Genomic DNA, 56,578 nt, shown 5'->3' with positions numbered 1-56,578 from the left:
TTTGTTACAACGCGGCGCGGTCAGCGACCTGGAAGCCTTTCGTTCTCAACCAGTAGATCACCCATTCAGCGCCATTCGTTTCCTTCCGGTAGTGGAAAATCCTGGGAAAGTGTTCTGTGTCGGCATGAACTACGCGGACAAGCGTAAAGAGTTTGCCGAGACTATCGAAGCGCCGACGCTATTCGTCCGTTTCGCGGATTCCCTGGCGGGGCATGAGCAGCCGCTGTTAAAACCGGCCACCACCCAGGAATTTGATTACGAAGGTGAACTGGCGGTGATTATCGGTAAGCCTGCCTATCAGGTTAAAGCGGCCGATGCGCTGCAACACGTTGCGGGTTACAGCTGCTTTATGGATGCCACCGTACGTGACATGCAGTTCACCTGGTTTACCGCCGGAAAAAACTGGCAGCAGACTGGCGGTTTTGGTCCGTGGATGACCACCTCAGATGAGATCCCCGATCCGCAGCAGTTGGCGATCAAAACCTGGCTGAATCAGCGTGAAGTGCAGAACGACACCACCGCCAGCATGGTGCATCCGGTGGCGAAAATCATCGAATACATTTCGGCATTCAGCCCGCTGTCAGCAGGCGATGTGATCATCACCGGTTCACCAGGCGGCGTCGGTAAAAAACGCACGCCACCGCTGTTTATGTTCCCCGGCGATGTGATTGAAGTCGAGATCGAAAAAATTGGTCGTCTGCGCCACACAGTGGTTTAAAGAAAAAAGGCTGCCATTTATAAAAATGGCAGCTTTGACTGATGTGTGTTGAATTGACCAGACGACGACCGCTTAGCGCGTATATCTCACCACGCGGCTGCGATTCAACAGCAGCCGCACTTTGTCACCTTCACGCGCGATCACAAAACGTTTCTCCCAGGGGCCATCCTGCGCGGTGGCGAGCACGCGATCGCCGCCCAGCGATTGCAAACTGGCATGAATCGCTGCCGGACCGATGCCCATAATCAGGCGATCGCCCTCAATCACCATTTCACTGCGCCAGGTATGTGCAAACCAGCGGCCTTGCAGATGCTCAAGGCTGGCGCTGTCCGCCTCTACCGACACAAAACGGCGCGGCGCATGACCAATCTCACCGACAATCGCTTTACCATCATGGCGTAGCTTGATCGGGAAAGTGCTGGAAAGCGACACCGCATCTCCGTGCGGATCGGCGCGCCACAGCGTTTCACCGGCACCCAGCCAGGTCGCGGTCACACCCTGAATCTCCAGCCAGTCGGCGGCGTTTTCTGCCACGTATAAGCCCGGCGTCAAATCATGCCCTTTCTCCGGCAGCGAGCGATCCAGCAGCGCCGCCATCACCCGCAGTGCACTTTCTGAGGTCGCCACATCTTCACGGTTGGCAACAATCGCTACGCCCAGCTTCAGCTCCGGATGCAGCAGGAAATAGCTTTTATAACCCGCATGCGAACCGCCGTGACCGAACAGCGTCTGGCTGCCCAGCGTGGAACTGGTGATACCCAGCCCGTAGCCGCTGGTACGGCCGTCATTGAGATAGCGTGGCGCGCTCAGGCGTTGCAGCACGCCCGCGCCGGGTCCGCTGTCCGCCAGCAGACTTTGCAGCCAGCGCGTCAGATGATTGACGCTGCCGGTTACACTGCCCGAGGCGGAAAGATGCAATCCAGCGCTGGAGAGCTGCCACTGCGCGCCGTTTTGCCAGTAACCCGGCACCAGTCCCGGCACGATATCGAACCAGGTTTCCGGCGCGACCAAACTGATATCCAGCGGCTCGCAGATATATTGCTGCAGCAGATCGTTGAACAGCACACCTTTGGCTTTCAGCGCCTCTTCCACCAGGCGGTAGCCGGTGTTGGTGTATGAAATCTCGCTGCCCGGCGGATAACTGAGATCGCCTTCCTGTGCGACAAAATCCAGCAGATCAGCAGCGCTGGTGGCGTTGTACACCGACAAGCCGAGCAGCGACAGGGTTTCACGCACATCGGGCAAGCCGCTGCTCATGTCCAGCGCCTGGCCGACAGTGATCTGGCCGTTGGCGCCTGTTAGCTGCGGCAGATGCTGCACCAGCTTATCGTTGAGTTGCAGGTAGCGACGGCCAGGCCCGGTGACCAGCGCGGCAAACAGATGCTTGGTTATCGAGGCAAAACGCACCACGCTGTCGGCGCCGAAGGGGGTCTGTTGCGCCAGATCGGCCAGACCGGCGCAGTGTGTCGAGTGAATATGATGGGCATCAAACAGGACTATCGCACCACCCGGTGCGCCGGGCTGCTGCCAGCCTTGTGTTATCTGCTGCGCCACCTTGGCGGCCTGCTGCCAGTTCGCGGTCATACTGGTTCCTCCAGCGTCATGCTGAGAGCGAAAAGTGGTGCGATATCAGCAGACTGTTGCCCGTTCGCGGTCATGCCGGTTCCTCCAGCGTCATGCTGAGATCAAACAGTTGAGCGGTATGCGGATGCTGGATGCGGCGCGCGCGTAAATCCTCCGCGCTCAATTGCTCCACCATCTCACCGTGCTGCATCACCCCAATGCGCTGGCACAGATGGGTCACCACCGCGAGGTTATGCGTCACCATAATGTAGGTGAGTTTGCGATCAGTGCGTAGATCGCTGAGTAAATTCAGGATTTCCGCCTGCACCGACACATCCAGCGCCGACGTGGGCTCATCCAGCAGCAGCACTTCTGGCTCGGCAATCAACGCGCGGGCAATCGCCACGCGCTGACGCTGACCACCGGAAAGCTGATGCGGATAGCGGAAACGCACAGCGGCCGGTAAGCCGACCTCGCTCAGCGCCTGGCTGATGCGCTGTTCCGCGCGATCGAGCTGATGCACCAGCAACGGCTCATGCAGGATGCGGTCGATGGTTTGACGCGGATGCAGCGAACCAAACGGATCCTGAAACACCATCTGCACCTGGCGATAGAACGCGCGGCTGCGTTTGGCGCCCAGTTCCATGCCGCCAAATTTCATGCTGCCTTGCCACTCAGCATTGAGTCCGGCGAGGGCGCGCAGAATGGTGGATTTGCCCGAACCACTTTCGCCGACCATGCCAAAGCTTTCGCCGTTGGCGACCGCGAAGCTGACGCCTTTCACTACCTGATGCGCACCAAAGGCGATGCGCAGGTTATCAATTTCAATCATGAAGCTGCCTGTAAATTCTGTGCGTTCGTTGAACGGTACGCATCCATACGCATCCTGCGGGCGTAAAGCGGGCATGGGGGTATAACCGTGTTGATGGGCATTGCGCTATTCTCGCCACGCCGCATCGCGCTGTAATACCGGTAAGCGCTCGCGCGGATGTTTTAACGACGGCAAACAGGCCAGTAAGCCGCGCGTATACGGATGCTGAGCCTGCTGTAACTGCCCGGCGTCCAGCAATTCGACAATGCGCCCGGCGTACATCACCGCCACGCGATCGCAAAAGTGCGACACCAAAGGCAGATCGTGGCTGATCAGGATCAACCCCATGCCGCGCGCGGAAACCAGATCGTCAATCAGCTTGAGGATCTCTGCCTGTACCGTGGCATCCAGCGCGCTGGTGGGCTCATCGGCGATCAGCAGTTCCGGATCCGGTGCCAGCATCATGGCAATCATCACGCGCTGGCCCATCCCGCCGGAAACCTCATGCGGATAGCGCTTCGCCACCGCGGCAGCATCACGAATTTTCACCTGCTCCAGCAGATCAATCGCCGCCAGCATCGCGGCTTTGCGGCTGCCGCCTTTGTGCTCGCGCCAGGCTTCTGCGATCTGCTGGCCAATGGTCATCACTTGATTGAGTGAATATTTTGGGTCCTGCAGGATGAAGCCCACGCGTTTGCCGCGAATCTGACGCAGCACTTTTTCACTGGCGCCGCGCAGATCGATACCGTCAAAACGCAATACGTCGGCGGTCACCTCCGCATTGCCCGGAAGTAATTGCATCAAACAGCGTGCGGTCAGCGACTTGCCCGATCCGCTCTCGCCAACAATGGCAAACTTCTCACGGCCAACGCTGAAACTCACGCCGCGTACCGCTTCAAAGGTTTCCGTGCGACTGCGAAAGGCAATGCGCAGGTTTTCAATTTCCACCAGCATTTAGCGCTCCTTAGGATCCAGCACGTCGCGCAGACCGTCGCCGAGAAAGTTAAATGCCAGTGAGGTCAGGAAAATGGCGATACACGGCATCAGCGGCACCCACCATTCGCTGAACAGGAAGCGGCGCGCGGTGGCAATCATGGTGCCCCATTCAGGTGAAGGCGGTTGCGCGCCCATCCCCAGGAAGCCAAGGCTGGCGGCGGTGATGATGATGGAACTCATATCCAGCGTGACGCGCACAATCAGGCTCGGCACGCACAGCGGCATGATGTGGCGCAGGATGATGCGCAGCGGTGACGCGCCAGTAAGTCGGCTGGCGGCGATAAAATCGCTGTGGCGGAACTGCATGGTTTCGGCACGCGCCAGACGCGCGTACGGCGGCCAGGCGGTTAAGGCAATTGCCAGAATCGCGCTCTCCACGCCGGGTTTCAGCGCGGCCACAAACGCCAGCGCCAGAATCAAACGCGGGAAGGCGAGGAAGATGTCGGTGATACGCATCAGCGTCTTATCCACAATGCCACCGGCATAGCCCGCGATACAGCCAATCAGCAGGCCGAGCGGGGCGGTGAGCAGCACCACGGCGATCACCATGCCAAGCGTGGTGCGTCCGCCATAGATAATGCGCGTCCAGACATCGCGGCCGAGTTCATCAGTGCCGAGCCAGTGTGCGACAGAAGGAGCCGCCAGACGGTTTTCCAGATGCTGTGCGCCTGGATCAAACGGCGTCAGCCACGGGGCAAATAGCGCCAGCAACAGCATGACGGCGATAACTGCTAATCCGGCCATCGCCAGCGGGTTGCTGCGCAGGCTGAGCCACAAGCGATAGCGTCGGCCCCACACCGCCTGACGGCGATTGGCTGGCGTATCGTCCAGCAGCCAGTCACGAGAGAAGAAGATCATTTTACGCGTGGGTCCCAAAGTCGATAGAGAAGGTCAGCCAGCAGATTGAGCAGCACATACACGGTGCCGACCAGCAGCGTGGCGCCGACCACCGGGTTCATGTCGGCGTTCATCAGCGAGGTGGTGAGATACTGGCCGAGGCCGGGCCAGGAGAAGACGTTTTCGGTGACGACCGCGCCCTCCAGCAATCCGGCGTAGGTCAGCGCCAGCACCGTCACCAGTTGCACCGCCACGGTCGGAAAGGCATGCCTCCAGATCACCCGGCGCGATGACAGCCCTTTCGCACGCGCAGTGATCACAAATTCACCGCTCAAGGCATTGAGCATAAAGGTGCGCGTCATACGTGTGATGTAGGCCATGCTGAAGTAGGCAAGGATCAAGACCGGCTGCGCCATGTGTGCCAGCGCATCCCAGAAGGCATCCGTTTCACCGGCGAGCAATGAGTCGATGGTAAGAAAGCCGGTGACCTGCGGCACCATATCCTGCCAGATGATGTCCTGCCGTCCTGGACCCGGCGCAATGCCGAGCACGGCGTAGAACACCAGCAGGCTCAGCAGCGCCAGCACAAACACCGGTAGTGAGTGTCCAGCGAGGCACACCACGCGAATGGTCTGATCGACCCAGGTGCTTTGGCGCACGGCGGCCCAGACACCCAGCGGAATACCGACCAGCGCGGCGATAATAATCGCGGCAGTCGCCAGTTCCATGGTCGCCGGGAAGAAGCGCGCAATATCGGTGGTCACCGGGTTTGAGGTGAGAACCGATTTCCCGAGATCGCCGTGCAGCAGTTGATTGAGGTAGTGGCCGAACTGAATGTAGAGGGGCTGATCCAGCCCCATTTCCAGGCGCACGCGATCCACCACGGACTGCGGTGCGTTATCGCCCACCGCCGCCAGCACCGGATCGGTAGGCATCACCCGGCCGATAAAGAAGGTCAGTACAGAAAGACCAAACAGCGTCAGCACCAGGCTTCCCAGGGTGCTGACGATTTTTTTCAATAAAGGCATCAGGCTTTTTTCACCTGATCGTATGGCCACTGCTCCAGTACCGTCATGTGCACATCTGAGATGTTTTTGCCGCACGCGACATTTTTGGTCTTCTGCATCATGTAGATGAACGGACTTTTCTCGCGGCCCAGCTGCTGAATCTGCTGATAGAGGGCAATACGCTTCGCCGGATCCGGCTCGTGCAGTGCCTGCTCAGTCAGTTTGTTGAACTCTTCATCTGACCAGCTGCAGCGCCATGCCAGCGTGCGGCTACGGGCATTTTCGCTGTTGTCGGTATTCACACAGAAGGCTTCAGTGTTGGAGTTTGGATCGAAATAGTCCGCGCCCCACACGGTCAGCGCCAGCTGATGCTGACGCGCACGCATCTTGGTCAACACCTGACGGTTTTCGGCGGCAATCAATGACACTTTGATGCCAATCGCGCCCAACTGAGTCTGGATCGCCTGAGCGATATCGGGATACGGCTGCATTGAGTAGTGGTCGAGGGTGATCTCAAATCCATCGGGATAACCCGCTTCTGCCAGCAGCGATTTGGCTTTCGCCACGTCTTTATGGAACGGGGTGTCGTCCAGCGCTGCCGGGAAGCCGCTCGGCAGGAAGCTTTGATGGGTAATAAAGCTCATCGACAGAATGTTCTTCTGGATGCTGTCGTAATCCAGCGCCCACTTCAGGGCTTGCCACACCTGCGGCTTTTTCAGGTATTCATTATTGGTGTTGCATGACATCAGCATGATGGCTGACAGCGACTGATTCACCAGCGACACGTTGCTGTCGTTCTTCACCTGCAACAACTGCTCGGTGGTGAGATCGTAGGCCGCATCCACGTCGCCTTTCTTCACCATCAGCGCCTGAGCAGCCGGGTCGGTGATGTGCTTCAGGATCACGCGCTTAATTTTGCTCTTGTCGGCATACAGCGGGCTCAGTTCCAGGATCACCGTTTCACTGGCTTTCCAGGTGCGCAGAGTGAAGGCACCCGAACCGGCGCTGTGCTGTTTCAGCCATGCATTACCGAAATCGTTGTTCTGCTGATTGGCTTCACAGGCCTTCTTCGACACGATGCTGCCAACGGTGGCGGAGAGGCAATACAGCAGGAAGGTTTCCGCTGCGGGTGCACCGAGTTTCATCTCCACGGTATGCGCACCTTTCGCCGTGACCATCTGCGTCACATTGTCTTTAGTGAAGCCAAACTGGTTAATGATAAAGGCCGGGCTTTTATCCAGCTTGACGATACGTTCAATCGAATAGGCGACATCTTCTGCGGTGAGCGCTGTGCCATCGGCGAATTTCGCTGCCGGGTCGAGGTGGAAGGTATAGGTGCTGTTATCGCTGCTCACATCCCAGCTCTTCGCCAACTGGCCAATCACTTTATCGGCTTTCTGCGGGTCCGGCGTGACCAGGCGCTGATACATGTTGCCGCAAATCTGGCCGCCGGTGGCTTCAAAGCTTTCATGGGGATCGAGGCTGGTAATGTTGTCCAGCTGCATCGCCATCACGAACATACTCGGTGGCGTATCAGCGAAGGCGGTGTTGAGACTCAGATAGGAAAAAGCAGGGACGGCGGCGCATCCTGCGAGAAAACGTCTTCTGGTTACCATGACAACTCCAAGTTATTGATTATTAAAATTAAAATTAGTTATTTTGCTGTTTTTTGTCTTGACTTTCCCGCTGTGCGAGAGGATTAATAATGGGATTAAGTCATTTGTTTCATGCGTGAAGCCTTGCCTCTTTTTGGTGCAATTTGCCCCGCCAGCAGGCAGAACTTGCGCTTTCTCCCGAACATGGAATCGATACAACATGTCTGACATCTTCAATATTCCGGTCTTTGACGGTCACAACGATGTGCTCAATAAACTCTGGCAACACCATCAACCCAACGCGGTGCAGGCCTTCCTGCAGGGTACTGGACGCGGTCAGATGGACCTGCCGCGTATCCGTCAAGGAAATATGGTAGGTGGGATATTTGCCACCTGGGTGCCGTCTCACCCTCTGATTGCAAGAAGTGCGCCAGACCTCTCAGATTTTCCTCAGGAAATTATTGGCGCTGCGCGTGATGCCACTTTTTCGATGCTGGCCTTGCTGCTGCGCATCGAACAGGCCTCAGAGGGGCAAGTGAAAATTTGCCGCAGCGTGCGCGATATTCGCGACTGTATGGCCAGGGGCGTGCTGGCGGTGGTGATGCACGTGGAAGGGGCGGAAGCGCTGGATACCAACGGCGAGCTACTGGATATCCTGTATGCCAGCGGTCTTCGTACGCTGGGGCCACTGTGGAGTCGCCCGAATCAATTTGGTGAGGGCATGCCGTTCCTGTATCCGTCATCGCCGGATGTCGGCAACGGCTTAACGGCGGCGGGCAAGCAACTGGTGCGCGACTGTAATCAACGCCGGATCATGGTTGACCTGTCGCACATGGATGAGAAGGGCTTCTGGCATACCGCAGAGATCAGCGATGCGCCGCTGGTGGCGAGCCACTCCAATGCCCATGTCATCAGTGCGCAGTCGCGCAACCTTACCGATCGCCAGCTGGCGGCCATTAAAGAAACCCACGGCTTTGTCGGCGTGAACTTCGCCGTGCCGTTCCTGCGTGAAGATGGCGATCGTCATGCGCCGACCACCGTGGATGCCATCGTGCAGCATGTGGAATACCTGCTGGAAAAAGTCGGTGAAGATGGCGTCGGCTTTGGCTCGGATCTGGATGGTGCCACCATGCCAGGCGACATGAAAGATGTGGCCGGTTTCCCACTGGTGGTGAACGCGCTGGCGGCGCGTGGTTATTCGCGCGAACTGTTGGAAAAAATTTGCCACGGCAACTGGCTGCGCGTGCTTGAAGCGACCTGGGGCGAGTAATTATGCGATTGCGACACATTGAGGTTTTTCAGGCGATAGTGCAGACCGGCAGCATCAGTGCGGCGGCGCGATTGCTCAATGTGTCGCAGCCAAATGTCAGCCGCGTCTTAACGCACGCCGAGCAGCAGCTGGGTTTTGCCCTGTTTGAACGGCGTGCGCAGGGGATGGTGGTCACCGCAGAAGGTCGGCGTTTACTGCCCGAAGTGGAAGATCTCTACCAGCGTTTACACTCCATCACCCAACTTACCGAGCAGTTGCGGCGCGGCGAAGGGCAGATGGTGCGTGTCGGTGCTGCACACGCTTTTGGTCAGATGGTGCTGGCACCCGCACTGGTCAACTGGCGGCAACAGGCGGCATCGGTGAGCGTGGAGTTGGTGACCGAGCACTTCAGCACGCTGTGCCAGATGATTATGGATAATCAGCTTGATTTCGCGCTGGTATTTGGTCAGCAGGTGGATGCCGATCTGCTGGCGGAGCCGCTGTTTCAATCGTCGATGGTGGCGTTGTTGCCGCAGCATCACACGCATAACGAACCCGCCACGCTGGAGTGGTTGTGTGCCAACAACCTGTTGATGATGCAGAACCAAGACCCACTTGGGCGCGTGCTGCATCGCGCTTTGCGTGACAAAGGGCTGGACCCGGCGGTGTCGCTGTCGATCAAAACCTATTCGGTGATTGCTGATATGGTGCTGGCAGGCGGCGGTGTGGGCGTAGTGGATCTGTTTACCGCCTGCCGCTATGCCGACCAGCTAAAACTGCTGCCGGTGGCACAACCGCTGCCGTTTGAAGTGATGCTGATCAGCCGCCGCGACCAGCCACAATCGCAATCGACCTTGCAGTTGAAACAGGTGATTCGCAATAAGCTGTGGGAGATCGCGCGGCAGTGTGAAACGCGGTTTTTTACCCTGTAAATGACGGCGAACTGGCTACGAACTGATTGCGCAATAAATTGCGCCGCTACAAAAAACATGAGCTCTGCCGTAGCGGCGCGATTCATCGCGCTACAAAGATATGCACCCTGCCCTAGCGATGCGGTTTATCGCGCAATTGACGACTTACACCCCATCCGTAATCGGTTTACGCACCAGCAGCAGATAAGCCAGCGCACCCACCACGGTGACGCCTGCACAAATCATCAGCGCGAGGCTGAATGACTTGGTGGTATCCAGCACCCAACCGGTGATCACCGGCGCAAACGAGGCAAACACAAAGCTGGCGAAGTTCTGGATGCTGCCCACCGATGCCGTCATACGTGCGGTAACGTTAGCGTGAATCAAGCCCCAGCAAGATGTCCCGGCAAAGTGAATGCAGAACAGCGCCATGCCAATCAGCGTCACTGCACTGGCGGTGTCTGTTGCACGGGTGACGAAAGTGGTGAAGGCTGCAGACAGCAGCATGCCGCTGACAATCGATACCTTACGCACTTTCACTGCATCCATTCCACGACGCACCAAGGCATCTACCACATAGCCGTTCAGCAACATGCCCGCGGCGCCAAACAGGAATGGAATCGCCGCCAGCAACCCGGTGCTTTTCAGATCCAGATGATAGGTCGATTGCAGATAACCCGGCAGCCAGGCAATGTAGAGCCACGCGGTGTAGTTGATGCCGCTGAAGCCAATCATCATGCCCCACATGGTGCGCTGCTTGAACAAACCGCGCCACTCGGCAAAGCTCAGCGGCTCTTTGCGTGATGCCACGCTGCCCGCTTGCAGATAGTGAATCTCTTCACCGCTCAATTTGCTGTTGTCGCGGTTGCGGTACATCACATACCAGCCAATGGCGAGGAACATACCCAGCACGCCGATGGTGACGAACATGCCGCGCCAGCCCATTACCAGCATCATCGCTGCCAGAATCGGTGGCGCAATCGACAGGCCAATCATCGACGCGGCATTAAACATCCCCATCGGCATGCCGCGATCTTTGATGTTGAACCAGTCGTTAATTACTTTAACGCCGCACGGGTTCATCGGCGCTTCACCAATTCCCAATCCGATACGCACCAGCACAAACTGCGTGAAGTTATGCACCAGACCGGCAGCGGCCTGGAACAGTGACCAGACAAACATGCCGAGCGCCAGCATGATGCGTGGACCTTTGCGATCCAGCAGTGCACCACATGGCAGCTGCGCTAAGCCGTAGGCCAGCGAAAACGCCGAGAGCAGCACGCCGATCTCCGTGGCCGATAAGCCCAGCTCACCGCGAATGGTCATATTGGCCACCGACAGTGAACTGCGATCGAGATAGTTGATGATGGCCGCAAACAGCAGCAGTAACATGGCGGTAACCTGAATCTTCTTAATGCGCGGTGAGCGCACCACGTCACCGCGTGCCGGGACAAAGTCTTGTCCATCGACGGCGGATGTTGGCGCGGCGTCACGGCCACGTGCAGATGTATTTTCCATTGCAACCTCCCAGGTATGGGGTCTTATCGTTATCGAGGATTGGGGTCCTGCGGCAGCGAAACGGTGCTGCCACAACAGATTGCTTTGGAGACTAGAAGTAAACCGATTGGGATGTTGCGAGGATGTTTCAGATTCGTGCGGGCGCTTCAGAATTGTGGTTTTTAATCGGTTTTTAATTGTACTGGCGAATGCAGCGGATCATCGATGACTTCGCCGTACCAAGATGGTTATGTAACGCGCACAGGGCTTCAACATCCCGGCGGCTAATTAGCGCAGTCAGAATCGCCATATGTTCCTCCAGTGCCACGATGTTACGCTGTTTTAAATCTGTTTCATCCCATTGATAATGTGAATGAAAAATCACCGAGATGATCTCCAGTGACTGATTGAAGAACGGATTATTAGCCGCTGACAGAATCAGCGTATGCATCTCTTTATCCAGCGCGGCAAAGTGGCGATAGTTACTGGCGATGGTGTCGCGCATGGCACGGTGGCGATCCAGCAGATCACGTGCCTGAATCCAGCGCTCATCACTGGAGGGGAGGTTGAGAAAGCGGGTAAGTGCATGTGTTTCCAGCATTTCACGCAGTTCGAACAGGTTTTCAGCGTAGAGTTGATCAAACTTTTTCATGCGCCAGTGACCCCGCTTCACCGGCTCCAGCAGGTCGTAACGCATAAACCGCAGCAGGAACTCGCGCACCACTACCGGACTGGCCTTGACCTGTTGTGCCAGCTGCAACTCACTAAAACTGTCGCCGGGCATCAGCTGTCGCTGGTTAATCAGATTAAAAAACGCCTGTTCAAACAGACGCGCTTGTTGATCGATCGGCGGCGTTAACGCGCTAAAACCATCCTCTTCGCTGGGATCGCGCACGATAACGTAAGTTTCTTCAACTTTATCCAGTACGCCGCGCTCATGCAGATGCTGCAGGGTATGGCGCACGGTGGTGCGGCTGATATTGAACATTTCCGCCAGCGCGGCTTGCGGTGGCAGCGGAGAGCGGATGTGGCGTTTAGCGATGCCTTCCAGCATTTGATTGATCACGTTCTGGCGTAAATTCAGGCTTCGGCTCATGCGCTTCTCCGGTTTTTTATTTATTAAAAACCACACAAAGCCCAAAAAAAGGGCGCTGCCTCACACTTCAGCATGTGCAAACGGCGCGGGTGGCTGATTTTCGCCAAAACTGCGACATCAGCACAGGAGAAGCCCATGACAACAATGAAAACCCTGGTGGTTGCCGAGCCGCGCAATATGGTGTGGCAGCAGCGTGAGAAACCGACTCCGGCCGAACAGGAGGTTGTGATTAAACCGATTGCCGCCGGGATTTGCGGCACCGATATTCATGCCTGGGCGGGCAATCAGCCGTTCTTTAGCTATCCACGCGTTCTGGGCCATGAGCTGTGTGGCGAAGTGGTGGAGCTGGGCTGTCGGGTAACGGATTTCAAAGTAGGGCAGCGCGTGGCGCTGATTCCCTATGTTTCCTGCCAGCAGTGCGATGCCTGTCTGAGTGGTAAAACTAACTGCTGCGAGAATATTTCGGTAATTGGCGTACATCAGGATGGTGGCTTCTGCGAGTTCCTCAACGTACCCGCCAGCAACCTGTTAGCTGTTGATGATGTGGCGCCAGAAGCGGCGGCGCTGATCGAGCCTTTTGCGATCAGTGCGCATGCGGTACGTCGTGCGGCGGTGGCAGCGGATGAGCAGGTGCTGGTGGTCGGTGCCGGACCGATTGGTTTAGGTGTAGCCGCGATTGCGGCGGCCGCGGGCGCGCAGGTAGTGGTGGCCGATACCAGCGAACCGCGACGTGCGCATGTCGCAGAAAAGCTGGGGCTCGCGACCCTCAACCCGATGGCAGAAGATTTCGAAATCACGCTACGTGCAGAGTTTGGTGGGCGTCTGGCTGCGAAGGTGATTGATGCGACCGGCAACCCGGCGGCGATGAACGGTGCGGTGAAGCTGATTCGTCATGGCGGCACCATTGTGTTTGTCGGCCTGCACAAAGGTGATTTGGTGATTCCAGACATTGAGTTCCACAAACGTGAAACAACGTTGATGGGCAGTCGCAATGCCACGCACGAAGATTTCGCAAAAGTCGGCGAATTGATGGCGAGTGGGCAGCTACGTGCCGATATCATGCTGAATCGTCATTATGACTTTTCTACTTTGGCGGAGACCTTTGAGTCAGAGGTGATCAACAATCGTGAGTTGATTAAGGGCGTGATTCATTTCGCGAGGTAGTCGGTGCGCATTGCTGCGCGCGAATGCGGGCCTGAGCGCCTCTGCTGCTGCCGGGCCGTACTCGCGTCTCACTGCGCGCGCATGCGGGCCTGAGCACCTCTGCTGCTGCCGGGCCGTCCTCGCGCCGCTGACGCGGTGCCTTCGGCTTCCACGTCGTGCCTGCGGACCGTTCGGGTTAAGGGGTTCAGTTCAGGTAAGGCCGTCCTGGCCAACCCGAACTGCCAGTCGCCTCCCTGCGCCTGGCTCCTGGCCCAACGTAAAAGCCTCAGCGCTGCGGATAGCCCTTGCAGCAGCAGAGGCGCTCTGGCCTCAGCCATCGTGCCGTTTTTAACAGCATGCACTGTAGCTGAAGAGCGTGCTGGGGCTGTTCAGGGGAAGAGGCGCGCTCTGGCCTCAACCATTGTGTCCTTTTAACAGACTGCGTGATCACCCGGCGCTTAACTGGCAAGCATTACGCCATTGATAGCGACCACCCATCTCATGCCCGCAGTGCGGCAAAAAAGTGTTCCCTGACCGCTTCGGCATCCACGCCGAGGCACAAGCGCTGTGGGCGTAAGCCAGCAAACGGGTCTTCACGTGAGGCGAGGGCGCTGAGGCGTCTCACTGTCTGACCACGGCTGATGCCCTCCGTTATCACGCGCACTGGTGCTTCGGTCACGGTAAACGCCTGTGGCAAAGCCAGCCAGGAGAGCGTGAGCGTGTCATGCAGCGCCATGCCATCAAACCCTTCCTTTTGCAGACTGTACGCCAGATACGGACGGCATATCGCGCTGAGTACAGGCTGATTTAACTGCCGCACTTCATCACCCGTCATCAGCACCTTGTGCGTCACATCCAGCGGTAATATCACCACCGGCAGCGCCGAGGCCAGCACCTGATCGGCAGCATGCGGATCTTTCCAGATATTGAACTCGGCAAACGGCGAGACGTTGCCGGAATGGCCGTCGGTGCCAAATGCGCCGCCCATGATCACCAATTCTTTCACCAGCGGAATGATATCCGGCGCCTGATTGATGGCGCTGGCGATATTGGTCAGCGGCCCAATCGCCACGATGGTGATGGCATGGGGCTGTGCGCGCACGCTATCAATAATAAACTGCACCGCGCTGGGTGCTGCTTCACTGTGTGAGTTCTCGAATGCATCCCCTAATCCATCCAGGCCGTGCAGCGTGGCGGGCGCAGAAGGCGTCAATGCCAGTGGCCGCGAGCAGCCACGATACACCAGTGCCTCAATCCCCATCTTCTCGCAGAACAGCCTGGCATTTTTCACCGCCTGGCCGACCGCCACATTGCCAAACACCGTGGTAATCCCCAGCAACCGCTGCGTCCGCGCCGCATACGCCAGCGCAAAGGCATCATCCACGCCAATATCAGTATCAAAAATCAGGGTACGCATCGGGATCTCCTCTCTTATGTTGTTCTCCACGTTAAAACATAATCGTGTGCAAAGGTAAGCCAATCGTTGACCGATATTGTCACCCCCGCGACGCCAGCGTATTATCATGCCGCTAAGGTGATGGCGTGCCACCTTCCCCAACCGCCGTTCTGGAAACAGACGGCTGATGACGCCTGACAACACTCGTATCCCTGCGCGGGAGACGGCGGTGTGTCAGGTGTTTTTCTGTCCTGCCGCGGCCCTGCGCGTAACTCATTTCAGGAGCTCCAAAAGTATGTTGAAGTCGTTACTGGCTGTGATGCTCGGTGGTGCCGTGGGCTGTTCACTGCGCTGGCTTATTTCTCTGCGGTTCAACGCGCTGTTTCCCAATCTGCCACCGGGCACTTTAATGGTGAATCTGGTCGGTGGTTTTATCATCGGTGCAGCGTTGGCGTTTTTTGTCCGCAATCCGCATATTGACCCTTTCTGGAAACTGCTGATTGTCACTGGCTTATGCGGCGGTTTAACCACCTTCTCTACCTTTTCAGCGGAAATTGTCGGCTTGCTGCAAACCGGTAAATACCTCTGGGCGATGTCGAGCGTGATGGTGCATGTGATTGGTTCACTGCTGATGACCTTCGCCGGCTTTGCAGTGGTGAATCTGCTGGGATAAAAGCCCTCCGCATCACGGGCTTGAAATAACGCCTAAGAGGTAGATACTGGTCGGTGTTCTGTTTGCGTGACAAGCAGAACCTGTCACCGATTTATCCGGACGATTAGGGAGCCCGTTGATGCGAAGTAACCCCAAATTCCTTAACCTGGTGTTGTTAAACGGTGAACCTGAACAGAAACTGCGCGCGGCCCGTGCCGCCGGTTTCGATCAGGTCGAAATCTGGCGGGATGATGTTGAGGCAGCCACAGCGCAGCTGGCTCAACAGTTAAATCTTGGCTTTACCAATTTGCAGGTGCTGCGTGATTTTACCGGTGCGCCAGATCGTGAACGTCTGCAAAAGCGTGAAGAGCTGCGGCAGTTTATCCAGATTGCGCAGTCAATCGGTTGCAACACCATTCAGGCACCGGCCACCACGCGTGAAGATTGCGTGGCGGAGCGCATCGATGAAGATCTGCGTTGGATGGCCTCAGAAGCCGCGCGCTATAACATGCGCATCATGTACGAACCCATGGCGTGGTGCAGCGTTGATAATACGCTGCCGCTGGCGTGGGAACGATTGCAGCGCCTGGACCAACCGAATATTGGACTGGTGGTCGATCTGTTCCACATTTGTGCCTTGGGTGGGGACGCCTCACAGCTGGATGGCATTCCTGCCGATCGTATCTATGAAGTGCAACTGTGCGATATGGCGGAGATGCCGCCGCAAGAGAAGGGCGCGCTAAGTGATTATGCGCGCCATCAGCGGTTGTTGCCCGGCGACGGCATTATCGAAGTGGAACGCTTTGTCGATAAGCTGAAAAGCGCCAGCTATCGTGGCCCGGTCGGCATTGAAGTGTTTAACGATGGATTAAAAGCGCAGCCACCCGAAGTGGCTGCGCAACAAGCCTGGAACGCGTTAAATCGCTACTGGCCTTAATCCTGCAAGCACTGGGCGATAAAGGCGGCCGCTTGCATCGCACCCTGTGAAGAAATGGTATGACCGGTGGCGGCTTCAAAGCGCGCTTCCACCGTCACGCCTGCCGCTTGCAGGCGCTGTGCTGCTGACTCACTCTCGCTATACGGAATCACACCATCCGCTTTGCCGTGAATCAGCAACGCAGGCGTGTGCGAAGCCGGGGTTAATGCACCGTCAAACGACAATCGTCCGGAAAACGCCACCACGCCCGCCAGCGGATGACGGCCCTGTGCCAGTGCATCCAGCGCCATGATCGAGCCCTGAGAAAAGCCTACCAGAATCACTTTATCCCACGCGTCCGCCATGCCGTGTTGCGCCATCAACTGTTGCAGTGTCTCATCGAACGCTGCGCGGGCTTCACGCACCCGCGCCGGACGATTTTCTGGGGTAATGCCCGTCAGGCTAAACCACTGATAGCCCATTGCATGTTCAAACGGATAGGGCGCATTCGGCGAGGCAAAAGCCACATCCGGCAGCAGGCTGGCCCAATGCTGGCCGAGTCCTGCCAGATCGTCGCCATTACTGCCCACACCATGTAAAAAAATCACCAACGCTTTTGCCATCATCCTGCTCCTTAAAGTCCGTAATCCGCCATATCCGGGCCTACTGGCACAATCCCGTTCGGGTTCAGTGCCTTAATCGAATAGTAGCCCTGCTTGATATGGTCGATGTTCACTGTCTGACGCACACCCGAAACCGCCAGCATACTCTTCAGATAGCGATCGAGCAGCGGATAGTCGCGCAGGCAGCGCAGGTTACATTTGAACAGACCATGATAAGCAACGTCAAAACGCACCAGCGTCACGAACAGCCGAATATCGGCTTCGGTCAGGCGCTCGCCCAGCAGGAAAGTACGGCCATCTTTCAGACGCAGTTCCAGTTCGTCTAACTGGCTGAACACATCATTAAACGCTTGCTGATAGCTCACCTGCGTGGTGGCAAAGCCGGTACGATACACGCCGTTGTTGAGACGTGGATAGATCGATGCGTTGATCGCGTCGATCTCAGCGCGCAGATCTTCTGGATACAGATCGAGGCTGTTGTCTGCCAGATCGCCAAACCCGCTGTTCAGCATACGCAGGATGTCAGCAGATTCGTTGTTCACGATGGTCTGCGTCTTTTTATCCCACAGTACCGGCACCGTGGCGCGGCCTGTAAAGTCAGCATCGGCGCGGGTATAGAGTTCGTGGATGTACTCGGCTTTGTTAAGCCAGTCACGATCAGCACCCGGATAGTCACCGAAGTGCCAGCCCTGCGCACCCAGCTGCGGCTCGACCACCGAGACGCTGATCACTTTCTCCAGTCCTTTCAGGCTGCGTGCTACCAGTGTGCGTGATGCCCATGGGCAGATCAGTGCCACATACAGATGATAGCGATCCGGCTCGGCGGCAAATTCGCTCGAGCCGTCTGGGGTGATCCAGTGGCGAAAACTGGACGTCTGACGGACAAATCCGCCCTGTTTATCGGTGGCTTGAACCGGGTGCCACTCTGCGCTCCACTTACCGTTAACCAACATATGCTCGACTCCTCTCTGGTGATGGAGTGAGCATACCGCGCTGCTGGTTGGGTGATAATCCGGGCAAAATGGCTTTCATTGCTTCCAAATTGGAAGGAATCAGCCGGGAGGATGCTGCTGGAAATGATCGGCGAGGAAATCAATCAGTAAGCGGGTTTTCTGCGCCAGATGGCGAGCGGGGGGATAGAGGGCAAACAGGCCCATCGGCGGCGTGGCGAAGTTATCCAGCAGCGAGACGATTTCGCCGCGTTGTAGCGCAGGTGCGGCAATAAAACCCGGTAAACGTGCGATACCCAATCCGGCGATGGCTGCCTGTAAACAGGCTTCGGTATTGGAGAAACACAGGCGGCCGCGAATCGGCATGCTTACGCTGTCGCCGCACGGCGTCACAAACGGCCAGTGCCAGGGATCGCGGAAGTTGGTGTCACTGATACATTGATGCGCAGCCAGGTCGCGCCAGTGCTGCGGTGTGCCTTGTTGCAGCAGATAGCCCGGCGAAGCCGCTACGCGAATCGGCACATCGCCCAAACGACGTGCAATCAGGCTACTGTCATCTAGTTTACCAATGCGAATCGCCATATCGAAGCCTTCATCGACGATGTTCACTGCACGATCGGAGAAGTTAACGTCCAGTTCAATCAACGGATAGTGACGCGCAAATGCGACCAATACGCTGGCGAGCACCGCCGTACCAAAGGTGCCGGGCGCACTGATTTTTAAGCGCCCCGTCGGCGTGGTGGCATTTTCGCGTACCGTGGCATCCAACGTGTCGAAAGCATCCAGCAGGGTTTTCACGCGTTCGTAATAGGCGCGACCCACTTCAGTGGCTGAGAGTGCACGCGTGCTGCGCTTGAACAACTGCACGCCGAGTTCCTGCTCCAGCCGGGAAACCAGCTTGGAGGCCTGCCCGCTGCTGGTGCCCAGTCGCTCGGCCGCCCCGGCAAAGCTGCCTACTTCCAGCACCGCGACAAACATGCGGTCACAATCGAGACGATCCATGGCGGTTCCTGAACAGCGAAAAAGGTGAGTATACACATTCGTTATCGAGGCACGGTAAATCGTGCTGCTATCACTGATTGCCAAATGCGACAATATGTCGCACAATCACCTCTGTTGTACGTCTGGCAATGACGTATCAATGGAACCACCCTCACAACAACGTATCGGGTGACGACAATAAGAGGTTTAAATATGGCAACCAGCGTCCGCTTAGACGATGATTTTGTTGAAGATGTGAAAACACATGCAGAAGCCATGAGCCGCAGCGTGCCTAAGCAGATTGAGCATTGGGCGAAGATTGGTCGCATCGCAGAGGATAACCCCGATCTGACGTTCTCCTTCATCAACGAAATCTTACTGGCTAAAGCAGAAATGGATAACGGCAAGGTCAAAAAATATGTGCGCAGAAAAGACCGGACAGGAAGTTGAGATTTATCAGACCCGCCGTTTTGACAAGGCTTTTAACCGCCTGACGGAACAGGATCAGGAGGGTGTTGATCAAGAGATTGACCGCATTATTGCTATCCCAGAGATCGGTGAACGCAAAAAGGGCGACCTGAGCTATCTCTGGGTGCACAAGTTTTACCTGAGCAAGCAGCAATATCTGTTGGGTTACAGCTGGGTCGATCAGAGACTGGAAATCTATCTTCTGAGCCTCGGTACACACGAAAATTATTATGACGACCAGAAGCAACATCGTAAAAACGACCTGAAACTCATCGGCTAACAGAGTCGCTTCCTTAAGCGGTGGAAGCGTCCTTTCCAATCCAAACCCCTCCGGCGTGATTCATGCCAATAGATGGTCGATGCACATTCAGTGCGCCCCCTCTTTTCCCCTGCGACAAAACCTGTTGAACTAGCTGTTCGCCTTAAGCTGGCCGGGAGCCATGCATGTCTTTGCTTCACCTGTCGTCGCTGGCGGAGATTTCCGCCCTCGAATGGGATGCGCTGTTACCTGACGATCAACCGTTTTTACGCCATGCCTTTCTGCTCACGCTGGAAGAGAGTGGCAGTGTGCGGCCGGAAAACGGCTGGCAGGCGGATCACTTGCTGTGGCGTGAAAAGGGCGTGCTGAGCGCCGCGCTGCCGGGCTATCGCAAACGCAATTCGCAAGGTGAATACGTCTTTGATCACGCGTGGGCTGATGCCTGTCACCGCGCCGGCATTCCATACTATCCAAAGTGGCTGGGGGCGATTCCGTTCAGCCCGGTTACGGGTGCGCGTTTATTGGGCGAGCAAGCCGCCATTAGCCAGCTGCTCGCAGCGTTGCCCGATGAACTGCTGCAAAACGGCCTGAGCGGCGCACATATCAATTTCACCACGCCGTTTGCCAACGATGTGATGGAGCAGCAGCCCGACTGGCTGGCGCGTCTCGGCATCCAGTATCACTGGCACAACAAAGGCTACCGCGATTTTCAGGATTTCCTCGACACGCTGATGTCACGCAAACGCAAACAACTGCGTAAAGAGCGCGAACAGGTGGCGAGCAGTGGCTTTGAGTTCAACTGGTATCGCGGTGACGAACTCAGCGAAGATCAGTGGGATTTCGTCTACACCTGCTACGCCAACACCTATGCGGTGCGCGGGCAGCGTCCTTATCTCACGCGGCAGTTCTTCAGCCTGCTGGCCGAACGCATGCCGCGATCGATTCGCGTGGTGATCGCCACGCTGCAGGGCCATCCGGCCGCCATGGCGTTCTATCTGGTGGATGGTAATTCGCTGTACGGGCGTTACTGGGGCTGCCTGGCGGAGTTCGATCGCCTGCACTTTGAAACCTGCTTCTATCAGGGCATGGATTTTGCGATTGCCGAGGGATTACAGCGTTTTGATGCGGGAGCGCAAGGCGAGCACAAACTGGTGCGCGGCTTCGAACCGCAGATCACCCACTCATGGCACTACCTGTGTCATCCGGGATTGCGCGAAGCCGTAGAAGAGTATTTAGTGCAGGAGCGGGCAGGGATCCGCGCCTATGCCATTGAAGCGCGCGAAGCCCTGCCATATCGACGCGGCGATTAATCTTCGCCGACAAAGCCACCGGTCTGATGCTGCCACAGACGCGCGTAAAGCCCGTTGTGCGCCAGCAGTTCGCGGTGGTTGCCCATCTCAACAATCTCACCTTTATCCAGCACCACCAGTCGATCCATTTTGGCGATAGTCGAGAGACGGTGCGCGATGGCAATCACCGTTTTGCCCTGCATCAGCGTTTCCAGGCTTTCCTGAATCGCCGCTTCGACTTCGGAATCGAGGGCGGAAGTGGCCTCATCCATGATCAGAATCGGCGCATCTTTCAGCAGCACGCGGGCGATGGCGATACGTTGACGCTGACCGCCGGACAGTTTCACTCCGCGCTCACCCACATGCGCATCCAGCCCGGTACGGCCCTGTGGATCGGACAGCAGCGGAATGAACTCATCGGCGCGGGCGCGGATAATCGCCGCCTGCAGTTCGTCTTCGGTGGCGTTTGGGCGTCCGTACAGCAAGTTTTCTCGAATCGAACGGTGCAGCAGCGACGTGTCTTGAGTGATCATGCCGATCTGGCCGCGCAGGCTCTCCTGCGTGACTTCGGCGATGTTGTGATCGTCAATCAGGATGCGCCCGCCGTTGATGTCATAAAGCCGCAACAGCAGGTTCACCATTGTCGATTTACCGGCACCGGATGGCCCAATCAGGCCGATTTTTTCACCCGGTTTGATATTCAGGTTGAGGCGATTGATCACCTGGCGGCTGCCGCCGTAATCAAAGCGCACATCTTCAAAGCGGATCTGACCCTGCGTTACCTGCAGGTTTTTCGCCTGCGGCTCATCCTGTACGCTGAGCGGCTGCGCGATGGTGTTCAATCCATCCTGCACCATGCCGATATTTTCAAAGATGCCGTTCACCACCCACATGATCCAGCCGGACATGTTCACTAAGCGGATCACCAGACCGGTGGCCAACGCAATCGCACCGACGCTGATCAGCGACTGGCTCCACAGCCACAATGCCAGGCCAGAAGTGCTGACAATCAGCAGACCATTCAGCGTCGATAGTGTGATATCCATGGTGGTGACCATGCGGCTGGCGTGCTGGGTTTTGTCGGTCTGCTCCTGAATCGCTTCGCGCGCGTAGCGTTTCTCCAGATCGTTATGTGCGAACAGTTTGATGGTGGCGATATTGGTATAGCCATCGACGATGGTGCCCATCAGTTTGGATCGCGCCTCGGAAGAGACCACCGAACGTTGCTTCACGCGCGGCACAAAGAAGCTCAGAGAGACGCTATACGCCACAATCCAGATAATCAGTGGAATCATCAGGCGCCAGTCGGCCTCGGCAAACAGCACCAGCGAAGTCACCGCGTAAATCACCACATGCCAGATGGCATCCACCAGCTGCACCGCGGAATCGCGCAGGGAGTTGCCGGTCTGCATGATGCGCTGGGCGATACGTCCGGCGAAATCGTTCTGGAAGAAGTTCAGGCTCTGGCGCAGCACGTAGTTGTGATGCTGCCAGCGGATCATGCTGGTCATGCTCGGGTTGATACTCTGATGCACCAGCATATCGTGTAGCGCGATAATCACCGGCCGCAGAATCAGCGCGACAAACCCCATCCATAGCAGCACCTGCCAGTTGTCGGTGAACAGCGTGGCGGGCGTCGAGTGATTGACCAGATCGATGATGCGGCTGAGATAGCTGAACAGCGCCACTTCAATCAGCGCCTGCGCTAATCCCACAATCAGCAGGGCGACAAAGCTCGGCCACACCTGACGCAGATAATAGAGGTAAAACGGCCAGACGCTGGAAGGGGGAGAATCGGTTGGTGCATCCTGGAAAATATTGATAAAACGTTCAAAACGACGATACAACATAAAGTCACTCTTCCGTTTGGTGAGAGTTAACAGCTTAGTGCAAGTGAAAGGGATTACCGACATGGATCTGATCATTCGCGGTCGCGAACCGGCCGATGCGGCCGCTTATCAACGCCTTTACAGCCACCCCGACGTGTATCGCTGGACCACGCAGCTGCCGTTTCCCAGCGTGCAAACCTGGCAGAAAAAATTCGAAAACATGGACGCGGCGGGCTATATCGGTTTCGTGGCCGAAATTGATGGGCAGATGGTGGGCGAGCTGACGCTGTTTGTCGAACAGCGCCCGCGTACGCGTCACAGCATCAGTTTTGGTATCAGCGTCGATCCAGCGTTTGGCGGGCGGGGTATCGGTGAGAAACTGATTCGCAACGCCATCGACTATGCCTTTAATTGGCTCGGTGTGGTGCGTATTGAGCTGGAAGCGTTTCATGACAACGCGCGTGCGATACGGTTGTACCAGCGCCTCGGCTTTGAGCAAGAGGGCGTGAAGCGTAAAGCCTGCCTGCGTGAGGGGGAGTATCACGACATCGTGGTCATGGCGAAACTGCGGGAGTAATCGTGGATTGCGCAATACATTGCGCCGTCGCAGGACGGCGCGGTTTATCGCGCGGTATTGGCCTTAATTACTGACTCTTCTCCACGTACTTCTGCATATTCTCTTTGGTCACCAGTTCAAACGGGATCCACACGTGTGAATCCACTTTCTCGCCTTTCATCAGCTTCTGCGCTACATCCACCGAGGCTTTGCCCTGACCAATCGCATCCTGGAACACGGTGACCTGCATTTTGTCCTGCGCCATGGCTTTCAGGCCATCCGGCGTGGCATCAATACCGCCCACCAGAATTTTCTTGTTGCTCTTCGCCAGCGCCATCGCGGCACCGATTGCCATTTCATCGTTGTTAGCGGCAACGATATCAATCGCTTCGCCGTTGCCAATCCAGTTGAGCATCAAATCCATGCCTTCGTTACGTGCATAGTTCGCTGGCTGCTTCTGCACCACTTTCATGCCCGGATATTTCGCCACCACCTGCTCGACATCTTTGGTGCGTTGCAGTGCGCCTGCGTCGGTCAGATTGCCGATCATGATTGCCACATTGCCTTTGTAGTTGGCCATTTTCGCCAGCGCTTCCATTTGCAAGGTACCCGATTCGCGCTCGTCTGAACCGACAAACACCACGCCGGACGGCAGCGATTTGTCGCCTGGCGTACGGTTCACGTATACCAGCGGGATTTTCGCCTGCTGCGCCAGTTTGGTCAGCTGCGGTGTACTGGCGGAATCCACCGGATCGACGATGATGGCGTCGACGCCCGCCCCGATAAAGCTCTGCACCTGATCGGTCTGACGGCCAACGTCGCCGCGCGCATCTTCAAATTGCACATCGAGCCCGCGCGCTTTGGCCTCTTTATCAATCGACTGGCGAATAATGGTTAAAAAGTTCTGATCGAAATAGGCCATTGATACGCCGATCTTTTCTGCCAACGCCGAGGCAGAGCTGGACAGCAGGCCAAGCAACAGTATCGCCTTGAGGGTTTTCATTGCGGACTCCAGGGTAAGCTTGTTATTAGAATGAATGTTTCAATGAGAGTGAAAATGGCTCAATGAAATCATTTTCAGACTACGAGGCGGTAAGGACCCTGACAATCAACATGTATGGATTTTGCAGCTAAGCGCACATTTTGCTCGCGGGTGCAGGATGCAGGCGGCCTCCTATGACGAGCCGGTGCATGATGCTTTGCGGCTTTTTATGGCGAGCCGATACATGATGCTTTGCAGGCTCATAGTGATGTTGCGAAGGTTTTTCTCAGAGCTGGCGCACATTCCGGTGCAAAAGCATCGGCTTCTTTAAGGTTCTGTGCAGCGCCGCACCCTCCTTTGTGGCAGATGCCAAAACCAGCGCAAAAAAGCCGCGCGAATTCCTCCATCCGCACAATGACCACTCCATATCTGGCTCTCTATAGTTGCTGAACAGTGAAATTTAAGCGGTATTCCTGAACATCATCGCTTCGGAGCAGGACGCTCCTTCATCAAGGGGTTCAGCCATGTTACTAAGCAAAAACCGCAATGAGAACAGTCATGTGCGTATCTGGATCCTCTGTCTGATCCTGTTTCTATCCGTGGTGGCCTATGCCGACCGTTCGATCTTGTCGATCTCCGGATCGGCGATCAAAGAGGAGTTCGGTTTATCAGCGATCCAGCTTGGCCTGATCCTCTCGGCATTCAGTTGGGCCTATGTGATCGGCCAGATCCCCGGCGGGATTTTCCTTGACCGCTTCGGTACGAAAAAAGTCTATGGCGTGACGCTGGCGCTTTGGTCGGTTTCGACCATTTTAATGGGTTTTATTGGCGAGTTTTCCAACGGCATGACCATGGCGCTGACGCTGATGTTTGCGCTGCGCTTTGCCCTCGGACTGATTGAAGCACCGAGCTTTCCGGCCAACGCGCGTGCGGTGATTATGTGGTTCCCCGGTGCCGAACGCGGTCGTGCCTCATCGCTGTTTGCCTCGGCGCAGTATTTTGCTGTTGCCATTTTCTCGCCGCTGTCCGGCTGGCTGGTATCCCGCTTCGGCTGGGAGTGGCCGTTCTTTGTGCTGGGCGGTATTGGCGTGCTGGCGGTGTTCGTGTGGGGTTGGTATATGCGCAGCCCGAAACAGCATCCGCATGTGTCAGCCGCAGAGCTGAAATACATTGAGGAGGGCGGTGCGCTGGTGGATATCGATTCAGCACAAACGCTCAAAGCACGTCCACCCTTGAGCAAAGCGATGTTTAAAACCTTGCTCAGCAATCGCATGCTGTGGTGCGCCTATCTCGGGCAATACTGCATCATTGCGCTCAGCTACTTCTTTATCACCTGGTTCCCGATTTACCTGGTGCAGGCACGCGGCATGAACATCATGGAAGCGGGCTTTGCTACCATCGCCCCGGCGCTGTTTGGCTTCCTGGGCGGCATCAGCGGCGGTTACATCTCTGACAAGTTGCTGGCTAACGGCTGGAGCCTGTCGTGGGCGCGTAAAACGCCTTATATCGTCGGCATGCTGATGGCCGCCTCGCTGATTCTGGCTGCGGTGATCCCGACCAATGCCGGCATTATCGCCATTATGTCGTTTGCCTTCTTCGGGAAAGGCGTGGCGGCGGGCGCGGGTACCTGGACGATTGTCAGTGATACCGCACCGAAAGAAGCAGTAGGTCTGGCGGGTGCGATCTTCAATGGCATCGGTAATATGGCCGGATTTATCACGCCACTGCTGTTCGGCATCATCGTCGGTTTGACCGGCAGCTACAGCATTGGATTGGTGTTCGTTGGCGCGCATTGCATCGTCGCGGCGCTGCTGTTCCTGCTGGTGATGGGCCCGATTGAACGTGTCGGCGACGAGCAGGATTCGTCTGCAACATCCTACGAAAATCAGGGGAAACAAGATGGGATCAAAGCCGTTTAACGTATTGCTAAAAGGGCCGCTGTTGCCGCAGCGGCTGCAGGATAATCTGGATGCGCACTTCACCACTTCGCGCTTGTGGCAACAGGAGGATCAGGCGGCGTGGCTGGCAGAGCAAGGTGCCAGTATTGATGCGCTGGTGACCAGCGGCAATGCGTTGATGGGAGCAAGTGCTGAGCTACTGGCGCAGTTGCCCAATCTGAAGGTGATTTGCAGTAACGGCGTGGGCTATGACGCGATAGACATTGCTGCCGCCGAAGCGCGTGGCATCGTGGTGACCAACACGCCAGGCGTTTTAAACAGCTGCGTGGCGGATACCGGCATGGCGCTGCTGCTGGATGTGGCGCGCCACATCAGCGCATCGGATCGTTATGTGCGCGCCGGTAACTGGCAAGCGAAAGGGCGCTATCCGTTGACCACCAAAGTGGGCGGTAAAGTGTGCGGGATTGTCGGTCTGGGTGGGATTGGTAAGGAGCTGGCGAAGCGCGCGCAGGCGTTTGATATGGATGTGCATTTTTACAACCCGCGTTCACGCCCGGATGTGCCCTACACGCGCCACGATTCGCTGTTATCACTGGCAAAGCAGGCGGATTTTCTGGTGCTGACCCTACCCGGCGGTGCAGCCACGCATCATCTGGTGAATGCTGAAGTGTTACGTGCGCTGGGGCCGAAGGGCTTTTTAATCAACATTGCGCGCGGCAGTGTGGTGGATGAGCAGGCGTTGATTGCGGCGCTCGAAGCCGGTGAGATTGCGGGTGCCGGTTTGGATGTGTTCGAGCATGAACCGGCGGTGCCTGCTGCGTTACTGCAGCGTGATGATGTGGTGATCACCCCGCATCTCGCCAGCAGCACCCATGAAACCATGGCGTCGATGGCAGATTTGGTGTTTGAAAACCTGCTGGCGTTTTCGCAGGGCGAAGCGGTGTTAACGCGGGTGGTGTAGATTCTGTCGCTTGATAAATCGCGCCGTCACCAGTGCCATCAGGCAAACGTAGCGGTGCAAATTTATTGCGCCCATCCAAATCACTTCCCCTCTCACAGATCGCACAAATCACTCCTGAAGATTATTTGCTCAGCTGCCGATACCTCTCCTTACCATCCACTGATATTAAGGAGAGATATCGTGATAAAGCTGATTACCGTTGACGAATTGCGGCAAGGAATGTTCATCCACAAACTGGAGGTTTGGTGGCTCAAGGACAAACGCATTCGCAACCAAATGCTGATCACCGATAAACGCCAGATCGCGATGATCCGCAACGAAGGGATCCAGCAAATCTGGATCGATCTCGATAAGTCGGTGCAGGCACCTGCGAAGCCTGCGCCGAAGAAAGCCATTCCGCAAACCCCATTTTTCAAAGAGCTGGATCAGGCACAAACCATCTTCAATCAGGGTAAGCCACAGGTGCTGGCAATGTTCAACGAGGCGCGTATGGGTCAGGGGCTGGACCTCAATTATACGATGGACCTGGTGGACGACATTGCCGGATCGATTACCCGTGAACCCACTGCGCTGCTCAGCGTGGCGCGGCTGAAAAATCACGACGATTACACCTATCTGCACTCCATGGCAGTGTGCGGGTTGATGATCTCGCTGGGCAAAAAAATGGGGCTCGATGAGCACCAGCAGCGGCGCGTGGGCATGGGCGGTTTGCTGCATGATGTCGGCAAAGCGGCGGTGCCGCTGGAGATCCTGAATAAACCCGGCAAGCTCACTGAAGAAGAGTTTACCGTGATGCGCCAGCATCCCATTGTCGGTGCGCAGATGCTCATGGAAGCCGATGCGGGAGAAGATTTGCTGGATATTGCGCTACACCATCATGAAAAAATGGATGGTAGTGGTTATCCGCACGGTCTTAAAGGCGAGGAAATCTCGCTGTTTTCTCGTATGGCCGCAGTATGCGATGTCTATGATGCGGTGACCTCTAATCGTCCCTACCGTAAGGGCTGGACCCCCGCCGAAGCGATGCACAATATGCTGAGCTGGCGCGGTCACTTCGACAATACGCTGCTGCACGCCTTCGTGCGCACCATCGGCATTTATCCGGTGGGATCGCTGGTGCGACTGGCTTCCGGGCGCGTGGCGCTGGTGGTGCAGGCCGGTGAAAAATCGCTGTTAAAACCCAAAGTGCATGTGTTCTGGTCTTTACACGCGCAACGTGAAGTGAAGCCGGAAGAGCTGGATCTCGGTGATTCATTCTGCACCGACAGCATTACCGGAGCCGAAGACAGTGGCCTGTGGCAGAACGTCGATCTCAATCGCATCTGGGCACTGGAAACCGCCTAATTCGACAGCATTTTTATACTTTCTTTACGCCGGATTCCCGCCTTTTTACCCCTTCTTTATGCCGCGCCGCGCATGCTTGCAGCACTACCAAATCCTCTGGAGGTTGCTGTGAGCGTGGGCGTGATTGCCGGCATCGTGCTGGTGTTTATCTTGTTGGGCTACCTGATCTATGCCCTGCTTAATGCGGAGGCATTCTGATGGCTGCGAATGCGTTTTTACTGATTGCGGTCTATCTGCTGGTGCTAATGGTGCTGGCACAACCGCTGGGGCGTTTTCTTGCGGTGTTAGTGGCCGACAAGCCGCTGCTGCCGCGTACCGAGCGGGCGCTGTGGCGGCTGGCCGGTGTGGAGAGTGGCGCGATGCGCTGGCCGCACTATCTGCTGGCGATCCTGCTGTTCAACGCGCTGGGGTTCTTATTATTGCTGGCGATTTTGATGTCGCAGGGGTCGCTGCCGCTCAACCCGCAACACCTGCCTAATCTAAGCTGGGACCTGGCACTCAACACCGCCGTCAGCTTTGTCACCAACACCAACTGGCAGGCTTATGCGGGCGAAAGCACGGTGAGCTATTTTAGCCAGATGGCGGGCCTCACGGTGCAAAACTTCCTGTCGGCGGCGACCGGTATTGCAGTGGCTTTTGCGCTGATCCGTGGTTTTGCCAATCGCTCACTGGATACGCTGGGCAACGCCTGGCGCGACCTGACACGCATCACGGTGTATGTGCTGCTGCCGATCAGCCTGCTGATAGCGCTGTTCTTTGTTTATCAGGGCAGCATCCAGACGTTTGAGCCTTATCACGCACTCACCACGCTGGAAGGGGCGAAGCAAACGCTGCCACTCGGTCCGGTGGCTTCGCAGGAAGCGATCAAAATGCTCGGCACCAATGGCGGCGGCTTCTTTAACGTCAACTCAGCCCATCCGTTTGAAAACCCGACCACGCTGACCAACTTTGTGCAGATGCTGAGTATCTTCCTGATCCCGGCGGCGCTGTGCTTCACCTTCGGTCAGCATCTGGGCGACCGCCGTCAGGGCCACATGCTGCTGTGGGCGATGACCATCATGTTTGTGCTGGCGGTGGTTACCGTGATGTGGGCAGAGCTGCGCGGTAATCCGCACTTCCTGGCACTCGGTGCAGACAGCGCCATCAACATGGAAGGCAAAGAGACGCGCTTTGGCATCCTCAACTCCAGCCTGTTTGCGGTGATCACCACCGCAGCCTCGTGCGGTGCGGTGAATGCCATGCATGACTCCTTTACTGCACTGGGCGGCATGGTGCCGATGTGGCTGATGCAGCTGGGTGAAGTGGTGTTCGGCGGCGTCGGTGCTGGGTTGTACGGCATGCTGCTGTTCGTGCTGCTCGGGGTATTTATCGCCGGTCTGATGATTGGTCGCACACCTGAATACATGGGTAAAAAAATCGACGTGTGGGAGATGAAAATGACCGCACTGGCGATTCTGGTGACGCCTACCCTGGTGCTGCTCGGCACTGCACTGGCAATGATGACGGATGCAGGGCGCGCCGGTATGGCGAATCCAGGCATCCACGGCTTCAGCGAAGTGCTGTATGCCGTTTCGTCTGCATCTAACAACAACGGCAGTGCTTTTGCCGGTTTGAGCGCCAACACCCCGTTCTGGAACCTGTTGCTGGCCTTCTGCATGTTGGTGGGACGCTTCGGCATCATCATTCCGGTGATGGCGATCGCTGGCTCACTGGCGGCGAAGAAAATCCAGCCGGTGGGCAACGGTACGTTACCGACCCACGGTCCACTGTTTATCGCGCTGCTGATTGGCACCGTATTGCTGGTGGGGGCACTGACCTTTATCCCCGCGCTGGCTCTCGGCCCGGTGGCGGAACATCTGCAATTAATTCAGGGATAACGGAATCATGAGTCGTCAACAACTGGCGCTGTTTGATGCAGCGCTGACGAAAACCGCGGTGCTGGATGCGGTGAAGAAACTCGATCCGCGCGTGCAGTTTCGCAACCCGGTAATGTTCCTGGTGTGGCTCGGCAGCGTTCTGACCTCGCTGCTGGCCATCGGCATGCTGACAGGCCATCTGAGCGGTAACGCCGGGTTCACCGCCGGTGTCGCCATCTGGCTGTGGTTCACGGTACTGTTTGCCAACTTCGCTGAAGCGCTGGCGGAAGGGCGTAGTAAGGCGCAGGCCAACAGCCTGAAAGGCATCAGCAAAACCAGTGATGCGAAAAAGCTGGCTGAGCCACGTCATGGCGCGCAGTGGCAGCCGGTAGCGGCAGACACCTTGCGTAAAGGCGACATGGTGCTGGTGGAAGCGGGTGACATCATCCCGTGTGACGGCGAAGTGCTGGAAGGCGGCGCGTCAGTGGATGAAAGTGCGATTACCGGCGAATCGGCTCCGGTGATCCGTGAATCCGGTGGCGATTTTTCGTCGGTAACGGGCGGTACGCGCATTCTGTCCGACTGGCTGGTGATCCAGTGCAGCGTCAATCCGGGCGAAACCTTCCTTGATCGCATGATTGCCATGGTCGAAGGTGCCAAACGTCGCAAAACGCCGAACGAGATCGCGCTGACTATTCTGCTGGTGTCGCTGACCATCGTGTTCCTGCTGGCGACAGCCACCCTGTGGCCGTTCTCGGCCTACGGCGGCACGCCGGTGAGCGTAACGGTGCTGGTGGCGCTGCTGGTGTGTCTGATTCCGACCACTATCGGCGGCTTGCTGTCGGCGATTGGCGTGGCGGGGATGAGCCGCATGCTCGGTGCAAACGTCATCGCCACCAGCGGTCGTGCGGTGGAAGCAGCGGGCGACGTCGATGTGCTGATGCTGGATAAAACCGGCACCATCACGCTGGGTAACCGCCAGGCGACGCAGTTTATGCCTGCACCTGGCGTCACCGAGCAGCAGTTAGCGGACGCCGCGCAGCTGGCCTCGCTGGCGGATGAAACCCCGGAAGGGCGCAGCATCGTGGTGCTGGCGAAGCAAAAATTTAACCTGCGCGAACGCGATCTCAGCAGCATGGGCGCGAGTTTTATTCCGTTCTCGGCACAGACGCGCATGAGCGGCGTCAACGTGCAGGATCGTCTGATTCGTAAAGGGGCCGTTGACGCGGTTCGCCGCCATATCGAAGCCAACAACGGCCGTTTCCCGGCAGAAGTGAACGCCAGCGTCGAAGAAGTGGCGCGCGCGGGTGGCACACCACTGGTGGTGGCCGAAGGCGCACAGGTGCTGGGCGTGGTGGCGCTAAAAGATATCGTCAAAGGCGGCATCAAAGAACGTTTTGCCGAGCTGCGCAAAATGGGCATTAAGACGGTGATGATTACCGGCGATAACCCGCTGACGGCGGCGGCCATCGCGGCAGAAGCGGGCGTGGATGATTTCCTCTCGGAAGCCACACCAGAAGCCAAGCTGGCACTGATTCGTCAGTATCAGGCGGAAGGGCGTTTAGTGGCGATGACCGGCGACGGCACCAACGACGCCCCCGCGCTGGCGCAAGCGGACGTGGCAGTGGCGATGAACTCGGGCACTCAGGCGGCAAAAGAGGCCGGGAACATGGTCGATCTCGATTCCAACCCGACCAAACTGCTGGAAGTGGTGCACATTGGTAAACAGATGCTGATGACGCGCGGTTCGCTGACCACTTTCAGTATCGCCAACGACGTGGCGAAGTACTTTGCCATTATCCCGGCGGCGTTTGCGGCCACCTATCCGCAGCTCAATATGCTGAACGTGATGCATCTGCACTCACCGAACTCAGCGATTTTGTCGGCGGTCATTTTCAACGCGCTGGTGATTGTGTTCCTGATCCCGCTGGCGTTGAAAGGTGTGAGTTATCGCCCAATGAGTGCTGCCGCGCTGCTGCGTCGCAACCTGTGGATTTACGGTGTCGGCGGATTAGTGGTGCCGTTTATTGGCATTAAAGCCATCGACCTGCTGCTGACGCTGTTTGGTCTGGTTTAAGGAGAAGAGAAATGAGTCAGTTACGTCCGGCTATTGTATTGTTAATACTGCTGACGCTGTTAACCGGCGCGGTCTATCCGCTGCTGACCACCGGCTTAGCGCAGTGGTGGTTTCCGTCACAGGCCAACGGTTCGTTGATTGAGCAGGATGGCGCGGAGCGCGGTTCCGATTTGATTGGTCAGGTATTTACGCAGCCCGGCCATTTCTGGGGCCGTCCATCGGCAACCGGCGATGCGCCCTATAACGCATTGGCTTCCAGCGGCAGCAACCTGGCGGCGAGCAATCCGGCACTGGATAAAGCGGTGGCCGAGCGCGTGGCTGCCCTGCGCACCGCCAATCCACAGGCTCCAACTGCGGTACCGGTTGAGCTGGTGACCGCATCGGCGAGTGGGCTCGATCCGGATATTTCACCGGAAGCCGCATTGTGGCAGGCACCGCGTGTGGCGGCAGCGCACAATATGGCGCTGAAGGATGTGGAAGCGCTGATTGCCCGTAACACTGAGCGTCCGCTGCTGCCGTTTATCGGTGAAGAGACGGTGAACGTGTTGCGGCTGAATATGGCGCTGGATGCGCTGCAGGGATAATTGATTGATAGCGCGATTTATCGCGCTTTTCTCGACGGATAACTGATGAACGATGAAATCACCCGCCCCGATCCCGATGCGCTGTTGCTGAATCACAGCGACAGCCATCGCGGTAAGCTGAAAATCTACTTTGGCGCCTGCGCGGGCGTGGGGAAAACCTTCGCCATGCTGCAGGAGGCGCAGCGTTTACGTGCGCAAGGCCTCGATGTGCTGGCGGGCGTGGTGGAAACCCATGGACGTGAAGAAACCGCTTCGCTGCTCAATGGCCTGGCGGTATTGCCGCGTCGCGCCACCGGACGTTCGCGGCACGCGGAATTCGATTTGGATGCGGCGCTGGCGCGTCATCCGGCGGTGATCCTGATGGACGAACTGGCACACACCAATGTGCAGGGTTCGCGCCATCCCAAACGCTGGCAGGACATCGAAGAGCTACTGGAAGCGGGCATCGACGTGATCACCACCGTCAACGTGCAACATCTGGAAAGCCTCAACGATGTGGTTGGTGGCGTGACCGGCATCCAGGTGCGAGAAACCGTCCCCGATCCGTTTTTCGATAGCGCCGATGAGGTGGTGCTGGTGGATCTGCCGCCGGACGATCTGCGTCAGCGGCTGAAAGAGGGCAAAGTCTACGTCGGCGATCGCGCCGAGCGCGCGATTGAAAACTTCTTCCGCAAAGGCAACCTGTTTGCCCTGCGCGAACTGGCACTGCGCCGCACCGCAGACCGCGTGGACGACCAGATGCGTGCCTGGCGCGACCAGCAAGGCCGCGACAAAGTCTGGCACACACGTGACGCCATTTTATTGTGCATCGGCGATGACACCGGCAGTGAAAAACTGGTGCGCACCGCCGCGCGTTTAGCCGCGCGTCTCGGCAGCGAGTGGCACGCAGTATACGTAGAAACGCCGCGTCTGAATCGCCTGCCGGAAGCACGTCGTCGTGCCATTTTACGCACGCTGCAACTGGCCCAAGAGCTGGGTGCGGAAACCGCCACCCTGTCCGATCCCGATGAAGCCCGCGCCGTGCTGCGTTACGCGCGCGAGCATAATCTCGGCAAAATCGTCACCGGTCGTCAGCCGCAACGGCGCTGGCGGCGCGACAGTTTTGCCCAGCGTTTGGGCCAGCTTGGCCCAGACCTCGATTTGCTGGTGGTGGCACTGGACGAACCGGTGCGCGACGCGCCGCATCCGATGGGCGGTAAACAGGCCAACAGTGATAAGTGGCGGCTGCATCTGCGCGGCTGCCTTATGGCAATTGCGCTGTGTATTCTGGTGACGATCGTAGGTCGCTGGCTACTGGTGGAGTTCGATCCGGCCAACGGCGTGATGATTTATCTGTTAGCCGTGGTGTTAGTCGCGCTGCGCTTTGGCCGCTGGCCCTCGGTGTTTGCCACGGTGATCAACATCCTGGCTTTTGACCTGTTCTTTGTCGCCCCGACCGGCACCGTGGCGGTATCGGATTTGCAGTATCTGGTGACCTTCGCGGTGATGCTGGCGGTAGGGGTGATCGTCGGGAACCTGACAGCAGGCGTGCGCTATCAGGCTAAAGTCGCGCGCTATCGTGAACAGCGTGCGCGGCATTTGTATGAGATGGCAAAATCGCTCGGCAGCGCGCTCACGCCGCAGGATATCGCCGCCACCAGCCAGCGCGTGATTGATGTCACCTTGCAGGCACGCAGCCAGCTGCTGCTGCCGGATGAGCAGGGCGAGTTACAGGCGGTGGGTGAGAGCAGTATTGGTACGCCACCCGATCTCGGCATCGCCAAATGGAGCTTTAGCAAAGCACAGCCCGCCGGTGCAGGCACCGATACCTTGCCAGCGGTGCCGTACCAGATTTTGCCCTTAAAGAGCGGCAATCACTGCCGTGGACTGTTGGTGGTGGAGCCGGAAAACCTGCGCCAGCTGATGATCCCTGAACAGCAGCGTCTGGTGGAAACCTTCACGGTGTTGATCGCCAACGCGCTGGAACGCATGGCGCTGTCACAGAGTGAAGCGGCGTCTCGTTTGGCGGCAGAGCGTGAGCAACTGCGTAATGCCCTGCTATCGGCACTTTCACACGACCTGCGAACCCCGCTGACGGTGCTGTTCGGTCAGGCGGAAATGCTGATGCTGGATTTGGCCGGCGATAACTCAAAATATGTCGGCCAGGCGAACCAGATTCGGGAACAGACGTTAAGCACCATTCGGCTGGTGAGCAATATGCTGGATATGGCACGTATTCAGTCTGGTGGACTCAACCTGCGCGAGGAGTGGGTGGCGCTGGATGAAGTGATTGGCGGGGCGCTGAGCAGTATGGGCCCCTCATTGAAAGGACACGATTTTGCACTCGATTTGCCGCCGGAACTGGTGCTGATCAAAGGCGATAGCGCGATGCTGGAGCGGGTGTTCACCAACCTGATCGAGAACAGCCTCAAATATGCCGGCAACGCCGCGCAGCACGGCATTCGCGCCTGGCGTGACAAAGAGCGGCTGGAGATTGCCGTCTGGGACAACGGCCCAGGGATCGCCGAAGAGAATATGACGCGCATTTTCGACAAATTTGCGCGCGGCGATAAGGAGTCGCCGGTGCCGGGTGTCGGGCTCGGTCTGGCGATCAGTAAAACCATTATTGAATCCCATCGCGGGCGTATTTGGGCGGAAAACCGACCGGAAGGGGGCGCAGAGTTTCGCTTGTCACTGCCGCTGCCAGCGGCCCCTGAAATTTCTGAAGAACCGCTGAAATAACTTCACACAAGTTCGGTTATAATCGACCACTTGTCTGTTGATTAATGGGAAATTATGGAACGTTTTATCGAGAACCTGATGTATTCATCGCGCTGGTTGCTGGCACCGGTTTACATTGGACTTTCGCTGGGGCTGCTGGCGCTGACCGTTAAATTTTTCCAGGAAATTTTTCACCTGTTGCCCAACATACTCAGCATTGCTGAGAACGATCTGATTCTGCTGCTGCTGTCGCTGGTGGACATGACGCTGGTCGGCGGATTGCTGGTGATGGTGATGCTCTCTGGCTATGAGAACTTTGTTTCTAAGCTGGATATTGATGAGAACAAAGAGAAGCTGAGCTGGTTGGGCAAGATGGATTCCGGCTCGCTGAAGAACAAAGTCGCGGCTTCGATTGTAGCGATTTCATCGATCCACCTGCTGCGCATCTTTATGGACGCGCGCAATGTCGATGACAGCAAGCTGATGTGGTACGTGATTATCCACCTGACCTTTGTGCTGTCGGCCTTCGTGATGGGCTGGCTGGATAATATGTCGAAGGTCGAGAAGAAGTAATTTGGTGTGCCAGGTGCGCCATTATGGCGCCCTGGCCCCTCACCGCACCGGCTGTGTGCCCGCCAGTTTCGGCATCACCTCTCTGATCATCGCAAAAAACTGCCGCATACGAGCGGGATAATAGCTGGCCCACGGATAGGTCAGCCACACCGGCAGCGGCGGCGCTTGCCACTCGGGCACCAGCTGAATCAAATCCCCTTTTGCTAAGTCCTCCTGTACTACCCACGACGACACAATCGCCGCACCCATGCCCGCCAGCGCGGCTTTGCGGATGGCGTATAAGCTGTCGCTGGCGAGGCGAGGCGCAATCGGCAGATTCATCGGCTGCCCATCACTCAAGCGCTGTAGTGCAAGCTCATTGCGGTAAAAGCTGGTCAGTGCCAGCCAGGGTAATTCGGTGAGCTGGCTGACATCCTCAATCGGCACATGCTGTGCCAGCAGTGAAGGTGCGGCCACCACAAAGCGCGGCACTTCAGCCAGCAGAATCGCCACCAGCGAGGAATCGTTTACTACACCCACCTGAATCGCACAGTCGACGTTTTCACTGATAAAGTCCGGCGTGCGATCATTGAGCATCCACTCCACCGTCAAGCGCGGGTAGCGCTGCAGGTAATCCACCAGCGGATCGATCAACTGGTCTTGTCCAAATGCATGGGGTGCACGCACGCGCAGTGTGCCAATCGGGTCGTCACTGGAACCTGTTAGTTCATCCTCTAGCGCGTGCCAGGTCGCCAGCAACTGCCGCGCCTGCGCATAGCAACGTTCGCCGTCATCGGTGAGTTTTAGTGCATGGGTGGTGCGCAGAATCAGCTTCAGTCCTAACCGCTGTTCCAGTGCCTGCAACCGGCGGCTGATGGTGGGTTGTGTCGTGCCCAACTGCGCAGCGGCGGCTGACAGCGATCCACTTTCGACAATACGTATAAAGGTCTGCATCAGTTCAATGCGGTCAATACTGGTTGGATTGCTCATACGCACCGTGCATAACAGTTCTGTGTTTGATGAGTCTACCGCGTATGGCCGTGACGCGCTTTAATAAGCGCACTTTCACGGGGGAATTCACTATGTCAGCCATTTCGCAATCTACTGCATTGCCAGCTGAAAAACTGCCAGCGCCGCTGGTGTTTACGCTCGCCGCAGGAGCCGGGCTTAGCGTGGCATCGATTTACTACAGCCAGCCGATGCTGGATATCATCAGCAAACAATTTAACGTTGGAATTGGTAGCGTCGGCATGGTGCCGATGCTGACGCAAGCGGGATACGCGCTGGGTATTCTGCTGCTGGCACCGCTCGGTGACCGTCACGATCGCCGCACCATTATTCTGATTAAAGGCCTGATGCTGGTCGCCGCGCTGCTGTTGTGTGGCTTCTCGGGCGGCATCAACGCGTTACTGATCGCCAGCTTTGTCACCGGCTTAACCGCCACCGTGGCGCAGGACATCGTGCCAGCTTCGGCGGCGTTAGCGCCAGAACGCAGTCGCGGTAAAACTGTTGGCACGGTGATGACCGGCTTGCTGGTCGGTATTCTGCTGTCACGCGTGGTGAGCGGCGTGGTGGCGGAATATCTGGGCTGGCGCACCATGTACATGGTGGCGGCGGTGGCCGTGCTGTTGATTAGCCTCGCGCTGTGGCGTGTGTTGCCGCGCTTCAAACCGGGCACCTCTGTCAGCTATCCACGTCTGCTGCTGTCGCTGGCGCACCTGTGGCAACATCATCAGACGCTACGTCGTGCCGCACTGGCACAGGGCTTGCTGTCGGTGGGTTTCAGTGCCTTCTGGTCAACGCTGGCGCTGATGCTGAGTGAGCGCTTCCATTTTGAAAGTGCAGTAGCAGGGGCGTTTGGTCTGGCGGGTGCGGCTGGGGCCCTGGCGGCACCGCTGGCGGGAAGCGTGGCGGATCGCATCGGCCCTGCCCGTGTCACCCAGTATGGTGCCACGCTGGTGATGGTGTCATTTGCGCTGATGTTCCTGCTGCCACTGTTGCCGGTTCCGGCTCAGATTGGCCTGATCATCATCAGCACCATTGGCTTCGATTTGGGCGTGCAGGCCACACTGGTAGCGCATCAGACGCTGGTCTACAGCCTGGCACCAGAAGCGCGTAGCCGACTGAATGCGTTGATGTTTACCGTGGTGTTTATTGGCATGGCGACCGGTGCGGCACTTGGAAGCCTGGCGCTGGCGCACTTTGGCTGGACCGGCGTGGTGGCGCTCTCCACACTTGCCGCTGCGCTTGCGTTGCTGATTCGTCTGGCGAGTCGTCACCTGAAAAACTGATCGTCAATCCTGTGCCAGGCTTAAGGGAGAATGTTATTTAAAAACGGAGCGTTATGAACTTCCTGGCCTGGACTGCCGCTACCGGTGGTCTGTTACTTCTCATGTCACTGGCTTCCGGTTGGATTCACCGTGGGCCAGTGACCGCATTTGGACTTTACCTGTTCGCGGGTATTCTCTGCGGCCCATGGCTGCTCAATCTGCTGCAACTCGATATTCTCGGGCACGCCGAACTCGCCGCCCATCTCACCGAAATCGCCATGGCAGCCTCGCTGTTTATCACAGGCCTTAAATTACGCGTGCCACTCACAGCCCATGCCTGGCGCCTGGGGGTGCGGCTGGCGTTTCCTGCCATGCTTCTCACCGTAGGCGGCATGACGCTGCTGGTGCACTGGATGACCGGTTTTGACTGGGCGCTGTCGCTGGCATTTGGTGCCATTGTGGCACCGACCGATCCGGTGCTGGCCAGCCTGATTTCCGTTAACGATGCGCGCGATGATGACGCATTACGCGTGGCGCTTTCCAGCGAAGCGGGCATGAACGATGGATCGGCGCTGCCGCTGTTGATGCTGGCGCTGCTCATGATGCAGTCCGATACGCTGAGTATCAGCCATTTGAGTGAATGGGCGTTGAGAGATGGGCTGTGGGCCATCGGCGGCGGGGTAGCCATTGGCTATCTGCTCGGTCGCTTGATTGGCCAACTGGCGACCCAGTTGCGCAGCGCGCATCAGGATATTGCACCCAATGATTTTCTCGCGCTGGCACTCATCGCGCTTAGTTATGCGGCGGCGCAAGCGGTAGATGCATCCGGCTTCCTCGCCACCTTTGCGGCGGGTGTTGGGCTACGTCGCGCTGAGCTGCGTGTGGTAAAGCACTATCCGCAAGACGAGTTGTCAGAAGAGGAGCAATACTTGCCCGCTGAGGCGCGCGTCAATCCCAATCAACGACTAGCGCACGGTGGCAGCGGTATGGTCAAATCAATGGGGTTGGTAGTCGGCGATGCGTTGTCGTTTGGCGATACCATCGAACGCCTGCTGGCTGCCGGCCTGATGGTAGTACTGGGTATCACGCTGGCGCATCACTGGAATCTAACTGGCATTGGCCTCGCGCTGCTGCTGTTTGTGGTCGTGCGTCCGCTGGCGGTATGGATCACCACCTGGCGCTGTGAGATACCGCTCATGCGCCGTTTGCTCATTGGCTGGCTGGGGATTCGCGGCATCGGCAGTATCAATTACATTGCTTACGCCTGGGTGCACGGCATGCGTGGCCCACAAGCAGAGCAAATGGTGGATATGGCGTTGACGTTAGTGGTGTGCAGCATCGTACTGCACGGCATCACGGTGACGCCGTTATTAAACTGGCGTGCCGCCCGTCAGGCGGCACGTGCGCAACATAATCAAAAGTGATTTTCTGGAAATTACTGGAGTCTGTTATGAAAGCCATATTAATCGCCCTCGTTGGGCTCTCGCTTTCCGCCCCTCTCTTCGCCGCTGACGGTGATAACACCAGCGAAGAGAATGTGTATGCCAGCCAGCTGTGCCATCTGGTAAGCAGCGAAAAAAAGACCAGCGATCTGGATACCTATACCGCGAAGATGAAGTCTCAGTTGGCTGGCAGCCAGTCTTCATCCGCCGTGGATAATCCTGAATTTAATGAAGAAATCGCGCAGGAAGTGATTAGCGCCTGGATGGAACTGGGCGAGGATGAGCGCGCGCAGCTGCGCCATAATCAGCAGCAGTGCGAGCAAACAGTTATGACCCAATTCCAGCAACAGGATTAAATCCCCGTCATACTTCGAACTGTAGCGGCGTTGGCTGCGTCTGCTCGCCCCAGTCACTTACTGCAGTAAGCTCCTGGGGACTCGCATCCTTGCCGCCTTGCTACAGCTCGAATTATTTAGGGAATTAAATCCCCGTCATACTTCAAGCTGTAGCGGCGTTGGCTGCGTTTGTTCGCCCCGGTCACTTACTGAAGTAAGCTCCCGGGGACTCACGCACTTGCCGCCTTGCTACAGCTCGAATTATTTAGGGGATTTCAGCGTCTAACCAATTACGTGATCTCGAGTGTTCTCTTTCATTTAGCGGAAAAATTTGGCGGATTCACTATAAAATAAGCGCCTTTATAGGCGCTTTTTCTATGGATCTTTTGTACAAAATGCGTACATAATCGCCAGCGTTGAAAGTTGACACGTATCACATAACGAGACGCAGCCCACAAGGCTGACATATTTTTCAATACTGGCTACTGGGCATGAAACTTACACGGCGTGGTTTTCTTCAAGCATCCGGGGCAACCGTCCTTTCGATGACCGCAGGCAAACTGTTTGCCCGTGATGACATCATCCCATTGTGGCCAGACGATCCGCCAGGCGGTGGCGGACCGTCTGGGCTGTTGAAAGTCAGTATGAACGGCTCCTGGACCAACATCGTATCTCCCGCGATTCAGCGTTTCCGTCCGGAAAATCCCAACGGCGAAGCGGTGATCGTGGCGGCTGGCGGCGGCTATCGTTTTATCGGCATGGGGCGTGAAGCCTGGCCGGTGGCGCGCTGGTTAAATGCCAACGGTTACACCGTGTATGTGCTGAGTTACCGCTTGCCGGGAGAAAAGTGGCAGGCGGGCAACCTCGCGCCGCTGCAGGATGCGCAGCGCGCCATTCGTCTGGTGCGTTCTATGGAGAGTAAAGTGCATCTGCTCGGCTTCTCCGCTGGCGGACATCTGCTTGGCATGGCGGCCGCACGTCCTGATTTCGAAACCTATCCGGCGCAGGACCCGCTTGACCAGATCCGTCCAACGGCCGATAGCGTTGGCCTGATCTATCCGGTCATCACCCTTGAAGCGCCATATCAGAACACCAAGACGCACCTGATGATGGTAGGCGATCACGCGACACCCACTCAGGAAGCGAACTGGTCAGTGCAGAATTATGTCACCCGACAATATCCACCGACGTTCCTGGCGCAGGCGGAAGATGATCACACCTCCAATCCCCATAACACTGAAATGATGCGCGATGCCTGCCGTCGGATGCAGGTGCCAGTGGAGTTGATTGAGCTGAGCAGCGGTGGGCATGGCTTTGGGCTGGGGAAAGCGGGTACGCCTGCTGCGCTCTGGGATCAGGCGTATGTGCGCTGGCTGGATCTGCACAGTTAATCGGACAGAAAAACGTATTATCCGAAGAGACTGACCACATAAGTGTTAGCTATGTGGTCGGTCTGAGCTGTTAGCCATATGTCCGGCTGTGCTGTTATGCGCGCCAGGCAAATGGACGCTTTACGTCAGATTAAAATGCTCATCCGGCTGGCGCGGTTCCGGCAACGGGAAATCATTGTTCATCGCCTTCAAATTACGTTCGATATTCACGCACAGCGCATCCAGTGGCAGATGGTTGGGCGCAGTGCCGAACGGATCTTCCAGCTCTTCCGCCAGTGACTCCAGCGACAGGAAGGTGTACGAGATAAACACCGACACCAACGGCGTCATCAGATGCAAATCCGCCACCAGCGCAAACGGTAGCAGGGTACAGAACAGGTACACGGTGCGATGCAGAATCAGGCTGTAGGCAAACGGAATCGGCGTGCTGGCAAGGCGATCGCAGCCGCCCAGATAAGCCGACAGATGATTGAGATTGTCATCGATACTCTGCCAGACAATATCCGACACCAGACCCTCATCGCGCCGCTGCGCCAGCCATTCGCCCATGCATAACAAGGTCTGTGAGGTCGGCATCGGATGGCTCAATACGGCACTGTGCCACTTCTCCGGCAGCAAGCGCGCCAGATCGGCCTGCGCATCGGTTTTACGCAGCCGATGTTTCATTGCCCAGCTAAATGCCAGCTGCAGCCCTACAAACTCCTGCACTTGCGCTTCACTGATGCCGCGAATGCATTTTATCTGGCGCAGCAGTGAGCGTTGCGTGATGTGCATATTGCCCCACAGCGTGCGCGCTTCGATAAAACGCGCATAGCTGGCGTTATTGCGGAAGCCAAGAAAGATGGCAATCGACACGCCAATCAAGCTGAACGGTGCAGTCGTGAGGTGAATGCCGAAAGTGGAGTACCACGGATAGCCGATAATGGCGATCACCGACATCAGCAGGTTGAGCGACAGGCGAAACACAATGCTAACCAGCACCGAGCCGTGCCAGTCAAACAACCTGATGAACCAGTGTTGACGAGGACGTACGATCATTTTGCGATGGTGTTTTTTTATGATTTTGTTGGCACAGGTTACGCCTGCTGATACACCGGAAGCAATGTGAAAAACAGCGCATTTGAGGCTGAAATTGCTGTGTTGAGTGTTAATTTATCTTTTTAAATCAGTCTTCTAAAAACAGTTTGAACAAGTTGTAAAATTCTTTGCGTTATCTCTTAGCGGCCCCTTTCTCTAAAGTTCATTCCAGCAGCACAACACACAAATTTAAAAACACTTTAGAGGAATACATCATGTCTAAACTCGACCTGCTCGACCCACAGAACTCAACTCTGATCTTTATCGACCACCAGCCGCAGATGGCTTTCGGCGTCGCCAATATTGATCGCCAGCAGCTCAAAAATAACACCGTCGCTTTGGCAAAAGCGGGCAAAGTTTTCGACGTGCCGGTGATTTATACCTCTGTAGAAACCGAAAGTTTTAGCGGCTATATTTGGCCAGAACTGTTGGCAGTGCATCCGGAATCGAAGCCGATTGAGCGTACTTCGATGAACTCATGGGAAGATGCCAAATTCGTCGAAGCGGTGAAGAAAACCGGCCGTAAGAAATTGATTATTTCAGCGCTTTGGACGGAAGTTTGTCTGACTTTCCCGGCCCTGATGGCCTTGAAAGAGGGCTTTGAAGTGTATGTGGTGACCGATACTTCAGGCGGCACCAGCGTCGATGCCCACGAACGTTCCATTCAGCGCATGGTGCAGGCCGGTGCGGTGCCAGTGACCTGGCAGCAAGTGTTGCTGGAGTACCAGCGCGACTGGTCACGCAAAGAAACCTACGATGCGGTGATGGATCTGGTGCGTGAGCACAGCGGCGCATACGGCATGGGCGTGGATTACGCCTACACCATGGTGCACAAAGCACCACAGCGTCAGGCTTGAATTACGACTGGCGCGGCAGGCTGATTTTCAACGCATCGATAAACAGCCGCAGCGCCATCGACTGATGCTGGTTGGGCGGGAACCACAAGGCCAGACCTGCCGACTGCACCCGCCAGTCGGCGAGCAGTTCCACTAACTGGCCGGATTGCAGCGCCGCTTCGGCGTAAAGCGACGGTACATAAGCAATGCCCAATCCGCTGATGGCCGCGCGGGTCATCAGCGCGTTATTATCTAAGGTGATCGTGCCCGGTACATCCAGTTCATAGCGTTTCCCCGCATTCTCATACTCCCAGCGATAGCGTTTCCCGCTCGGCAGACGATGGCGAATGCACTGCTGCTGCAACAAATCCTGCGGCTGCTTGATGGGGGCGTGTGCGGCGAGATAGGCCGGTGAAGCCACGGTGATAAAATTCAGCGGGCCGCCCAGCGCAATCGCCACCATATCCTGCGGCACATCTTCAATCAGCCGAATGCCGGCATCAAACCCGGCGGCTGTGATATCCACCAGTTCACCCTGCGCGGCAAAATCGAGCTGAATGTTCGGGTAATCAGCGCAAAATCCCGGCACCACTTTTTCCAGCAGGATGCTAATAGCCGCATCGCTGGCACTGATGCGTAAGGTGCCTGCGTGCTGCTGGCGGCGGGCGCTGACATCGTGTAGCACTTCATCCATTTCATTCAGTAGTGGAGCGAGGCGATCGATTAACTGTTGCCCGGCATCAGTGAGCGATACGCTGCGGGTCGTGCGCTGAAAAAGCTGTACCCCCAGATTCTGTTCCAGCGCTTTCACCAGATGGCTGAGTGAAGAGCGCTTCAGGCCGAGCATCTCAGCGGCACGGCGGAAGCTGCGCTGCTCGCCCAACGTTTTGATGGCCTGAAGTTCATGCCAGGAAGGTCTTCTCATTGGTGGTATTTCCTCACCAGGTCATGCGCGATTAGGGAGATTATGACCACCAGTAAAGCGATCTATCATCGGGTTTTCAACCGGAGGACGACAAAATGAAAACCTGGTTAATTACCGGTGCCAGCAGTGGGCTGGGCCGTTTGATGAGTGAAGATTTACTGGCACGTGGCGATCGCGTGCTGGCCTGCGTACGTCGCACTGAGGCAATGGCGGATCTGCAAGCGCGATACGGTGGGCAGTTACAGGTCATGATGCTGGATTTGGCGAACACCGCCAGCATTGCGCCAGCCATCGCGCAGGCATTTGCCAACGTTGAGCGCGTCGATGTGGTGGTCAGCAATGCCGCCTATGGTCTGTTTGGCGCGGCGGAAGAGCTGAGCGATACGCAGATTGATCGTCAGATCGCCACCAACCTCACCGGCTCAATCCAGCTAATTCGCGCCGTGATTCCGCTGCTGCGCCAGCAGGGCGGCGGGCGCATCGCGCAGGTTTCCTCGGAAGGCGGGCAGGTGGCTTATCCCAACTTCAGCCTGTATCACGCCAGCAAGTGGGGCATCGAAGGATTTGTTGAAGCGGTACGCCAGGAAGTTGCCAGCTTTGGCATCGATTTCCTGCTGGTGGAGCCGGGTCCAACCGCCACTCACTTTGGTGCCGGGCTGGATATTGCTGAGGCGCAGGATGTTTATCGGGACACCGCCTCCGGTGAAGTGCGCCGCGCGATTATGTCTGGCGAGTTCGCGATCAAAGGCGATGCCGCGAAATCTGTCACCGCGATGATCGCCACGCTGGATCAACCCGCCATGCCGCTGCGTCTGGCACTGGGCAGCACGGCGTATGACAATATCGAAGCCGCGCTGGAACGACGCCTGGCAGAGCTGCGTTTGCAGAAAGAGATAGCCTATCGTGCGGATGTGTAAAAGCTTTTCGCATAACCGCACGGAGTAACAGGCAGGGAAGCGGCATCGCTGCCAAACTTAGCGCACAAAAGAAGGCATGCACGTTTCGCAGCGGCATGCTTTGTATTGAGCGTTTTGCTAAGGAGAAAGTGGTTATGAAAGCGATGATCCTGAAACAACCCGGCGGTTTAGAGCACTTGCAGCTGGCGGATCTGCCCGATCCCGGTAAACCGGGCGCCGGAGAGATCCGCGTGGCGATCCATGCCACCTCACTTAACTTCCACGATTTGCTGGTGGCTAACGGATCGATCCCCACCGAGCAAGATCGCATTATGATGGCGGACGGTGCGGGCGTGGTCGAAGAGGTCGGTGCAGGCGTCACCGACTTTAATCCCGGCGACCATGTGGTGTCCTGTTTCTTCCCACAGTGGCAGGATGGGCTACCGTTTGCTCAGGTCGGCAATTTCACCCAGACACCCGGCGATGGAACAGACGGCTTTGCCGCCGAAGTGGTGGTGCGTCCTGCGCATCACTTTACCCTCGCACCGCGCGGCTGGCGGCATGCCGAAGCCGCGACGATTACCACATCAGGCCTGACGGCATGGCGCGCACTGGTAGGCGATGCGCAGATTAAATCGGGCGATACCATCGTCACGTTGGGCACCGGCGGCGTGTCGATTACTGCGCTGCAAATTGCCAAAGCGATGGGCGCACGAGTGATTGTCACATCTTCATCGGATGAGAAGCTGGCCAGAGCCAAAGAGCTGGGGGCCGATGCGGGCATCAACTATCGCACCACGCCGGAGTGGGCCAAAGCGGTTCAGCAGCTGACTGAGGGCAAAGGCGCGGATGTGGTGATTGAACTGGGCGGGCCGGGCACCATGGCACAGTCGATTGAAGCGGTGCGCGTGGGCGGTCATATCGCGTTAATTGGTGTGCTAACCGGGTTCGAAGGCGTGATACCCACCTCGCTATTGATGGCAAAGCAGGCGCGTATTCAGGGGTTGATTGTCGGCCATCGTCGTCAGCAGCAGGATTTCGTGCGCGCGTTAGAGCAAACGGGTATTCGCCCGGTGATCAGTGACAGTTACGGTGCGCTGAACGATCTGCCTGCGGCCTTCCAGCATCAGCAGTCGGCGGGACACTTCGGCAAAATCACCGTGGAGTGGTAACGCGAATTAGCCTGTTTCCCAAACCAGGAAACAGGCTAGTGACATCAGTAGTAATCGCCGTGACGGTAATCCCAGGACGGGAAGATGTCCGACAGCAACGCCATGATTTTATCGACATCAAGGCCTTTGCGAATCAATACCGGGCACGGGGTGATTTTACGCTCGCCGTTTTGCTGTGGAATCAGACGACCTTCGCTATCGACCATCGACACCATTACGCCTTGTTCGTAGCGCACTTTATTTTCGTCGTTAGGCTGAATGGATTTCACGTAGTCATTGGCTTCAATAATTAAATCAGCACGCGCTTCAATACGTTCGCCAATACCCTCAACCAGACCACGGTTTCCCTGACCCGATGGGTTGGCGGAACTGGCGAAGGAGAATTTCCCGTGCTCTTCCCACAGCGCTTTCGCAATATTTTCACCGGGGCGGCCAAATTTAATCACGAAGCAACTGGTCTGGCGGCCATCCATCATCAGCTCTTTTGAACCGTCAGCCGGAATACGCGCCAACGCATCTTCGCGCCACGGTAAAATACAGCCCAGCAAAATATCCTGATCCCAATGCTGCTGATAAAGCTGGTCAATTTCCGGCGTCAGTTGAGCCAGTGAACGCAGTTGTTCCAGCGAGCCACATAGTACCACGCCTGGCTTGTTGCGCTTGCGCTGCTTGGCTTCAAACTTACGCTCTAACCCGGCTTTATCGGAGGTCATGATGATGTAACCGACTTTCGTTGGGCTCACAATCATGCCGCCGTCCTGGGACAAAATCTCGATGGCTTCAGGTTGTAACCCGCCATTCCACGTTATTTGCTTACCGCTCATGGATCTACCCTATCTGCGTATCAATAGATGACGTACAGGAATATTACCTGCAATGTAATTAAGGAATTAATTAACCGGATAATTCATCGGGATTAATGGGTTTGTGCAAAACCATGCTGGTGATAATAGTACGATAATTAAAGGTGATGCAACTGATGAAAATAACGATGAAAGGAATAGGGTTAATTTAAAATAACACGCAGGAATTGTAGTGTTATTTAAACAAGGCGCTGAATAAGTCTTTCAGCGCCAGGGTTAATTAAAATATCAGAGCGTGTGCCACACCGCGCAGCGCAATGCCGAGGATGATGCCCGGCACGGCGAAACGGAACAGACGCGGGAAACGACTCGACAGGCCAAGGAAGATACCAATCCCCGGCAAATCAAAGGTCTGAATAAACCAACCCGCCGAGGCGTTGATGTTGTGCGCACTGTATAAACCTTTTTCGACCAGCCCGGCTACCACGCCGTAGTAGGCGGTGCCGCCTGCCAGGCATTTGGTCAGTGCAGGCAGAATATACACTTCAGAGATGTTGAATCTGTCCAGCAGCGGAGAAACCAGCCGGGTAAGCATCTCAATCCCGCCGGACTCTTTCAAAATCCCCACCACCGACAGTGAGAGAATCAGCATCGGCAGCGATCCCAGCGCCAGACGAATCGCGTCCGCACCCGCGCTGTTGATGATGGCGATCAGTCCCATTTTGCTTTCATTATTCGCAACGGCTTCATCTTCATTGAGCAGCGCTGCATCCGAGAGCTTGCGCCCAAAGAAATGATAAGTGGTGGCTGCCGCCAGCACCCCGCCGCAGATGGAGATGAGTATCGCGGCACTCCAGTTGAGCCCGGCAGGAATCAGCGGATAAAAAGCGTTGGCTTGCCCCATGGCAAACAGCATCGCCAGCGTGGCCGCCATATGGCGATCGGAAGTGCCACGTTTTTCCATAATCGCTAATGCCGCTAACGGCGCGGCGAAACTGACAAAGTTCAGCTGGATCAGGGCAAATAATGCCAGTCCGGTAATACCTAAAGGTTTTAATAACGGTGTGGAATGACGTACCACAAAATCCAGCACACCTTTCACTTCCAGATATTTCATGATGAATAACATCACCACCATGATAGGAATAAGCGTGTACAACGCGACATCCACCGAGGATTTGCCCGCAGACATGATAATGCTGATGATATTCATGCGGTTGCCTGAACCTCGAACCACGGCTTAATACCGATAAGCATACAGCTCCCCTTGCCTTAAAAAACGCATAAAAATGCCAGCGCGAAGGGCGCTAGCTAAGGGATAAATATTATCCCGGTGGTGTAAACTTGAGTAGTGAAGAAATTAAATTTTATCTTGCAGGAAATGGCAGGGCAAAATAACCGTGCGCCGACGTTTGTGCGGCGCACGGAAATATTATTCGACGTTTATTCGCTTATCTGACGAATATTACGCGCGGTGCTCTGCAATAATTTAAATGCATCATAACGGTGCTGATGCAGTGGCGAAACCGACGGCTCAGGATGCCAGCGCTTTTCATCGGTGGTCATGTTGGCCATCGCCGAGGTGACGTCGGAATATACGCCACTGGCGGCAGCGGCAAGAATCGCTGAACCCAGTAATACCGGCTCAGGGCAGTGGGTGGATTGCACAGGAAGCTGGCAGCTGTCCGCCAGCAACTGGCGTACCAGCGAGTGTTGCCCGGCACCGCCGCTGATGACAATCGACCGCGTGACGATACCCTTGCTGGTTTGCGCCTCAATGATTTGGCGCAGGCCGTAGCCGAGGCTGCACAAGCCGGCGATATACAGTGCGATCAGGCTGGCTTCGTCATTGTCCATACCCAGACCGCAAATCACCGCTCGCGCGTAAGGGTCGCCAAAAGGTGCACGATTACCCGCAAATTCCGGCACGATATGCAGACCTTCGACTAAATCCACCGTTGCTGATTCACTGCGAGATTGCTGCAAAGCCTGTTCCGCAAGGTACACCGGCAGTGAAAGGCCAGCGGCATCGGCAGCCTGCTGTGCCCTTGCAGCCGCTGGATGCATCTCCAGCAGGCGGTCGATGGCGGCGCCTGCCGCGCTTTGTCCGCCTTCACTCAACCATAAACCCGGCACCATCGCCGAGTAATACGGACCCCACACACCTGGCACAAACGCGGCTTCACGCGTCGGCGTCATGGTGCAGGACGAGGTGCCAAACACATAGGCGAGTTTATCCTCCGGGCTGCCATCTGCGCCCAGCGTACCGACGCCGCCTGCATGGGCATCGATTAACCCGGCGGCCACGGGCGTGCCAGCAGATAAGCCAAAGTCGGCGGCGGCCTGCGCGGTTAAACCTGTGCCGCACGGTGTGCCTGGCTCGACGATCTGCTGTCCGATACGCGCAAACTTCTCCTCGGCAAACTCCGGCAGGCCAATGGCACTGAAGTAGTCGGCATCCCAGCGCTGCTCATGCGCAAGATAGTTCCATTTACAGGTGACGGTGCAGGATGAGCGCGCCGTATCACCTGACGCGCGCCAGCTGAGGTAATCGGTGAGATCGAAAAAGTGTGCGGCGTTCTGGAACGTTTGCGGGTTGTGGGCTTTCAGCCACAGCAGTTTTGGCATCTCCATCTCCGGTGAGATGCGTCCGCCCACGTAGTCGAGCACCGGATGTTTCGTCGCGTTAATGGCATCGGCCTGCTGCGTGGCGCGGTGATCCATCCACACAATAATATTGCGTTCCGCCTCTCCGTTTGGGCTGACGGGCAACGGTTGCCCCTGTTCATTGATCACCACCAGCGAGCAGGTGGCATCGAAGCCAATGCCAGCCACCGCAGCGGGATCGATAGCGGCAGTGGCCACTGCCTCGCGCACGCAGTGACTGACCGCCTGCCAAATCTCATTGGCGGATTGCTCAACCACATGACCGTGGGCACGGAAGGTGGTGATGGACTGTTTTGCATGGCCTAACAGATTTCCCGCGCGGTCAAACACGCCCGCGCGAGCGCTGGCCGAACCAACATCGACACCAATCAGATATTTTTCGTTACTCATGCTGCTGCACCTCGTCTGGTTACAGGTCAACGCTGTTGGGAAGGATAACAATATCGCGCACTGTGACACCCGGCGAACGTGTCACCATAAACAGCACCGATTCCGCCACTTCAATGGGCTGCATCAGGCTGCCATTGGCCAGCGCGTCCTCCAGTTTCTCCTGCGGCCAGTCATCGAGCAGGGCAGTGACCACCGGGCCCGGCAGCACCGCACCGACGCGCACACCATGCTGTGCCACCTGTCGACGGGTTGAATGCACAAAAGCCTGCACTGCAAATTTGGATGCGGTGTAGATCGGTTCCCAAACCACGGGCACCACGCCCGCAATCGAACTGGTGAAAATGATGTCACCCGATTTCTGCGCGATCAGATGCGGCAGCACCGAACGAACGCAGCGGAAGGCCGCGCTGGTGTTGAGTTTCAGTACGCGATCCCAGATATCGGGATCGCCTTCCGCCACTGGCCCGCCAATGTAGGCACCGGCGTTGGCGTGGAAAATATCGAGGCGGCCCGCCAGCTTGAGAATGTCGTCGAGAATCCCGTCAACCTGTTTGCCGTCCATCAGGTCAATTTGCAATGGCAATGCCTGAGGACCCAGTTCCGCCACCAGCTGCTGCAACTTGTCGCCATCGCGATCGATCAGGACGACTTTAGCCCCGGCCTGCAGCAGCACTTTGCTGCACTCCAGACCGATACCGGAGGCAGCGCCAGTAATGGCGGCAACTTTTCCGTTGAGTGGGTTATGCATGGAGAAGAGGTTCGTGTTCATCTTATAATCCTTTATCAATGGCGTTTTAGGTGGTGCTCAATCGATGAAGCACAACTATCACCCCGACTTTTAACCAGCAACAAAAAGAGCAATAAAGGGATGGGTTCTGTGACGGGGATCGGCAAAAACAAGAAAACCACCATTTATGACCTCGCGGAACTCACGGGAGTTTCGGCAAGCGCGGTGAGCGCGATTTTAAGCGGCAACTGGAAGAAGCGGCGCATCAGTGCCAGCACTGCTGAGAAGGTGAGCCGGATTGCGCAAGAGCAGGGTTATGCGCTGAATCGACAGGCCAGCATGCTGCGAACCACGCGCTCGAAAACCATCGGTATGATCGTGCCTAAATACGACAACCGCTATTTTGGCTCAATCGTGGAAAGTTTTGAGCAGATGGCGCGCGATCGTGGCCTGTTCCCGGTCATTACCTGCACACAGCGCGATCCTGATTTGGAACTCGAAGCGGCGCGCACCATGCTCTCCTGGCAGGTGGATTACATGGTGGTGACCGGGGCCACCGATCCAGATCGTATCACTGCACTTTGTCAGGCCGCGGGCGTTCCCTCGCTGAATCTTGATCTGCCCGGTTCGCTGGCGCCTTCAGTGATTTCGGATAACTTCAATGGCGCATTGAGCCTGACGCTTAGCCTGCTGGAGAAGTGCCCGCAGCCGCTGATTTTTATCGGGGGGCGTGCCAGCGATCATAACAGTAAAGAGCGCCTGCGCGGCTTTTTGGCGGCACATCAGGAACGAGGCATTTCTGTGCCGGAGGAAAATCTGCTGCTGTGTGGCTACGAGCCAGAAAAAGCGCAAACGGCGTTGAAAAATCACTTTCAGCAGTATGTAACGGGGCAATTTGGCCTGTTTGTGAATTCGACCATTTCGCTGGAAGGGGTGGTGCAGTTTCTGCGTGCTGAGGATCTGTTATCCGATGATAAACACCCGGCGATTGGCTGTTTCGACTGGGACCCGTTCGTCGCGCTGTTGTGTAAAGACATCAGCATGGTGAAACAGGATGTGGCAGGCATGATGGAAACGGTGTTCCGCCTGATGGAGAGCGGTGAGCAGGACGTGGCGGTAGTGGAAGTGCCGGTGTTGCTGATGCAGTAAAAAGGGCGGCAAATGCCGCCCCATTGATCAACGCATGGTGACAAACTCTTCCGCCGCCGTCGGATGAATCGCCACGGTGTTGTCGAAATCTTTCTTGGTGGCGCCCATCTTCAGTGCCACAGCGAAGCCTTGCAGCATCTCGTCCATACCGATACCGATACCGTGAATGCCGACAATCTTCTCTTCCGGGCCAACACACACCAGCTTCATGCGGCACGGCTGGCGATGCTGGGTGACGGCGGTGTACATCGCGGTGAAGGAAGATTTATACACTTTCACCTGGTCGTCGCCGTACTGCTCGCGCGCCTGCGGTTCGGTCAAACCAACGGTACCAATCGGTGGATGGCTGAATACCACGGTCGGCACATTGCTGTAATCCAGGTGCTCGTCGGGTTTGTTGTTGAACAGACGCTCGGAGAGGCGACGGCCGGCGGCGACGGCGACGGGGGTCAGTTCCACCGCGCCGGTGTTATCGCCCACCGCATAGATGCCTTTCACGTTGGTGTTCTGGAACTTATCAACGTTGATATAGCCTTTCTCGTTCAGCGCCACGCCGGTCACGGAGAGGTTGAGATTGTCGGTCGCCGGCTCGCGACCAATCGCCCACACCAGGCAATCGACAGTTTGCTCATGGCCATTTTCCAGCTGCAGCGTCAGGCTGCCGTCGGCGTTCTTGATCACCGCTTTCGGGATCGACTCGGTATGCAGCGTTGGGCCTTCGGCCTGCATCACTTCTACCAGCGTATCGATAATCAGTGGATCGAAGCTGCGCAACGGCGCGTGTTTGCGCACAAACAGATGGGTTTCGGCACCCAGTGCGTTGACCACACCGGCCAGTTCCACCGCGATATACCCTGCGCCGACCACCGCGACACGCTTCGGCAGCGCATCAAGCTCAAAGAAACCGTCAGAGTCGATACCGTATTCCCCGCCAGGCACTTTTGGATGGCTTGGACGACCGCCTGTGGCGATCAGGATGTGATCGGCCGTGATGGTTTCGCCATTCACTTCCACGGTGTTGGCATCGATAAAGCGGGCGAAGCCCTTGATCACTTCGACGTTGTTTTTACCCAGCACGTTGTCATACGAGGTGTGGATGCGATCGATATAGGCGCTGCGGTTTTTCACCAGCACTGACCAGTCAAAATTGTTCACGGTGGTATCGAAACCGTAGTCCGGGCCGTACAGGTGAATAGCTTCGGCAATCTGCGCCGCATGCCACATCACTTTTTTCGGCACGCAGCCAACGTTGACACAGGTGCCGCCCAATTCTTTCGCTTCGATCAGCGCGCATTTCTGGCCATGCATCGCGGCACGGTTAATTGAGGCGATACCGCCGCTGCCGCCGCCGATGGCGAGGTAGTCAAAATGTCGGGTCATGCGGAATGTCCATCTTTTGGGAGAAAATTGGCATAGAGTGTAACGCTGCTTGCGCAAGAGGCGCAAAGGTTCAGCCTATGTTTGTGATAGGGTTAAATCCAGGTTCCGCTTACATGGAAGACATTATGCATCTGACTTTTCTCGGCACCGGCGCGGGTGCGCCGAGCCTGCAACGTAACGTCACGGCGATTGCACTGACGCTGTCGAAACGGGGCGACACCTGGCTGTTCGACTGCGGTGAAGCGACGCAGCACCAGTTTATGCGCTCCGCACTCAAGCCGAGCAGGCTGGAAAAAATCTTTATTACCCACTTGCACGGTGACCACATCTTCGGTCTTCCGGGCTTGCTCACCAGCCGTTCGATGGCCGGGCTGCTGGAGCCGATGACGATTTACGGTCCAAAAGGCATCAAACAGTTTGTCGAGACGGCGCTCAGTCTCAGTGGTTCTTACACCGGCTTCCCACTTGAGATCATAGAAATTGAAGCGGGCGAAGTGCTGGATGATGGCGAGTTCCGCGTCATCGCCTATCCGATGAATCATGTGGTGGAGTGCTATGGCTATCGCATTGAACAGCATGATAAACCGGGCTTCCTCGATGCGCCGCGCCTGAAAGCGGAAGGCGTGCCGCGCGGGCCCTGGTATCAGGATTTGAAAGAGGGTAAACGCATCCGGTTGGAGGATGGGCGCGAAATTAACGGCGCGGCGTATCTCGGTCCGGCGACCAGGGGCAAAGTGATCGCCATATTCGGCGATACTGGTCCGACCGAAGCGGCGCTTGCGCTGGCGGCCAATGTGGATGTGATGGTGCATGAAACCACGCTGGAAGCCGCAATGGCCGAAAAAGCCAATGGTCGCGGCCACTCCACGACGATTCAGGCCGCCGAAGTAGCAAAACTGGCAGGTGCAAAACGCATGATCGCCACGCACTTCAGTTCGCGTTATTTGTCGAGCGATCGAGAGAGACTGCTGGCGGAGTGCCAGTCGGTGTTTGCAGCGACCGAGCTGGCACGGGATTTCGCGGTGTTCGAAATTTAGTGCTGTAACGCCGGATAGGTAAAGAACAGCAGGTGCGTCATGTTGAACAGGAAATGGACGCCGGTGGCGACCCACACACGCCCGCTCCAGTGCCACGCCAGGCCGTAAATTAACCCGGCCAGAGTGGCGAAGACCACCAGCATCATGCCGCCAGGGAAGTGCGCCAGACCAAACAGCAGTGCGGTGAGCAACAGTGCCGCTACGCCACCGATTTTCTGGCGCAGGCGCTGTTGCACATAGCCACGGAAGAACGCTTCTTCGGCCAGCGAAACAAAGAACAGGTTTGCCAGCATAAAGCTGCCGAGCCAGTCCGGCCAGTGTGGCTCAATCGCCAGTCCACCCAGCAGCACCGCGACGTACAGCAGCAGCGGGATCGCCGCCAGTAACAGCAGCCACAGAACCTTGTGCGGCGCAGGAAACTGCTGCGTACGGAACAGCGTGGGCAAGGCAGCCAGCAGCACAAAGGGAATCAGCGCTTTATCAAAGTTGTAGTAGAAGCTGAACGGCACACTGTTGGGGCCAACCTGCATCTCCTCGATCTGGCGCGGGTTGTTAAAGCCAGGCAGCAGATGCAGGAACAGGCCACCGGCGATCAGCACCAGCAGCGCTTCGCTGATCAGCAGCACGGCACGGTTGGTGGGATTTTCCACCCGCACCCACGCCAGCAAAGCGATGGCACCTAAAATGGCGAGAGCAGGCCAGTCCAGCACATCCTGGAACAGGCCCATTATCGTCGCCAATAACAGCAGAAGTACGGCAAGGCGTTTGGCAGGTGACAGCACAGTGAGTGCGCCAGCCAGAATGATCCACATAAAAAGTGTCCTTAGAAGGGCAACGGCAAAGGGCGGCTCAGAAACCGCACCCTATAAGCCCGTTATTCTGGAACGATCTGCGTCACGCTGTAGTGACCGGTACCCGCCGGCACCAGCTTCTGATGCAGCCACGGCAGCAGCTCTTCCATCTGCGCTTTCAGCTTCCACGGCGGGTTAATCACGATCATGCCGGAGGCAGTCATGCCGCGTTGATCGCTATCCGGACGCACCGCCAGTTCGATCTGCAAGATGTTGCGGATGTTGCTGGCTTCCAGGTCTTTAATCATGTGTTTGATTTGCTGGCGCAGCACCACCGGATACCACAGCGCATACACACCGGTAGCAAAGCGTTTGTAGCCTTCCTGAATGCCTTTCACCACATCCTGATAATCGCTTTTCATTTCGTACGGCGGATCGATCAGAATCAGACCACGACGGCTTAGCGGAGGCAGTTTGGCTTTTAACTGCTGATAGCCGTCGCCACGCGCTACGCGTGCACGGGCATCTTTGCTGAATTCGGAACGTAGCAGCGGATAGTCGCTGGAGTGCAGTTCGGTCAGCTCCAGCTTGTCCTCTTCACGCAGCAGATAGCGGGCGATCAGCGGCGAGCCTGGATAGTAGCGCAAGGTGCCATGCGGGTTGAGGTTGCGAACGGCCGTCAGATAAGGCTTCAGCAGTTCTGGCGCGTCCGGCTGCTGCCAGATGCGCGCAATGCCTTCCAGATATTCACCGGTACGCTCGGCGTGCTCTCCGCTCAGCTGGTAACGTCCGGCACCGGCGTGGGTATCCAGATAGAGAAACGGTTTTTCCTTCTCCATCAGGGCGGTGAGGATCAGGCTTTCAACGGTATGTTTGAGCACGTCGGCATGGTTGCCGGCATGAAAACTGTGGCGATAACTCAGCATAAAAAAGAGGGGTCCGCGGTTGGATCAAAGGAGATAAAAACATCGTGTGTGGCGCGATTATAGCCGCG

The 56,578-nt window shown here is 56.8% G+C and carries 52 protein-coding genes and 1 riboswitch (1 of these 53 cut by a window edge); of the genes, 28 read left to right on the top strand and 24 right to left on the bottom strand.

Going from position 1 to position 56,578, the window contains the following annotated elements:
* Window positions 1-718, top strand: the 3' portion of a protein-coding gene (locus QMZ65_RS17020; protein WP_160833756.1) for a fumarylacetoacetate hydrolase family protein. The gene continues 119 nt to the left of window position 1, outside the view; only the last 718 of its 837 coding nucleotides appear in the window; its start codon lies off the left edge, out of view; its stop codon occupies window positions 716-718.
* Between the two features lie 72 nt (window positions 719-790).
* Here the strand turns inward: QMZ65_RS17020 and QMZ65_RS17015 are convergent, their stop codons facing one another.
* The 6 genes from QMZ65_RS17015 to QMZ65_RS16990 form a co-directional block, all read right to left on the bottom strand.
* A complete protein-coding gene (locus tag QMZ65_RS17015; RefSeq protein WP_283216406.1) occupies window positions 791-2,302 on the bottom strand; it encodes a serine hydrolase domain-containing protein in 1,512 nt (503 codons plus the stop codon).
* A 70-nt stretch (window positions 2,303-2,372) separates the two neighbouring features.
* Window positions 2,373-3,113: an ABC transporter ATP-binding protein gene (locus tag QMZ65_RS17010; protein ID WP_160833758.1), complete on the bottom strand. Its 741-nt coding sequence runs from the start codon at window positions 3,111-3,113 to the stop codon at window positions 2,373-2,375.
* A 105-nt stretch (window positions 3,114-3,218) separates the two neighbouring features.
* Window positions 3,219-4,046 carry an ABC transporter ATP-binding protein gene (locus tag QMZ65_RS17005; RefSeq protein WP_283216405.1) on the bottom strand — a complete coding sequence of 276 codons (828 nt, stop codon included), beginning with the start codon at window positions 4,044-4,046 and terminating at the stop codon, window positions 3,219-3,221.
* Window positions 4,047-4,946: an ABC transporter permease gene (locus tag QMZ65_RS17000; RefSeq protein ID WP_058960683.1), complete on the bottom strand. Its 900-nt coding sequence runs from the start codon at window positions 4,944-4,946 to the stop codon at window positions 4,047-4,049. It abuts the gene before it with no gap.
* Complete coding sequence (locus tag QMZ65_RS16995) at window positions 4,943-5,953, bottom strand: ABC transporter permease (protein ID WP_034819940.1); 1,011 nt, start codon at window positions 5,951-5,953, stop codon at window positions 4,943-4,945. The genes QMZ65_RS17000 and QMZ65_RS16995 overlap by 4 nt, the downstream gene beginning before the upstream one ends.
* Complete coding sequence (locus QMZ65_RS16990) at window positions 5,953-7,548, bottom strand: ABC transporter substrate-binding protein (protein ID WP_097119441.1); 1,596 nt, start codon at window positions 7,546-7,548, stop codon at window positions 5,953-5,955. The genes QMZ65_RS16995 and QMZ65_RS16990 overlap by 1 nt, the downstream gene beginning before the upstream one ends.
* A gap of 199 nt (window positions 7,549-7,747) precedes the next feature.
* On the opposite strand from QMZ65_RS16990, the gene QMZ65_RS16985 reads away from it, so the two are divergent.
* Both QMZ65_RS16985 and QMZ65_RS16980 read left to right on the top strand, forming a co-directional pair.
* Window positions 7,748-8,797 (top strand): dipeptidase, encoded by a 1,050-nt coding sequence (locus QMZ65_RS16985; protein WP_283216404.1) that lies wholly within the window; start codon window positions 7,748-7,750, stop codon window positions 8,795-8,797.
* Window positions 8,798-8,799: 2 nt separating this feature from the next.
* A complete protein-coding gene (locus tag QMZ65_RS16980) occupies window positions 8,800-9,708 on the top strand; it encodes a LysR family transcriptional regulator (RefSeq protein ID WP_283216403.1) in 909 nt (302 codons plus the stop codon).
* 144 nt (window positions 9,709-9,852) lie between these two features.
* Here the strand turns inward: QMZ65_RS16980 and QMZ65_RS16975 are convergent, their stop codons facing one another.
* Window positions 9,853-11,205 carry an MFS transporter gene (locus QMZ65_RS16975; protein WP_097119437.1) on the bottom strand — a complete coding sequence of 451 codons (1,353 nt, stop codon included), beginning with the start codon at window positions 11,203-11,205 and terminating at the stop codon, window positions 9,853-9,855.
* Between the two features lie 172 nt (window positions 11,206-11,377).
* Window positions 11,378-12,280 carry a GntR family transcriptional regulator gene (locus tag QMZ65_RS16970; protein WP_097119436.1) on the bottom strand — a complete coding sequence of 301 codons (903 nt, stop codon included), beginning with the start codon at window positions 12,278-12,280 and terminating at the stop codon, window positions 11,378-11,380.
* A gap of 135 nt (window positions 12,281-12,415) precedes the next feature.
* On the opposite strand from QMZ65_RS16970, the gene QMZ65_RS16965 reads away from it, so the two are divergent.
* On the top strand, window positions 12,416-13,444 hold the full coding sequence (locus QMZ65_RS16965; protein ID WP_283216402.1) for a zinc-binding alcohol dehydrogenase family protein: 1,029 nt from the start codon (window positions 12,416-12,418) through the stop codon (window positions 13,442-13,444).
* 478 nt (window positions 13,445-13,922) lie between these two features.
* On the opposite strand, the gene QMZ65_RS16960 is transcribed toward QMZ65_RS16965, so the two are convergent.
* Entirely contained in the window at window positions 13,923-14,840 is a 918-nt protein-coding gene (locus QMZ65_RS16960) for a nucleoside hydrolase (RefSeq protein ID WP_283216401.1), read from the bottom strand.
* A gap of 107 nt (window positions 14,841-14,947) precedes the next feature.
* A riboswitch (Fluoride riboswitch) is annotated at window positions 14,948-15,023 on the top strand.
* Window positions 15,024-15,114: 91 nt separating this feature from the next.
* On the opposite strand from QMZ65_RS16960, the gene crcB reads away from it, so the two are divergent.
* Together crcB and QMZ65_RS16950 are read left to right on the top strand one after the other, a co-directional pair.
* Window positions 15,115-15,492: a fluoride efflux transporter CrcB gene (crcB, locus tag QMZ65_RS16955; protein ID WP_034819910.1), complete on the top strand. Its 378-nt coding sequence runs from the start codon at window positions 15,115-15,117 to the stop codon at window positions 15,490-15,492.
* Between the two features lie 118 nt (window positions 15,493-15,610).
* Window positions 15,611-16,408 (top strand): sugar phosphate isomerase/epimerase family protein, encoded by a 798-nt coding sequence (locus QMZ65_RS16950; RefSeq protein WP_160833765.1) that lies wholly within the window; start codon window positions 15,611-15,613, stop codon window positions 16,406-16,408.
* On the opposite strand, the gene QMZ65_RS16945 is transcribed toward QMZ65_RS16950, so the two are convergent.
* The 3 genes from QMZ65_RS16945 to QMZ65_RS16935 form a co-directional block, all read right to left on the bottom strand.
* Complete coding sequence (locus QMZ65_RS16945) at window positions 16,405-17,010, bottom strand: alpha/beta hydrolase (protein WP_034819904.1); 606 nt, start codon at window positions 17,008-17,010, stop codon at window positions 16,405-16,407. The genes QMZ65_RS16950 and QMZ65_RS16945 overlap by 4 nt on opposite strands.
* A gap of 11 nt (window positions 17,011-17,021) precedes the next feature.
* Window positions 17,022-17,963, bottom strand: coding sequence for a glutathione S-transferase family protein (locus QMZ65_RS16940; RefSeq protein ID WP_160833766.1), 942 nt, complete (start codon window positions 17,961-17,963; stop codon window positions 17,022-17,024).
* A 99-nt stretch (window positions 17,964-18,062) separates the two neighbouring features.
* The gene (locus QMZ65_RS16935) at window positions 18,063-18,962 is read right to left on the bottom strand and encodes a LysR family transcriptional regulator (RefSeq protein WP_097119431.1); all 900 of its coding nucleotides are present in this window, start codon (window positions 18,960-18,962) and stop codon (window positions 18,063-18,065) included.
* Window positions 18,963-19,154: 192 nt separating this feature from the next.
* Here QMZ65_RS16935 and QMZ65_RS16930 point away from each other — a divergent pair, with 192 nt between their 5' ends.
* The 3 genes from QMZ65_RS16930 to QMZ65_RS16920 all read left to right on the top strand — a co-directional run bounded on the left by QMZ65_RS16930 (window position 19,155) and on the right by QMZ65_RS16920 (window position 20,978).
* On the top strand, window positions 19,155-19,391 hold the full coding sequence (locus tag QMZ65_RS16930) for a ParD-like family protein (RefSeq protein WP_034819879.1): 237 nt from the start codon (window positions 19,155-19,157) through the stop codon (window positions 19,389-19,391).
* Entirely contained in the window at window positions 19,360-19,689 is a 330-nt protein-coding gene (locus QMZ65_RS16925) for a type II toxin-antitoxin system RelE/ParE family toxin (protein ID WP_097119430.1), read from the top strand. Before QMZ65_RS16930 ends, QMZ65_RS16925 begins: the two co-directional genes overlap by 32 nt.
* 164 nt (window positions 19,690-19,853) lie before the next feature.
* Complete coding sequence (locus QMZ65_RS16920) at window positions 19,854-20,978, top strand: GNAT family N-acetyltransferase (RefSeq protein WP_097119429.1); 1,125 nt, start codon at window positions 19,854-19,856, stop codon at window positions 20,976-20,978.
* Here QMZ65_RS16920 and QMZ65_RS16915 read toward each other — a convergent pair.
* A complete protein-coding gene (locus QMZ65_RS16915; protein ID WP_283216400.1) occupies window positions 20,975-22,807 on the bottom strand; it encodes an ABC transporter ATP-binding protein in 1,833 nt (610 codons plus the stop codon). The genes QMZ65_RS16920 and QMZ65_RS16915 overlap by 4 nt on opposite strands.
* A 61-nt stretch (window positions 22,808-22,868) precedes the next feature.
* On the opposite strand from QMZ65_RS16915, the gene QMZ65_RS16910 reads away from it, so the two are divergent.
* Window positions 22,869-23,363, top strand: a complete 495-nt coding sequence (locus QMZ65_RS16910) for a GNAT family N-acetyltransferase (protein WP_097119427.1) — start codon at window positions 22,869-22,871, stop codon at window positions 23,361-23,363.
* A gap of 67 nt (window positions 23,364-23,430) precedes the next feature.
* Here QMZ65_RS16910 and QMZ65_RS16905 read toward each other — a convergent pair whose 3' ends face one another.
* Window positions 23,431-24,345 (bottom strand): sugar ABC transporter substrate-binding protein, encoded by a 915-nt coding sequence (locus tag QMZ65_RS16905; protein WP_097119426.1) that lies wholly within the window; start codon window positions 24,343-24,345, stop codon window positions 23,431-23,433.
* Window positions 24,346-24,848: 503 nt separating this feature from the next.
* Between QMZ65_RS16905 and QMZ65_RS16900 the strand changes: the two genes are divergently transcribed.
* The 9 genes from QMZ65_RS16900 (at window position 24,849) to QMZ65_RS16860 (ending at window position 36,317) form a co-directional block, all read left to right on the top strand.
* A complete protein-coding gene (locus QMZ65_RS16900) occupies window positions 24,849-26,243 on the top strand; it encodes an MFS transporter (RefSeq protein ID WP_097119425.1) in 1,395 nt (464 codons plus the stop codon).
* On the top strand, window positions 26,224-27,183 hold the full coding sequence (locus QMZ65_RS16895) for a 2-hydroxyacid dehydrogenase (RefSeq protein ID WP_283216399.1): 960 nt from the start codon (window positions 26,224-26,226) through the stop codon (window positions 27,181-27,183). Before QMZ65_RS16900 ends, QMZ65_RS16895 begins: the two co-directional genes overlap by 20 nt.
* A 180-nt stretch (window positions 27,184-27,363) precedes the next feature.
* Window positions 27,364-28,527: an HD-GYP domain-containing protein gene (locus QMZ65_RS16890; RefSeq protein ID WP_283216398.1), complete on the top strand. Its 1,164-nt coding sequence runs from the start codon at window positions 27,364-27,366 to the stop codon at window positions 28,525-28,527.
* A gap of 108 nt (window positions 28,528-28,635) precedes the next feature.
* Complete coding sequence (kdpF, locus tag QMZ65_RS16885) at window positions 28,636-28,725, top strand: K(+)-transporting ATPase subunit F (protein ID WP_100701897.1); 90 nt, start codon at window positions 28,636-28,638, stop codon at window positions 28,723-28,725.
* On the top strand, window positions 28,725-30,404 hold the full coding sequence (kdpA, locus tag QMZ65_RS16880; RefSeq protein ID WP_097119420.1) for a potassium-transporting ATPase subunit KdpA: 1,680 nt from the start codon (window positions 28,725-28,727) through the stop codon (window positions 30,402-30,404). The genes kdpF and kdpA overlap by 1 nt, the downstream gene beginning before the upstream one ends.
* Window positions 30,405-30,411: 7 nt before the next feature.
* The gene (gene kdpB, locus QMZ65_RS16875) at window positions 30,412-32,460 is read left to right on the top strand and encodes a potassium-transporting ATPase subunit KdpB (protein WP_211729200.1); all 2,049 of its coding nucleotides are present in this window, start codon (window positions 30,412-30,414) and stop codon (window positions 32,458-32,460) included.
* 11 nt (window positions 32,461-32,471) lie between these two features.
* Window positions 32,472-33,044, top strand: coding sequence for a potassium-transporting ATPase subunit KdpC (gene kdpC / locus QMZ65_RS16870; protein WP_283216397.1), 573 nt, complete (start codon window positions 32,472-32,474; stop codon window positions 33,042-33,044).
* 45 nt (window positions 33,045-33,089) lie between these two features.
* A complete protein-coding gene (gene kdpD / locus QMZ65_RS16865) occupies window positions 33,090-35,765 on the top strand; it encodes a two-component system sensor histidine kinase KdpD (protein WP_283216396.1) in 2,676 nt (891 codons plus the stop codon).
* A gap of 54 nt (window positions 35,766-35,819) precedes the next feature.
* Window positions 35,820-36,317, top strand: a complete 498-nt coding sequence (locus tag QMZ65_RS16860; RefSeq protein ID WP_034819827.1) for a TIGR00645 family protein — start codon at window positions 35,820-35,822, stop codon at window positions 36,315-36,317.
* Window positions 36,318-36,356: 39 nt separating this feature from the next.
* On the opposite strand, the gene QMZ65_RS16855 is transcribed toward QMZ65_RS16860, so the two are convergent.
* Window positions 36,357-37,286: a LysR family transcriptional regulator gene (locus tag QMZ65_RS16855; protein WP_283216395.1), complete on the bottom strand. Its 930-nt coding sequence runs from the start codon at window positions 37,284-37,286 to the stop codon at window positions 36,357-36,359.
* Between the two features lie 92 nt (window positions 37,287-37,378).
* Between QMZ65_RS16855 and QMZ65_RS16850 the strand changes: the two genes are divergently transcribed.
* From QMZ65_RS16850 to QMZ65_RS16835, 4 genes are all read left to right on the top strand, one after another.
* Window positions 37,379-38,587: an MFS transporter gene (locus tag QMZ65_RS16850; RefSeq protein ID WP_097119416.1), complete on the top strand. Its 1,209-nt coding sequence runs from the start codon at window positions 37,379-37,381 to the stop codon at window positions 38,585-38,587.
* Between the two features lie 53 nt (window positions 38,588-38,640).
* Complete coding sequence (locus QMZ65_RS16845; RefSeq protein WP_097119415.1) at window positions 38,641-39,990, top strand: cation:proton antiporter; 1,350 nt, start codon at window positions 38,641-38,643, stop codon at window positions 39,988-39,990.
* Window positions 39,991-40,016: 26 nt separating this feature from the next.
* A complete protein-coding gene (locus QMZ65_RS16840) occupies window positions 40,017-40,364 on the top strand; it encodes a hypothetical protein (RefSeq protein WP_283216394.1) in 348 nt (115 codons plus the stop codon).
* A gap of 524 nt (window positions 40,365-40,888) precedes the next feature.
* Entirely contained in the window at window positions 40,889-41,734 is an 846-nt protein-coding gene (locus QMZ65_RS16835) for an alpha/beta hydrolase (RefSeq protein WP_097119413.1), read from the top strand.
* Between the two features lie 120 nt (window positions 41,735-41,854).
* Here the strand turns inward: QMZ65_RS16835 and QMZ65_RS16830 are convergent, their stop codons facing one another.
* Window positions 41,855-42,772 (bottom strand): bestrophin family protein, encoded by a 918-nt coding sequence (locus QMZ65_RS16830; protein ID WP_097119412.1) that lies wholly within the window; start codon window positions 42,770-42,772, stop codon window positions 41,855-41,857.
* A gap of 254 nt (window positions 42,773-43,026) precedes the next feature.
* Here QMZ65_RS16830 and QMZ65_RS16825 point away from each other — a divergent pair, with 254 nt between their 5' ends.
* On the top strand, window positions 43,027-43,668 hold the full coding sequence (locus QMZ65_RS16825) for a hydrolase (protein WP_034819796.1): 642 nt from the start codon (window positions 43,027-43,029) through the stop codon (window positions 43,666-43,668).
* 1 nt (window position 43,669) lies between these two features.
* Here QMZ65_RS16825 and QMZ65_RS16820 read toward each other — a convergent pair whose 3' ends face one another.
* Window positions 43,670-44,572 (bottom strand): LysR family transcriptional regulator, encoded by a 903-nt coding sequence (locus tag QMZ65_RS16820; RefSeq protein ID WP_283216393.1) that lies wholly within the window; start codon window positions 44,570-44,572, stop codon window positions 43,670-43,672.
* 95 nt (window positions 44,573-44,667) lie between these two features.
* Here QMZ65_RS16820 and QMZ65_RS16815 point away from each other — a divergent pair, with 95 nt between their 5' ends.
* Both QMZ65_RS16815 and QMZ65_RS16810 read left to right on the top strand, forming a co-directional pair.
* Window positions 44,668-45,489, top strand: a complete 822-nt coding sequence (locus QMZ65_RS16815) for an SDR family oxidoreductase (RefSeq protein ID WP_211729207.1) — start codon at window positions 44,668-44,670, stop codon at window positions 45,487-45,489.
* Between the two features lie 134 nt (window positions 45,490-45,623).
* A complete protein-coding gene (locus tag QMZ65_RS16810; RefSeq protein ID WP_283216392.1) occupies window positions 45,624-46,640 on the top strand; it encodes a zinc-dependent alcohol dehydrogenase family protein in 1,017 nt (338 codons plus the stop codon).
* A 44-nt stretch (window positions 46,641-46,684) separates the two neighbouring features.
* Here the strand turns inward: QMZ65_RS16810 and QMZ65_RS16805 are convergent, their stop codons facing one another.
* The 4 genes from QMZ65_RS16805 to QMZ65_RS16790 form a co-directional block, all read right to left on the bottom strand.
* Window positions 46,685-47,464, bottom strand: coding sequence for an L-threonylcarbamoyladenylate synthase (locus tag QMZ65_RS16805; RefSeq protein ID WP_167142119.1), 780 nt, complete (start codon window positions 47,462-47,464; stop codon window positions 46,685-46,687).
* 259 nt (window positions 47,465-47,723) lie between these two features.
* Window positions 47,724-48,656: a nucleoside recognition family protein gene (locus QMZ65_RS16800; RefSeq protein WP_097119406.1), complete on the bottom strand. Its 933-nt coding sequence runs from the start codon at window positions 48,654-48,656 to the stop codon at window positions 47,724-47,726.
* A gap of 230 nt (window positions 48,657-48,886) precedes the next feature.
* Entirely contained in the window at window positions 48,887-50,500 is a 1,614-nt protein-coding gene (locus QMZ65_RS16795) for an FGGY-family carbohydrate kinase (protein WP_283216391.1), read from the bottom strand.
* A gap of 19 nt (window positions 50,501-50,519) precedes the next feature.
* Entirely contained in the window at window positions 50,520-51,269 is a 750-nt protein-coding gene (locus QMZ65_RS16790) for an SDR family oxidoreductase (protein WP_160869207.1), read from the bottom strand.
* A 108-nt stretch (window positions 51,270-51,377) separates the two neighbouring features.
* Here QMZ65_RS16790 and QMZ65_RS16785 point away from each other — a divergent pair, with 108 nt between their 5' ends.
* A complete protein-coding gene (locus QMZ65_RS16785; RefSeq protein WP_283003407.1) occupies window positions 51,378-52,376 on the top strand; it encodes a LacI family DNA-binding transcriptional regulator in 999 nt (332 codons plus the stop codon).
* Window positions 52,377-52,403: 27 nt separating this feature from the next.
* Here the strand turns inward: QMZ65_RS16785 and gorA are convergent, their stop codons facing one another.
* Window positions 52,404-53,756 (bottom strand): glutathione-disulfide reductase, encoded by a 1,353-nt coding sequence (gorA, locus tag QMZ65_RS16780; RefSeq protein WP_283216390.1) that lies wholly within the window; start codon window positions 53,754-53,756, stop codon window positions 52,404-52,406.
* 125 nt (window positions 53,757-53,881) lie between these two features.
* Here gorA and rnz point away from each other — a divergent pair, with 125 nt between their 5' ends.
* The gene (rnz, locus tag QMZ65_RS16775) at window positions 53,882-54,793 is read left to right on the top strand and encodes a ribonuclease Z (RefSeq protein ID WP_160833789.1); all 912 of its coding nucleotides are present in this window, start codon (window positions 53,882-53,884) and stop codon (window positions 54,791-54,793) included.
* Here rnz and QMZ65_RS16770 read toward each other — a convergent pair.
* Window positions 54,790-55,605 carry a CPBP family intramembrane glutamic endopeptidase gene (locus tag QMZ65_RS16770; RefSeq protein ID WP_283216389.1) on the bottom strand — a complete coding sequence of 272 codons (816 nt, stop codon included), beginning with the start codon at window positions 55,603-55,605 and terminating at the stop codon, window positions 54,790-54,792. The two genes, rnz and QMZ65_RS16770, sit on opposite strands and share 4 nt — an antisense overlap.
* 62 nt (window positions 55,606-55,667) lie before the next feature.
* Window positions 55,668-56,510 (bottom strand): 23S rRNA (adenine(2030)-N(6))-methyltransferase RlmJ, encoded by an 843-nt coding sequence (locus QMZ65_RS16765; protein WP_034819774.1) that lies wholly within the window; start codon window positions 56,508-56,510, stop codon window positions 55,668-55,670.
* Window positions 56,511-56,578: the final 68 nt, after the last annotated feature.

The organism is Pantoea sp. EABMAA-21 (assembly GCF_030053335.1).
Classification (GTDB): domain Bacteria; phylum Pseudomonadota; class Gammaproteobacteria; order Enterobacterales; family Enterobacteriaceae; genus Pantoea; species Pantoea communis.
The sequence above is the reverse complement of the archived record's forward strand: the minus strand, read 5'-3'. Positions and strand labels throughout refer to the sequence as shown.

What these genes read in the sequence shown, in the direction of transcription:
- QMZ65_RS16860 (WP_034819827.1), top strand. Translation starts at nt 35,820, where the DNA reads ATGGAACGTTTTATCGAGAACCTGATGTATTCATCGCGCTGGTTGCTG.
- QMZ65_RS16830 (WP_097119412.1), bottom strand. Translation starts at nt 42,772, where the DNA reads ATGATCGTACGTCCTCGTCAACACTGGTTCATCAGGTTGTTTGACTGG.
- QMZ65_RS16825 (WP_034819796.1), top strand. Translation starts at nt 43,027, where the DNA reads ATGTCTAAACTCGACCTGCTCGACCCACAGAACTCAACTCTGATCTTT.
- QMZ65_RS16990 (WP_097119441.1), bottom strand. Translation starts at nt 7,548, where the DNA reads ATGGTAACCAGAAGACGTTTTCTCGCAGGATGCGCCGCCGTCCCTGCT.
- QMZ65_RS16820 (WP_283216393.1), bottom strand. Translation starts at nt 44,572, where the DNA reads ATGAGAAGACCTTCCTGGCATGAACTTCAGGCCATCAAAACGTTGGGC.
- QMZ65_RS16770 (WP_283216389.1), bottom strand. Translation starts at nt 55,605, where the DNA reads ATGTGGATCATTCTGGCTGGCGCACTCACTGTGCTGTCACCTGCCAAA.
- QMZ65_RS16920 (WP_097119429.1), top strand. Translation starts at nt 19,854, where the DNA reads ATGTCTTTGCTTCACCTGTCGTCGCTGGCGGAGATTTCCGCCCTCGAA.
- QMZ65_RS16845 (WP_097119415.1), top strand. Translation starts at nt 38,641, where the DNA reads ATGAACTTCCTGGCCTGGACTGCCGCTACCGGTGGTCTGTTACTTCTC.
- QMZ65_RS16935 (WP_097119431.1), bottom strand. Translation starts at nt 18,962, where the DNA reads ATGGATCGTCTCGATTGTGACCGCATGTTTGTCGCGGTGCTGGAAGTA.
- QMZ65_RS16905 (WP_097119426.1), bottom strand. Translation starts at nt 24,345, where the DNA reads ATGAAAACCCTCAAGGCGATACTGTTGCTTGGCCTGCTGTCCAGCTCT.
- QMZ65_RS16980 (WP_283216403.1), top strand. Translation starts at nt 8,800, where the DNA reads ATGCGATTGCGACACATTGAGGTTTTTCAGGCGATAGTGCAGACCGGC.
- QMZ65_RS16840 (WP_283216394.1), top strand. Translation starts at nt 40,017, where the DNA reads ATGAAAGCCATATTAATCGCCCTCGTTGGGCTCTCGCTTTCCGCCCCT.
- rnz (WP_160833789.1), top strand. Translation starts at nt 53,882, where the DNA reads ATGCATCTGACTTTTCTCGGCACCGGCGCGGGTGCGCCGAGCCTGCAA.
- QMZ65_RS16975 (WP_097119437.1), bottom strand. Translation starts at nt 11,205, where the DNA reads ATGGAAAATACATCTGCACGTGGCCGTGACGCCGCGCCAACATCCGCC.
- crcB (WP_034819910.1), top strand. Translation starts at nt 15,115, where the DNA reads ATGTTGAAGTCGTTACTGGCTGTGATGCTCGGTGGTGCCGTGGGCTGT.
- QMZ65_RS16985 (WP_283216404.1), top strand. Translation starts at nt 7,748, where the DNA reads ATGTCTGACATCTTCAATATTCCGGTCTTTGACGGTCACAACGATGTG.
- gorA (WP_283216390.1), bottom strand. Translation starts at nt 53,756, where the DNA reads ATGACCCGACATTTTGACTACCTCGCCATCGGCGGCGGCAGCGGCGGT.
- QMZ65_RS16965 (WP_283216402.1), top strand. Translation starts at nt 12,416, where the DNA reads ATGACAACAATGAAAACCCTGGTGGTTGCCGAGCCGCGCAATATGGTG.
- QMZ65_RS16790 (WP_160869207.1), bottom strand. Translation starts at nt 51,269, where the DNA reads ATGAACACGAACCTCTTCTCCATGCATAACCCACTCAACGGAAAAGTT.
- QMZ65_RS16925 (WP_097119430.1), top strand. Translation starts at nt 19,360, where the DNA reads ATGTGCGCAGAAAAGACCGGACAGGAAGTTGAGATTTATCAGACCCGC.
- QMZ65_RS16900 (WP_097119425.1), top strand. Translation starts at nt 24,849, where the DNA reads ATGTTACTAAGCAAAAACCGCAATGAGAACAGTCATGTGCGTATCTGG.
- QMZ65_RS16995 (WP_034819940.1), bottom strand. Translation starts at nt 5,953, where the DNA reads ATGCCTTTATTGAAAAAAATCGTCAGCACCCTGGGAAGCCTGGTGCTG.
- QMZ65_RS16910 (WP_097119427.1), top strand. Translation starts at nt 22,869, where the DNA reads ATGGATCTGATCATTCGCGGTCGCGAACCGGCCGATGCGGCCGCTTAT.
- kdpB (WP_211729200.1), top strand. Translation starts at nt 30,412, where the DNA reads ATGAGTCGTCAACAACTGGCGCTGTTTGATGCAGCGCTGACGAAAACC.
- QMZ65_RS16895 (WP_283216399.1), top strand. Translation starts at nt 26,224, where the DNA reads ATGGGATCAAAGCCGTTTAACGTATTGCTAAAAGGGCCGCTGTTGCCG.
- QMZ65_RS16945 (WP_034819904.1), bottom strand. Translation starts at nt 17,010, where the DNA reads ATGGCAAAAGCGTTGGTGATTTTTTTACATGGTGTGGGCAGTAATGGC.
- QMZ65_RS16795 (WP_283216391.1), bottom strand. Translation starts at nt 50,500, where the DNA reads ATGAGTAACGAAAAATATCTGATTGGTGTCGATGTTGGTTCGGCCAGC.
- QMZ65_RS17005 (WP_283216405.1), bottom strand. Translation starts at nt 4,046, where the DNA reads ATGCTGGTGGAAATTGAAAACCTGCGCATTGCCTTTCGCAGTCGCACG.
- QMZ65_RS16915 (WP_283216400.1), bottom strand. Translation starts at nt 22,807, where the DNA reads ATGTTGTATCGTCGTTTTGAACGTTTTATCAATATTTTCCAGGATGCA.
- QMZ65_RS16960 (WP_283216401.1), bottom strand. Translation starts at nt 14,840, where the DNA reads ATGCGTACCCTGATTTTTGATACTGATATTGGCGTGGATGATGCCTTT.
- QMZ65_RS16805 (WP_167142119.1), bottom strand. Translation starts at nt 47,464, where the DNA reads ATGAGCGGTAAGCAAATAACGTGGAATGGCGGGTTACAACCTGAAGCC.
- QMZ65_RS16970 (WP_097119436.1), bottom strand. Translation starts at nt 12,280, where the DNA reads ATGAGCCGAAGCCTGAATTTACGCCAGAACGTGATCAATCAAATGCTG.
- kdpD (WP_283216396.1), top strand. Translation starts at nt 33,090, where the DNA reads ATGAACGATGAAATCACCCGCCCCGATCCCGATGCGCTGTTGCTGAAT.
- kdpC (WP_283216397.1), top strand. Translation starts at nt 32,472, where the DNA reads ATGAGTCAGTTACGTCCGGCTATTGTATTGTTAATACTGCTGACGCTG.
- QMZ65_RS17015 (WP_283216406.1), bottom strand. Translation starts at nt 2,302, where the DNA reads ATGACCGCGAACTGGCAGCAGGCCGCCAAGGTGGCGCAGCAGATAACA.
- QMZ65_RS16835 (WP_097119413.1), top strand. Translation starts at nt 40,889, where the DNA reads ATGACCGCAGGCAAACTGTTTGCCCGTGATGACATCATCCCATTGTGG.
- QMZ65_RS16800 (WP_097119406.1), bottom strand. Translation starts at nt 48,656, where the DNA reads ATGAATATCATCAGCATTATCATGTCTGCGGGCAAATCCTCGGTGGAT.
- QMZ65_RS16815 (WP_211729207.1), top strand. Translation starts at nt 44,668, where the DNA reads ATGAAAACCTGGTTAATTACCGGTGCCAGCAGTGGGCTGGGCCGTTTG.
- QMZ65_RS16940 (WP_160833766.1), bottom strand. Translation starts at nt 17,963, where the DNA reads ATGTTGGTTAACGGTAAGTGGAGCGCAGAGTGGCACCCGGTTCAAGCC.
- QMZ65_RS16810 (WP_283216392.1), top strand. Translation starts at nt 45,624, where the DNA reads ATGAAAGCGATGATCCTGAAACAACCCGGCGGTTTAGAGCACTTGCAG.
- QMZ65_RS17000 (WP_058960683.1), bottom strand. Translation starts at nt 4,946, where the DNA reads ATGATCTTCTTCTCTCGTGACTGGCTGCTGGACGATACGCCAGCCAAT.
- QMZ65_RS16850 (WP_097119416.1), top strand. Translation starts at nt 37,379, where the DNA reads ATGTCAGCCATTTCGCAATCTACTGCATTGCCAGCTGAAAAACTGCCA.
- QMZ65_RS17010 (WP_160833758.1), bottom strand. Translation starts at nt 3,113, where the DNA reads ATGATTGAAATTGATAACCTGCGCATCGCCTTTGGTGCGCATCAGGTA.
- QMZ65_RS16950 (WP_160833765.1), top strand. Translation starts at nt 15,611, where the DNA reads ATGCGAAGTAACCCCAAATTCCTTAACCTGGTGTTGTTAAACGGTGAA.
- QMZ65_RS16765 (WP_034819774.1), bottom strand. Translation starts at nt 56,510, where the DNA reads ATGCTGAGTTATCGCCACAGTTTTCATGCCGGCAACCATGCCGACGTG.
- kdpA (WP_097119420.1), top strand. Translation starts at nt 28,725, where the DNA reads ATGGCTGCGAATGCGTTTTTACTGATTGCGGTCTATCTGCTGGTGCTA.
- QMZ65_RS16930 (WP_034819879.1), top strand. Translation starts at nt 19,155, where the DNA reads ATGGCAACCAGCGTCCGCTTAGACGATGATTTTGTTGAAGATGTGAAA.
- QMZ65_RS16855 (WP_283216395.1), bottom strand. Translation starts at nt 37,286, where the DNA reads ATGAGCAATCCAACCAGTATTGACCGCATTGAACTGATGCAGACCTTT.